This window comes from Streptomyces sp. NPDC127038, assembly GCF_042725875.1.
In the GTDB taxonomy this organism is placed as follows: Bacteria; Actinomycetota; Actinomycetes; order Streptomycetales; family Streptomycetaceae; genus Streptomyces.
Window position 1 is genome coordinate 1 of record NZ_JBHXDQ010000062.1, and the last position, 57,577, is coordinate 57,577.

The following is a 57,577-nucleotide window of genomic DNA, read 5'->3' on the forward strand; positions in this document are numbered from 1 at the left end:
GGGCGGGCCTTCGCCGTGTACGGGACCGGTCGGCTGTCCGCCGACCGGTCCCCCTGTCTCAGCGGAGCGCCGGGGCGGCGACGTACGGTGCGAGGTCCGCCGCCAGTTCCTCGTGGACCCGCGCCTTGAGCAGGGTGCCCTCCTCGGTGTGCTCCTCGGAGATCACCTCGCCCTCGGTGTGGGCGCGGGCGACCAGCTTGCCGTGCGTGTACGGGACGAGCGCCTCGATCTCGACCGAGGGACGCGGCAGCTCGTTGTCGATCAGGGCGAGGAGTTCGTCCATGCCCTGGCCCGTGCGCGCCGAGACCGCGATGGAGCGCTTCTCGATCCGCAGCAGACGCTGGAGCACCAGCGGGTCGGCCGCGTCCGCCTTGTTGATCACCACGATCTCGGGGACCTTGGTCGCGCCGACGTCGGTGATGACCTCGCGCACGGCGGCGAGCTGCTCCTCCGGTGCCGGGTGCGAACCGTCCACGACGTGCAGGATCAGGTCGGAGTCGCCGACCTCCTCCATGGTGGAGCGGAACGCCTCGACCAGGTGGTGCGGCAGATGCCGTACGAAGCCGACCGTGTCGGCCAGCGTGTACAGCCGGCCGCTCGGGGTCTCGGCCCGGCGCACGGTCGGGTCGAGGGTCGCGAACAGCGCGTTCTCGACGAGGACGCCCGCGCCCGTGAGGCGGTTGAGCAGGGACGACTTTCCGGCGTTGGTGTAGCCGGCGATGGCGACCGAGGGCACCTTGTTGCGGCGGCGCTCCTGGCGCTTGATCTCGCGGCCGGTCTTCATCTCCGCGATCTCCCGGCGCATCTTCGCCATCTTCTCGCGGATGCGGCGCCGGTCCGTCTCGATCTTGGTCTCACCGGGACCACGGGTGGCGAGGCCGCCGCCCTTGCCGCCGCCCATCTGACGTGACAGCGACTGACCCCAGCCCCGCAGCCTCGGCAGCATGTACTGCATCTGCGCGAGGGCCACCTGCGCCTTGCCCTCTCGGGACTTGGCGTGCTGGGCGAAGATGTCGAGGATCAGGGCCGTACGGTCGATGACCTTGACCTTGACGACGTCCTCGAGGTGGATCAGCTGGCCGGGGCTCAGCTCACCGTCGCAGATGACGGTGTCGGCGCCGGTCTCCAGGACGATGTCCCGGAGTTCGTTGGCCTTGCCGGAACCGATGTACGTGGCCGCGTCGGGCTTGTCACGGCGCTGGACGACACCGTCGAGCACGAGCGCTCCCGCGGTCTCCGCGAGGGCGGCCAGCTCGGCCAGCGAGTTGTCGGCGTCCTGGATGGTTCCCGAGGTCCAGACACCGACGAGGACGACGCGCTCCAGACGGAGCTGTCGGTACTCGACCTCGGTGACGTCCTCGAGCTCGGTGGAGAGGCCCGCCACGCGGCGCAGGGCCGCGCGCTCGGAGCGTTCGAACTGCTCGCCGTCCCGGTCTCCGTCGATCTCGTGGCTCCAGGCGACGTCCTCTTCCATCAGGGCATCGGCCCGAAGACCTTCGGGGTAGTTCTGCGCGGAGGTCTGCGCTTCCTGGGAAGGGGAAGAAGAGGAGGTCATTGGATCCTTACGTAGCTGGGATGAGCTGCGGGCCGACGGATACCGCCCCACGAAGGGAACAACGTCCACGGCCTCCGGGAGATTCCCGGCTCCGGTCCGGCCGGCCCTCCGAAGGGGGCGGCGCCGCCGGTTCGAAGATGGTCCCACGGCGTGGTGGGGCGCGTCACGCGACTTATCGTGACCCGCCGGACACCCGCGGGCACGGCCGCCCGCGGGGCCTCGGCGTCCGCGCGGTCCCGGCGTCCCCGGGGCGTTCGCGTCGCCCCGGGTGCCCGCCCGCGCCGGGTCCTCACCGGCTCTTCTTGAGCGCCTTCGCCGTGGGGGCGTCGCTCTTCCAGTCCGGGTGCCCCGGCATCGGCGGTGTCTTCTCCCCGTAGAGCCATGCCTTGAAGAACCCGCGCAGATCGCGGGCGGCGACGGCGGAGGCGAGGTCCACGAAGTCGGCCGTCGAGGCCACACCGTCACGGTTGACGCTCACCCAGGTGCGCTCCAGGCGTTCGAAGGCCCGGTGCCCGATCTCCTGGCGCAGCGCGTACAGCGCCAGGGCCGCGCCGTCGTAGACGTTCGGCCGGAAGATGCTGATCTTCTGGCCGGGCTTGGGGCCCTTGGGCCGGGCGGGCGGCCCGCCGGCGGCGCGCCAGGAGTCGGACAGCCGGTAGGCGGCCTTCATCCGCTTCTCCATCGGCTTGTGCGCCTTCTCCTCGGCGTACAGGGCCTCGTACCAGGTGGCGTGCCCTTCGTTGAGCCACACGTCCGACCAGGTGCGGGGGGTGACGCTGTCGCCGAACCACTGGTGCGACAGCTCGTGCACCATGATCGAGTCGACGTACCACTTCGGGTAGGCGGGCTGGGTGAACAGCTCCTTCTCGAACAGCGACAGCGTCTGCGTCTCCAGTTCGAAGCCGGTCTGCGCCTGGGCCATCAGCAGCCCGTAGGTCTCGAAGGGGTACGGTCCGACCTTGCTCTCCATCCAGGCGATCTGGCCCGGGGTCTTGCGCAGCCAGGGTTCGAGCGCGGCCTTGTCTGCGCTGGGGATCACGTCCCGTACGGGCAGTCCGTGCGGCCCCTGGCGGTGCAGCACGGCGGAGCGGCCGATGGACACCTGGGTCAGCTCGGTGGCCATGGGGTGCTCGGTCCGGTACGTCCAGGTGGTGCTGCCGTGGGCCCTGCGGGTGCCCTCGGGGAGACCGTTGGCCACGACCGTGTACCGGTCGGGCGCCGTGACCCGGATGGTGAACAGGGCCTTGTCCGAGGGGTGGTCGTTGCACGGGTAGACCAGGTGCGCGGCGTCGGCCTGGCCGGCCATCGCGAGCCCGTCCTTGGTCTGTACCCAGCCTCCGTCCTGGCCCTTCGCGCTCACCGGGTCACTGGTGTGACGCACGGTGATCCGCAGCGGGAACCCGGCGGGCAGCCGTTCGGCCGGGGTCACCACCAGGTCCTCGCCGGCCTTCGTGAAGCGGGCGGGGGATCCGTTGACGTCGACGGACCGGACGCTCCCGTGCGCGAAGTCGAGGTTGACGCGGTCGAGCGGCTCGGTGGTCAGGGCGTCGATCGTGGTGACGGCCGTGAGCGGCTTGTCGTTGCTGCCGGGGTAGGTGAAGTCGAGGTCGTACGACTCCACGTCGTACCCGGGGTTGCCGAGGGTGGGGAAGAGCCGGTCGCCGACTCCCAGGGGCACGGCCGGGTCCGGGGCGCTCGCGGCGATCAGACAGACGGAGACGGCCGAGGCGAGCAGGGCCGCCGTGACGCGGCGGCTCCTCGGGCGTGCGGGCGTGGGGGTGGCGTTGAGCGGCATGGACCACGGCTACCAGCGCGCACCGGTCCGGCGCCGCCGACTCGCACCCGGCCCACCCGAACGGGTAGGTGCCGGGGTTCATTGGGGCCAGCGCGCGGGGCCCGCTCGGGCCGGTCGTCGCCGCCCGGTCACCGGTCCGCGGTCGCCGGATGCTGGGGGCGGCTCACGTCGTACACGCCGGGCACGTTGCGCATCGCGCGCATCAGGCCCGGGAGGCGGGCCGCGTCCGGGAGTTGGAGCGTGTACGTGTGGCGCACGCGCTGCTGGCTCGGGGGTTCGACGGTCGCGGAGACGATGGCGACCCCCTCCGCCGCGATGGCCTCGGTGAGGTCGGCGAGCAGGTGCGGGCGGCCGAACGACTCGGCGAGCAGGGTGACCCGGCATTCGGCGGTGTCCCCCCATCTCACGCCCACCTCCGGGCGCCCCGCGCTCTTCATGCGCGCCGCTCCGGCGCACTCGACCCGGTGCACGGTGACCACTCCCCCGCGGACGGCGAAGCCGGTCACCTCGTCGGGCGGTACGGGCGTACAGCAGCCCGCCATGCGTACGGACGCGCCGGGCAGGTCGGCGACGGCGCTGGCGGGGCGGGTGTTCTGGGTGCCGGCGGGGCGGGCGGGCGGCGTCTCGGCGGGGCGTGCCGGGGCCGCGGCGGGCCGGCGGGGGCCGGTGGCGGGGGCCTTGGCCGTCTCCTCGTCGCCGGGTGCGGGGTGGGTGGCCATCCAGCGCTGGATGGCGATCCTGGCGGCGGGCGTGTGCGCGTGCTCCAGCCACTCCCTGGACGGCTCGGAGGCGGGGTCCTGGCCCATGAGCAGCTGAACGGTGTCCCCGTCCCGCAGGACCGTGCTCAGCGTCGCCAGGCGGCCGTTGACGCGGGCGCCGATGCAGGCGTGGGCGTCCTCGCCGTACTGCGCGTAGGCCGCGTCGACGCAACTGGCGCCCTCCGGAAGGCCGAGCGAGCCTCCGTCGGCGCGGAAGACGGTGATCTCGCGGTCCTGGGCGAGGTCTTCGCGCAGTGTCGACCAGAAGGTGTCCGGGTCCGGGGCGCCCTGCTGCCAGTCGAGCAGCCGGGAGAGCCAGCCGGGGCGGGTGGGGTCGGCGCGCTCGCCGTCGAAGGGGCGGTCGCCACCGCCGTCCGGCTGTTCCTCCGACGGGGCCGCGTAGGGATTGCCGAGCGCGATGACTCCGGCCTCGGCGACCTTGTGCATCTGGTGGGTGCGGATGAGGACTTCGGCGACCTGGCCGTCGCCGCGGGTGACGGCCGTGTGCAGCGACTGGTACAGGTTGAACTTGGGGACGGCGATGAAGTCCTTGAACTCCGAGACCACCGGGGTGAGGCAGGTGTGCAGTTCGCCGAGGACCCCGTAGCAGTCGGCGTCCTCGTTCACGAGCACCAGCAGGCGTCCGAAGTCGGCGCCGCGCATCGGGCCGCGTTTGCGTGACACCCGGTGCACGGAGACGAAGTGCCGCGGCCTTATGAGGACTTCGGCCTGGATCCCGGCGTCGCGCAGGACGGTGCGGACCTCTTCGGCGATGTCCGCGAGGGGGTCGTCGTCGCGGCCCGCGTTCTCGGAGATGAGTTCGCGGGTGTGCTCGTACTCCTCGGGGTGCAGGATCGCGAAGACGAGGTCTTCCAGTTCGGTCTTGAGCGCCTGGACGCCGAGGCGTTCGGCGAGGGGGATGAGCACGTCCCGGGTCACCTTGGCGATGCGTGCCTGTTTCTCGGGGCGCATGACACCGAGGGTGCGCATGTTGTGCAGCCGGTCGGCGAGTTTGATCGACATGACCCGGACGTCGTTGCCCGTCGCGACGAGCATCTTGCGGAAGGTCTCGGGTTCGGCCGCGGCGCCGTAGTCGACCTTCTCCAGTTTGGTGACGCCGTCGACGAGGTAGCAGACCTCGTCGCCGAACTCCTCACGGACCTGATCGAGCGTCACTTCCGTGTCCTCGACGGTGTCGTGGAGGAGCGAGGCGGTCAAGGTCGTCGTCTCGGCGCCCAGTTCGGCGAGGATCAGGGTCACGGCGAGCGGATGGGTGATGTACGGCTCGCCGCTCTTGCGCATCTGGCCCCGGTGCGAGGACTCCGCGAGCACCCAGGCCCGGCGCAGCGGTTCCAGCTTGGCGTCGGGGTGGTGGGCGCGGTGGGCCTCGGCCACGTGCCCGATGGCGTCCGGCATCCGGTCGCGGGCCGCGGACCCGAGGAACGCGGCCCGTCCCAGGCGGCGCAGGTCGATCCGGGGCCGCGCCTTCTTGCGGTGCGCCGGGGGCACTCCGGGCTCCAGCTCCGCCGCGTGCTGCACGGCGGGCGTGACGGGGCCTGGCGTCGCGGGGTTCGTCGCCTCCGCACTCATGGGCACCTCCGGCTGCGTCAGACCGGCGGACGGGTGCCCCAGGGCGAACTCGGCTCAGGGGATGGTGTCGGTCCCCCGTCCGGGCCGGTGCTTGATGCTACCGACCCCACCACGCCTGGCAGACCGCCTCTCGCCGAGCGTGAAACGGATCACCCATTCGAGCGAAGGTTTTGGGGTTTACGGTTTCGATTTCCTGGAAGGGACGGCAAGGACGTACGACGTCCGTCCTTCGGCGGGAGCGGCGTCGGACCCGGAGGGGGCACCCGGCGCCGCAGCGGGGCTCAACGCGCCGCGGCGGCCAGCCACTCCGCGTCGATCTCGCCCTCGGCGACGATCACCGCCGGGCCCGTCATCTCGATCTCGCCGTCCGGGCGCTCGGTGATGACGAGGCGTCCGCCGGGCACGTCGACCGTGTACGTCACCGGGGTTCCGGTCACGGCGGGGTCGGCGCCGTCGCGGCGGGCGGCGGCGACGGCCACGGCGCAGGCGCCCGTGCCGCAGGAGCGGGTCTCGCCGGAGCCGCGCTCGTGGACCCGCAGGGCGACATGACCCGGCCCCCGGTCGACGACGAACTCGACGTTGACCCCGTCCGGGTAGGCCGACGCCGGGGCGAACGGCGGCGGTGCGTACAGATCGCCGGCGTGCGCGAGGTCGTCGACGAACGCGACCGCGTGCGGGTTGCCCATGTTCACGTTGCGCGCGGGCCAGCTGCGTTCGCCGACGCTCACCGTGACCTCGCCCTCGGGGAGGAGGGCCTTGCCCATGCCGACGGTGACGTCGCCGTCCTTGGCGATGTGCACGGGCTTCACGCCACCGCGCGTGGCGACCGCGGTGTCCCCTTCGGCCACATGCCCGGCGCGGTGGAGGTAGTGGGCGAACACACGCACTCCGTTGCCGCACATCTCGGCGACCGAACCGTCGCCGTTGCGGTAGTCCATGAACCACTCCGCCTCGGCCGCCATCTCCTTGGCCTCGGGGTGCTCGGCGGACCGCACGACGTGCAGCAGACCGTCGCCGCCGATGCCCGCGCGGCGGTCGCACAGGGCGGCGACGGCGGCGGGAGGGAGGTCGATGACGTTCTCCGGGTCGGGGACGATCACGAAGTCGTTCTCGGTCCCGTGACCCTTGAGGAAGGCGATCCGCGTGCTCATTCCTCGATCGTACGGGGTCGCCGAGGGCGTCCGCCGGGCACGGGGGGGCGGAGGAGCGGGCCCGCCCGGGGGTCAGCGCAGCCGGGCCACGCGTCCGACGGCGAGCACGGCCACCGCGGCGACGACCACGACGTAGGCGAGGACCACCCGCCAGTCGGCGCGCCGGCCGGAGCCGCGCGGCGGGAGGCCGGGCAGCGCGTAGCCGACGCGGCGGGCGGCCATCATGCCCCAGCCGGCCGCGCACAGGCAGATCAGCAGTCCGAGCATGGCGACCACGGCGCCGCCGTCGCCGAACTCGAAGGCGAGCGGGAAGGCGAACATCAGGGAGCCCGTCGCGGCCAGCGCCACGATGGGCGCGAGCTGCCAGATGCGCAGCAGGCGCTGCGGCCGGAGCTCGACCTCGACCTCCGGTTCCGGGGACATCTCGCCGGGGCCGGGGCCGTCGGCGATCACCCCGCCGGGGGTGTCCTCGGGGCCGTCGGAGCTCAGTCGCTCTCCGCCCAGCTCCGGCTCGACGCCGGGGTCGGCGTCCGGATCGATGCTCAGACGAACTCCGTCCCCGTCGGCGCCGTACTCGGCGCCGCGTGCAGTGTCGCGAGGGCCGGCCTCCATCGCCACGCGCCCTCCCAACTCGGACTTCACTGGTCGATCGAAGCTTGATGATGGCACGGCGCCGGAGGCCCGGATGACGGCCGGAGCGTCCCGATGCCATGACGTGATCAGGCTGTGACCGGTCGTTCGACCAACGCCAGTGCGAGTTCCGGAAGTTCCGTGAGATCCGTCGCAGCCCCACTCAGCCAATGCACCCGGGGATCGCGCCGGAACCATGAATCCTGGCGGCGCGCGAAGCGCTTGGTGGCGCGAACGGTCTCGGCGCGGGCTTCGTCCTCGGTGCACTCCCCGGCGAGCGCCGCGAGCACCTGCTGGTATCCGAGCGCGCGGGACGCCGTGCGCCCGGCGCGCAGTCCCTGCGCCTCCAGAGCGCGCACTTCGTCCACGAGCCCGGCCTCCCACATCCGGTCCACCCGGCGGGCGATGCGCTCGTCCAGTTCGGGGCGGGCCACGTCGACGCCGATCTGAAGGGTGTCGTACACGGAGTCGTGGCCGGGCAGGTTGGCGGTGAAGGGCTTGCCGGTGATCTCGATGACCTCCAGGGCACGGACGATGCGGCGGCCGTTGCTGGGCAGGATGGCCCGGGCGGCGCCGGGGTCGGACACGGCGAGCCGCGCGTGCAGGGCCCCGGGGCCGCGCAGGGCGAGCTCCTCCTCCAGACGGGCGCGTACGGCGGGGTCGGTGCCGGGGAACTCCATCTTGTCGACGGCTCCGCGGACGTACAGCCCGGAGCCGCCCACCAGGACGGGCCAGCGGCCCTCGGCGAGCAGCGCGTCGATCCGGGCGCGGGCAAGCCGCTGGTACTCGGCGACGCTGGCGGTGACCGTCACGTCCCAGATGTCCAGGAGGTGGTGCGGGACGCCGCCGCGCTCGGCGGGCGTCAGTTTGGCGGTGCCGATGTCCATCCCGCGGTACAGCTGCATCGAATCGGCGTTGACGACCTCGCCGCCGAGACGCCTGGCGAGGAAGACGCCCAGATCGGACTTTCCTGCCGCGGTCGGTCCGACGACGGCGATGACCCGGGGTGCGGGGGGTGCGCTGCTCACCGCCCCAGTCTCGCAAACCCGGGGGCCTCTCCTCCAACGAGCCGCCGGACGCCTCCGTTCCGGGCCCCGCCGGGCGACGCGGAACGCCGCCCCCACGAGTAACGTATTGATCCGGTACGGGCGTTTTCGAGCAGCTTCGCCGGAGGTGGGCGGCGGCCTCTCCGGAGGGGCGAGGTCCCCACCCGACCGCCGCGCCAGGGAAGGCGAACCATGGGTCTGATGGACAATCTGAAAGCGAAACTGGAGCCCGCGAAGGGCAAGGTCTCCGGGCTCGCGCAGCAGCACGGGCACAAGGTCGCCGACGGCCTCGACAAGGCCGCGAAGGTGGTCGACGAGAAGACCAAGCACAAGTACAGCGACAAGATCCAGACGGGGACGGGCAAGGCGAAGGACGCCGTGGACCGCCTCGCACACAAGGACGACGGCCCGGACACGAGCCCGCCGGACCCGCCCCGGGCGTCCTGAACCCGGCTCGTACCGGCCTCGGAGCGGCCGCCGCCGTCGGAGCGCCGGCGTCCCGTCGGGGGCGGCCGACATCCTCGCAGCGCCGTCGTCCCGTCGCGTGCGGCCGCCGTCGGAGCGCGCCGCCCCCGCGCCTAGGACCAGGCGGCCACGAGGTATCCCACCCCGTAGGGGGCGTCTTCGTGGAGCAGGGCGCCGCCGAGTCCCGCGCCCTCGGCCGCGCCCGCGAGGATCTGCCAGGGGGCACGCCCGGCGGCCTTCAGTTCGTACGCCAGAGAGGCGTCCAGCGCCTTGAGGGCCGCGAGGTCGGCCGTGGCGAGCGCGCGGGCGACCTCCGCGTCGAAGCCCTCCGCGCGCTCGTCGAGATAGCCGGGGGCCTTGAGGGTCCTGCACGCGCTGGCGTCGCCCATCACCAGGAGGGCCACCCGCCCGGCCCGCGCGCCGATCTCCTCCCCCGCCCGGAGGCACCGCTCGGTCTCCAGCGGTTCCCCGACCCCGAGCCCCTCCACCGGGGCGTCGGACCAGCCGGCGCGTTCCAGCAGCCAGGCGGCGACGGCGAGGGAGGACGGAAGCGCACGCCCGGCGGACGCCGGGCTCCGACCCGCCGCGTCCGCGCGGCCGAGGCGTACGGCGAGGTCGACCCCGAAGCCGGCGAAGGAGCCGGTGGCGCCCTCCGGATGGGGTCCGCGCCCGCTCTCCTCCGCCGGTCCGACCACGACCAGCAGGTCCGGGCGGGACGCGGCGAGCACGCCGAGCGCGTCCGTGCAGGCGGTGCGGGCGGCGTCCAGCTCGGGCGCCGCGCCGGCGGCGACCTCGGGGACGAGCAGCGGAGGGCAGGGGCAGACTGCGGCGGCTACAAGCATGATCCGCAGCGTAACGCCGTACCCCGCCGATGGGCCCCGGCCCCGGCCCGGTTGCGTACACCGCCCGCGCCGGGCCGTGGCCGGTCCTAGCCCGGCAACACCCCGCAGCCCGCAGCCGTGGTCCTCGGCGGCCCCCGATGAGCCACGGCCGTGACGGGCCACGGCGAGGTCGAGCACGGCTGAAGTCAGGCGCAGCCGAAGGTCAGGCACGGCCGAGGTCGAGCGCGGCCGATGTCAGACACGGCCAAGGTCAGGCCGGCCACGGTCGGACGCGGCCGAGGTCGAGCGGAGCCGTGATCAGCCGCGCCTGTGATCAGCCGCGCCCGCGGTCAGCCACCCCCGTGGTCAGTCGCAGCCGCAGCCGCTGCCCGTGGCGACCGGCAGGGGCTCGGGGGCGCCGATCTTCGGCAGGCCGAGCATGACGCCGGCGGGCTTGGCGGCCTCGGCGGCGTTGCGCTTCTCCCAGGCGTCCCCGGCGCGCGTGCGGCACACCTCCAGGACGGCGCCCTCGGCGAGGAGGTGGTGCGGGGCCGCGTACGTGATCTCGACGGTGACCACGTCACCGGGGCGGACCTCTTCGTCGGGCTTGGTGAAGTGGACCAGCCGGTTGTCGGGGGCGCGGCCCGACAGACGGTGGGTGGCGCCGTCCTTGCGGCCCTCGCCCTCGGCGACCATCAGCTCCAGGACGCGGCCGACCTGCTTCTTGTTCTCGTCCCAGGAGATCTCCTCCTGGAGGGCGACGAGACGCTCGTAGCGCGCCTGGACGACCTCCTTGGGGATCTGCCCCTCCATGGTGGCCGCCGGGGTGCCGGGGCGCTTGGAGTACTGGAAGGTGAAGGCGGCCGAGAAGCGGGCCTCGCGGACCGCGTGGAGGGTCTGCTCGAAGTCCTCCTCGGTCTCGCCGGGGAAGCCCACGATGATGTCGGTGGTGATCGCCGCGTGCGGGATCGCGGCCCGGACCTTCTCGATGATGCCGAGGAAGCGATCCTGGCGGTACGAGCGGCGCATGGCCTTCAGGACGGTGTCCGAGCCGGACTGCATCGGCATGTGCAGCTGCGGCATCACGTTCGGCGTCTCGGCCATGGCGGCGATCACGTCGTCGGTGAAGTCGCGCGGGTGCGGCGAGGTGAAGCGGACGCGCTCCAGCCCCTCGATCTTCCCGCAGGCGCGCAGCAGCTTGCTGAAGGCCTCGCGGTCGCCGATGTCGCTGCCGTACGCGTTGACGTTCTGGCCGAGGAGGGTGATCTCGGAGACGCCCTCGCCGACCAGTGCCTCGATCTCGGCCAGGATGTCGCCGGTCCTGCGGTCCTTCTCCTTGCCGCGTAGCGCGGGGACGATGCAGAAGGTGCAGGTGTTGTTGCAGCCGACGGAGATCGACACCCAGGCCGCGTACGCGCTCTCGCGGCGGGTCGGCAGCGTGGAGGGGAAGGCCTCCAGGGACTCGGCGATCTCGATCTGCGCCTCTTCCTGGACGCGGGCGCGCTCCAGGAGGACCGGCAGCTTGCCGATGTTGTGCGTGCCGAAGACGACGTCCACCCAGGGCGCCCGCTTCACGATGGTGTCGCGGTCCTTCTGGGCGAGGCAGCCGCCGACGGCGATCTGCATGCCGGGGCGCTTCGTCTTCATCGGGGCGAGGCGGCCGAGGTTGCCGTAGAGCTTGTTGTCGGCGTTCTCGCGGACGGCGCAGGTGTTGAAGACGACGACGTCGGCGTCCCCGTCCGCACCCTCGGGCGCCCGCACGTAACCGGCGTCCTCCAGGAGCCCGGAGAGCCGTTCGGAGTCGTGGACGTTCATCTGACACCCGTAGGTGCGCACTTCGTACGTCTTGGATTCCTGAACGTCCACTGCCTGACTCCGGTCGCCGCTGCTCATGGGACAAGGGTAGGCGGTGCCGGGAGTGCGTCCGGACGCCGGAGTCCGCGCTCTCCGCCGGGCGTCACTGGACGTACGGATTCCGGTACCCGGCGTGCGGTCCGTCCCCTCGGCGCCGGGTCGGCGCGGGGTCATCCGCCGAGCGTGACGAACCGTTCCGCGAGGGTCTCCGCGGCGGTCCCGAGCAGGATCGTGTAGTGGTTGGAGCCCTCGATCAGCTCGGCGGGGAGGCCGTCCGGCCCGCCGGTCAGGCGTTCGACGACGGACGGCGGGAGCATCGGCGGCTCCTGGCCGAGCAGCCCGAGCGGCGCGTGCAGCAGCAGGGCCGGGACGCTCAGTTCCGTGAGGCGGGCGGCGAACAGGGCGTCGGACGTCAGCAGATCACGTCCGTCGTGGCGCACGGCGTCCTCCCGCACCTTCGAACGCCGGGCACCGCGGGGTCCGGCGACGTCGTAGCGCACGTACGCCTCGATGTCGGCGTTCCAGTGGGGTCCCAGCGCCGGATGCGCGCGGAAGAAGTCGACGTAGTCCGTGTCGGTGGCGTACGTCCGGCCGAGGCGGGCCAGTGCCGGTCCGAGGGTGGCGTCGAGGACGGCGTCGGGGTCCGCGCCGGGCGGGACGGGCAGCGGCAGGCCGCCGTCGACGAGCAGCAGCCGGTCGAACAGCCCTGGCCGGCGCACGGCCGCGAGCAGCGCGACGTAGGCGCCCATCGAATGGCCGGTCAGGGCGACCGGCCGGCCGCCGCCCAGGTCGCGGGCCAGGCGGCACAGGTCCCGGGCGTGCCGGTCGAGTCCGTACGGCCCGGGGGTGGTCGCGCTTCCGCCGCGGCCGCGCAGGTCGGGCGCGAACAGGCTCCACTCGTCGGGGAGCCGACGGGCCATGGCACGGAAGGACATCCCGGATCCGGTGATGCCGTGGGCCGCGAGCGCGGTCCGCGGTCCCCGGCCGAACCTCAGGACACGCAGGGTTCCGCCCTCGACCGGGAGATCGAGTGCGGCCGGTTCGTGCGGATCGCTCGGCTCGTTCATGCGCTCTCCTGGTCGTCGCTGGTGCCCATGGGCGTCGGCGGACGGTCGGCCTCCCACCTCCCCCCGTGGTCCGTACGGGCGGGTGCGGCCTCCCCCGTACGGTCCGTACGGGCGACTGCGGCTCCCCGAGGGGGCATACCCGGGTTCTACGCGTCCGGCGCGCTCCAGCCCTGCCTTCGCAGCACCTCCGACACGTCCGGTGCCCGGTAGTGCTCGCCCTTGAGGACCTTGCCGTCTGCCCTGCGGGTCACGTGCCCGTCGGGGCCGAGCTTCGTCATGTTGGCCCGGTGGATCTCCGCGATGACCTCGTCGAGGTCGATGCCGTGGACGAGGGCCGTGCCGTACGCCACGTACACGACGTCGGCGAGTTCGTGGGCGAGCCGGTCGAGCGGGCCGCCGACCGCGACCTCGGCGACCTCGGCCGCCTCCTCCGCCAGCAGCTCGCCACGGTGTGCGGCGAGCCGCGGGGAGACCTCGGCCGGGGTGCCGCGCACGTCGAGGCCGAAGGCGAGGTGGAACTCACGGACCAGCGAGGCGGGGGAGGACACCGCGGAGCCGGACGGCGGGACAGGGGCCTGCGACGGCGAGGACGGCTGCATTCGGCGAGCCTACCCATCCCCGGGAAGCACAGGCCCGGCCCGGCTCCCGATCCCCGACGGACCCGCCGGCGGGTCCGGGCCTGGCCAGGAACGGGCCCGGGCTGGCAGGATCGCGCGCATGTTCCAGGCATTCCACCGCATCGGCAGGCGACGCGCGCTGTTCGGCTCCACGGCCGTGCTCGCGGTCGCGGGGCTGCTGCTGTGGTGGCTGCTGCCCCTGAACGAGCAGTCCCCGAGCGGGACGATCACCTTCAGCACCGGCACCCCGACCGGGGTCTACCAGATGTACGGCAAGCTCCTCCAGGGCGCCATCGCCAAGGACATGCCCCATCTGAACGTGCGGCTGGTGAACAGCGACGGCTCGCAGCAGAACGTCAGCCGGGTGGCCACCGGCGGGGCCGACTTCACCATCGCGGCGGCCGACGCCGTGGAGACGTACATTCTCCAGGGCAAGCCGGGAGCGAAGCGGCTGCGCGGCTGCTCACGGCTCTACGACGACTACGTGCACCTGGTGGTCCCGCGCTCCTCGCCCATCCGGTCCGTGGCGGACCTGAAGGGCAGGAAGGTCGCCGTCGGACCGAGCGGTTCCGGGGTGCGGCTGATCGCGAACCATGTGCTGGAGGCTGCGGGGCTGGATCCCGCCAAGGACATCAAGCCGTTCAAGGACGGCATCGCGACCATGCCCAGCCTGCTCGAACAGCACAGGATCGACGCCTTCTTCTGGTCGGGCGGACTGCCGACGAACGCCGTCCAGCAGCTCTCCAGGTCCTACGACATCCGACTGGTGCCGATCGGCAGCGACCTCGTCGAGAAGCTGCACGAGCAGGGCGGGGCCTCCCGCTACTACCGGTCCGCCGTGATGCCCGCCGACGCCTATCCCGAGGCGCAGCGCGGCTCCGCCGTACCGACGCTGGCGGTGGCCAACTTCCTGATCACCCGGGAGGACGCCGACGCGAACCTCACCGAGGAGCTCACCCGCACGGTGATCGCGAGCCGCGACCGCATCGGCGCGGTGGTGCACGCGGCCCAGCTGGTGGACCTGCGCACGGCGATCTACACGGACCCGCTGCCCCTGCACGAGGGCGCCCGCCGCTACTACCGGTCGATCAAGCCGTAGCGCCGGGCCCGTGGCGGACGATCACGCCGTGACGCCGCCGGGTACCGGGCGATCGAGCCGTGGTGCCGCCCCGGCCGTTACGGGACCGCGCGGACCGCGTGGACCGCGTGGGCGCTCTCAGGGCGCCGGTTCCGACCTGGGCACCGTCACCGTCACCCGCAGTCCGTGCGGTTCGTGGTGGTCGTACGCGATGGAGCCGCCGCCCGCGGCGAGCAGGGCCCGGGAGATGGAGAGGCCGAGGCCCGAGCCCTTGACGTTCTGGTGGGCGGTGCTGCGCCAGAAGCGGTCGCCGATCCGGGCCAGGTCCTCGTCACCGAGACCGGGGCCTCCGTCGGTGACCACGACGGTCGAGGACGCGCCGTTCGAGGCGACCGTCACCTCGACGCCCTCCCCCTCGGGCGTGAACTTGACCGCGTTGTCGATCACCGCGTCCAGGGCGCTGGACAGGGTGATGGGATCGGCCCACGCGGTCGTGGGAGGACAGTTCCCGGTCAGCCGTACGCCCCTGCTGTCGGCGACCGGCTGCCAGGACGCGACGCGCTCGGCGGCCAGCGCCCCGATGTCGGTCAGGCGGACATCGGCCTCGGCGTGCTCGGCGAGCGCCAGGTCGAGCAGGTCGTCGAGCACCTGGGTGAGGCGCTTGCCCTCGGTGCGGACGGACGCGATCTCCTCGTTGCCCTCGGGGAGTTCGAGGGCCAGCAGCTCGATGCGCAGCAGCAACGCCGAGAGGGGGTTGCGCAGTTGGTGCGAGGCGTCGGCGACGAACGCCCGCTGCTGCTCCAGCACGCTCTCGACGTTGTCCGCCATCTCGTTGAACGACCGTGCCAGACGCTGGAGTTCGGGCGGTCCTCCGGCGGGCGCGACCCGGGACTTGAGGCGGCCGGTCGCGATGTCGTGGGTGGTGGCGTCGAGAACGCGTACGGGCCTGAGCACCCAGCCGGTCAGCCGCAGCGCGGCACCGAGCGCGAGCAGCATCGCGGCGATCTCGCCCGCGCCGATGATCAGCCAGCCGTGCAGGGTCTTGGAGCGCATCTGCCCGGTGGGCGAGTCGGTGACGACGACGCCGATGACGTCGCCGTCCCTGACGACCGGCGAGGCCACGACGAGCCGGCGCTGCTGCCAGGGCCAGACCTGTTCGGGGTCGTGGCTGCGGCGGCTGACGAGCGCCTCGTTGAACGCGTCGCGGGCCGCCCCGGACTTGGGCAGGATCCAGTTGTCCGGGGCGTTGGCCATCGGCTCGTCGTCGCGGTAGAACACGCCGGCCCGGATGCCGTACACCTCGTAGTAGCGGCCGAGTTCGGCGCGCAGGGTCTCGCCGCGCTCGTCCGGGAAGCCCGCCCGGGAGCGGCTCGGGGAGTCCGTGACGTACTGGGCGAGGGCCGCGAAGCGCGCGGTGTCGTCGATGCGGTCGACGACCACGCGCTGCTGCTGCGCCGCCGCCACGCTCGCCGCGAGCGGGACGCCGAGCGCGAGCAGCACGGCCGCCATCAGGACGATGAGCAGCGGGAGAAGGCGGGTACGCACCCGTGCCCGCTAGGCGGCCGGGGCGACGAGCCGGTACCCGACGCCACGCACGGTCTCGATCAGCGCCGGCATGCGCAGCTTGGAGCGCAGCGACGCCACGTGCACCTCCAGCGTCCGGCCGGTCCCTTCCCAACTGGTGCGCCACACTTCGCTGATGATCTGCTCCCGGCGGAACACCACTCCGGGTCGCTGGGCCAGCAGCGCGAGCAGGTCGAACTCCTTGCGGGTCAGCTGGACCGCCGAACCGGCCACGGTGACCTGGCGGTTGGGGAGTTCGATGCGTACGGAGCCCAGCAGCACCAGGTCCTCGCCCGGCGTGGAGACGTCGTCGTGGGCGGTGCGCCTGCTGACGGCGTGGATCCGGGCGAGCAGTTCGCCGGTGTCGTACGGCTTCACGACGTAGTCGTCGGCCCCGAGGTTGAGGCCGTGGATGCGGGAGCGGACGTCCGCGCGCGCGGTGACCATGATCACCGGTGTGGCGGTGCGCTTGCGGATCTTGCCGCAGACCTCGTAGCCGTCCTGGTCGGGCAGGCCGAGGTCGAGCAGGACGACACCGAAGCCGTCGCTCTCCGGGACGAGGGCCCTGAGGGCCTCCTCGCCGCTGCGGGCGTGCGTGACCTCGAAGCCGTGCCGCGCCAGGACGGCGGACAGGGCGGCGGCGACATGGTTGTCGTCCTCGACGAGGAGCAGTCTCATTCCGGCCCCCTCCGGTTCATCGGCCGTGCCGTTTCGTCGGCCGCACGGTCGCGGGTCTCAGCAGTGGAACGGTCTCGGGTCCCGTCGGTCGAACGGTCTCGGTTTTCATCGGTGGAACGGTCCCCGTTTCAACAAAGTGGTGCACGCGCGCGTGCACCAAGGAAGTCACGCCGATGGACAAGGACGGCGTCAAGGGAGTTCGGGTCGCCCGGGGCTTCCGTTACCCAGCCGGTACGCGCTCGGGCACGGTCCGCTACGACACGTGTCCGATTGCTACCGGATCGTGATGCTCAAGTTCCCCTCAGATGTAATGACGCTGGTCGCGCGCGGTTACTACTGTCCACCGAAACCGAGGAGGACGGAGCCCCCGAGCGATGACCGAAACATCGGTGGCCAAGGACGCCATGGCCGGGACCGACGAACTGGTCGTCCTGAAGAGCGTCAACAAGCACTTCGGAGCGCTGCACGTGCTCCAGGACATCGACCTGACGATCACCCGTGGCGAGGTCGTCGTGGTCATCGGGCCCTCCGGGTCCGGGAAGTCGACCCTGTGCCGCACCGTCAACCGTCTGGAGACGGTCGATTCGGGTGACATCTCGATCGACGGCCGGCCGCTGCCCCAGGAGGGCAAGGCGCTCGCCCGGCTGCGTGCGGACGTGGGCATGGTCTTCCAGTCCTTCAACCTCTTCGCGCACAAGACCGTGCTCGAGAACGTGATGCTGGGTCAGATCAAGGTCCGCAAGGCCGGCAAGCAGGCCGCGGAGGAGAAGGCCCGCGCGCTGCTCGACCGCGTCGGCGTGGGCACGCAGGCCGACAAGTACCCGGCCCAGCTGTCGGGCGGCCAGCAGCAACGCGTCGCCATCGCACGGGCGTTGGCGATGGACCCCAAGGTCATGCTCTTCGACGAGCCGACCTCGGCGCTGGACCCCGAGATGATCAACGAGGTCCTGGAGGTCATGCAGCAGCTCGCCCGGGACGGCATGACGATGATCGTCGTCACCCACGAGATGGGCTTCGCCCGCTCGGCCGCCAACCGGGTGGTCTTCATGGCCGACGGCCGCATCGTCGAAGAGGCCACTCCGGACCAGTTCTTCAGCAATCCGCGCAGCGACCGCGCCAAGGACTTCCTCTCGAAGATCCTGCACCACTGATGTCTCCGCGCGCGGGGATCCCTGACGTCCCCGCGCGCGGAGCCGCTCACGTCACCCGGCCGCCGACGGCCCGCAACTCACCCTTACCCGAAGGATGTTCACCATGAAGCTCCGCAAGGCCGCCGCAGCCTCGGCCGCCGTACTCGCGCTCGCCGTGACCGCCACCGCGTGCGGTTCGGGCGACAAGAACGACAGCGGGTCCTCGGGCGGCAGCGGCAAGATCAAGATCGGCATCAAGTACGACCAGCCCGGTCTCGGCCTCCAGCAGCCGGACGGCTCCTTCGCCGGTTTCGACGTCGACGTCGCGACCTATGTCGCGGGCCAGCTCGGCTACAAGCCCGGTCAGATCGAGTTCGTCCAGACCAAGAGCGCGGACCGCGAGAACGCGCTGGCCCGTGGCGACGTGAAGTTCATCGCCGCCACCTACTCGATCACCGACGAGCGCAAGCAGAAGGTCGACTTCGCCGGCCCCTACCTGCTGGCCCACCAGGACCTGCTGCTCAAGAACGACTCGAAGATCGCCAAGGGCACCGACCTCAACGGCAAGAAGCTCTGCTCGGTGACGGGTTCGACCTCGGCGCAGAACATCCACGACACCATCGCCCCGAAGGCCAGCCTGAAGGAGTACAGCGGCTACTCGGAGTGCATCGCCGCCCTCCAGAGCGGCGCCGTGGACGCGGTGACCACCGACGACTCGATCCTCGCGGGCTTCGCCTCGCAGGACCGGTACAAGGGCCAGTTCAAGCTCGCCGGTCTCAAGCTGAGCAACGAGAACTACGGCATCGGCATCAAGAAGGGCGACGCCGCGCTGGAGAAGAAGATCAACACGGCGCTGGAGAAGATGGTCTCCGACGGCTCCTGGCAGAAGGCGGTCGAGAAGAACTTCGGCCCCGCGCACTACAAGTACGAGCAGGCCCCGAAGATCGGCGTGATCGTCAAGTAGCCCCGGACCACCAGGCACCGCAGGGTCCCGGGGCAGCGCGGGGGCCCCGGAGCGCCGCACGGGCCCGGGGCGGCGCGGGAACCCGCCGTTCACGCGGGACCCCGCAGGTGTGCCGCCGCCCGCCGCGATCACGGCGGCGGCCCACCGCGCCCACCCCTCGGGCCCCTTGCGCCACCGTCCGCCACGTACGCCACCACCCGGAAGCGCGGGAGATCGTGTTCGACTTTCTTCAAGGTTATGACGTCCTGGGGGCCTTCTGGATGACGGTGAAACTCACCGTCCTCTCCGCCCTGGGCTCCCTGGTCCTGGGCACCCTGCTGGCCGCGATGCGGGTCAGCCCGGTCCCCCTCATGCGCGGATTCGGCACCGCCTACGTGAACATCGTCAGGAACATCCCGCTGACGATCATCATCCTGTTCAGCTCGCTCGGCCTCGCGGACATCTTCGGCGTGACGATGGGCACCGACGACTTCAAGGTGCAGGGCTTCCGGCTCGCGGTGCTCAGCCTCGTCGGCTACCACGCGGCCTTCGTCTGCGAAGCGCTGCGCTCCGGCATCAACACCGTGCCGGTCGGACAGGCCGAGGCGGCCCGCGCGATCGGGCTCGGCTTCGGCCAGACGCTGCGGCTGATCGTGCTGCCGCAGGCGTTCCGGGCCGTCGTCGTCCCCCTGGCGAACGTGCTGATCGCGCTGACCAAGAACACGACCGTGGCCGCCGCCATCGGCGTGGCCGAGGCCGCCACCCTGATGAAGACGATGATCGAGAACGAGGCCCGGACGGTCCTGATCGCCTCGGTCTTCGCCTTCGGGTTCGTGGTCCTGACCCTCCCCACCGGCCTCCTCCTCGGCTGGCTGGGCAAGCGACTGGCGGTGAAGCGGTGACCTCCGTCCTCTACGACGCTCCCGGCCCCCGGGCCAGGCGCCGCAACGTCCTGCTCTCGGTGCTCTTCATCGCCCTGCTCGCCGCGCTCCTGTGGTGGGCGTGGCAGGCCATGGACGACAAGGGCCAGCTGAAGTGGGACCTCTGGCAGCCCTTCACCACGGCCGACGCCTGGAACACGTATCTGCTGCCGGGCCTGTGGGGCACCCTGAAGGCCGCCGCGCTCAGCATGGTGATCGCCCTCCCCCTGGGCGCCGCCCTCGGCATCGCGCGCCTGTCCGACCACCGCTGGCTGAGCGTCCCGACGGGCGCCGTGGTCGAGTTCTTCCGGTCCATCCCGGTGCTGCTGCTCATGCTGTTCGCGAACGAGCTCTACGCCCAGTCCGCGAACATCGCCAGCGAGGACCGCCCGTTCTACGCGGTCGTCACCGGCCTGGTGCTCTACAACTCCTCGGTCCTCGCCGAGGTCGTCCGCGCGGGCATCCTCGCGCTGCCCAGGGGACAGACGGAGGCCGCGTACGCGATCGGGCTGCGCAAGGGCCAGACGATGACCAGCATCCTGCTGCCGCAGTCGGTCACCGTGATGCTCCCGGCGATCGTCAGCCAGCTCGTCGTCATCGTGAAGGACACCGCCCTCGGCGGCGCGATGATCACCTACGGGGAGCTCCTCACCGCGCGCAGCACCCTCGCGGCCAACTACGCCAACGTCATCCCGAGCTTCATCGTGGTCGCCGCCATCTTCATCGTCCTGAACTTCACGATCACCAGCTTCGCCTCCTGGCTGGAAGGCCGGCTGCGCCGCGGCAAGAAGACGACCGGCGCGGTCCTCTCACCGAACGACGCGACCATCGCCGGTACCGCGGCGACGGGCGCGGGCGGGGGCACCTTCTGACGAATCGTCCGAACATCGGTCGATCGGTGTGACCGAAGGGGTCAGTGACGTGATCGCCACTGACCCCGTCACTTGACGCAAGCAGCGGCAATGGGTTGCATACGTTCTGTGATCGTGCACCCTGCTCCACCTGCCTGTTCCCGTACGTCCCTCAGGACACAGCTCCGTGCAGGGGGCACCGCGCCGTGGACCCGGTGATCATCGTCGGTGCGGGGCCCGTGGGGCTCACGCTGGCCCTTGCGCTGGCTCGCCAGGAAGTGCCCTCCGTCGTGCTCGACGAGGGGCCGGGCAAGGACGAACTGCGGCTGGCGCGGACCGTGGTGCTGCGCGAGGACACGGCGGCGCTGATCGAGCGGCTGACGGGTCTGCCGCTCGACGACGCCGGTTTCCGTTGGGCCGGATGGCGGTCGATGCGGCGCAAGCAGGTGACGCGCGAGATCAGGTTCGACGGGGAGGCCGCCAGGGGCCCGAAAGGCGCCCCGGATTCTCCCGGCGCCGAGTCCGGGTGGGGCGACGGCCCTCGGGGGGCCGTCGCCCCACGCGGCACCGCCTCATCCCGGGACGGGGAAGGCCCGGCGGACGGCGAGGAGTTCAGCGCCCCGCTGCACATCACCCAGCACGCCCTGACCGGCGCCCTGCGCGAGGCCATCATCCACGAGCGGCTGATCAAGGTCGCCGTGAACAGCCGGCTCGACTCCGTGGAACAGGACGGCTCCGGCGTCACGGCACACACCCGTGGCCCCAACGGCACCTGGTGGCGCGGCAGTTACCTGGTCGGCTGCGACGGTCCTCGCTCGACGGTCCGCAAGCTCCAGGACATCCGCTTCCCCGGACGCACCGCCGTCGAACGGCACGCCGTCGCGGCCCTGCGCACCGAACTCCCCTGGCCCGGAGAAGCGTTGCTGCACCGGATGACGCCCTGGCGCGCCTCCGGCCCCTCCGCGGGCGAGGTCAGCGCCCGCCCCCTCGCCGAGGACGTGTGGCGGCTGGACTGGCTGCTGCCCCCTGGCAAGGACCTCGTCACGCCCGACCTGCTGGTGGCACGCATCCGGGAGACCCTCGGAGGCTGGAGCGGCGGCGCCACACCCGCGTACGAACTGCTCGACACCGGAGTCCACACCGTCCACCACCGGCTGGCCCGCCGCTGGCGCGCCGGCCGGGTCTTCCTCGCCGGGGACGCGGCCCATCTGCTCGGCGCCCTCGGCACCCAGGGCCTGGACGAGGGACTGCGGGACGCCGACAACCTGGCCTGGAAGCTGGCGCTCGGCTGGCACCACGGCCCGCACACCGCACTCCTCGACAGCTACCAGGAGGAGCGGCGCGCGGTGGTCGCCGCCCGGCTGCGCGCCGCCGACCAGGCACTGCCCCTGCTACGGAGCGGCGGCGGTCTGCGCGCCTACGTCCCCGGGTCCGCGCGCGGCCACGACGCGCTGCTCACGGACGGCCACCTGGGCCGCGGCCCGCTGGGCGCGCCGGGGGCGTACACCGGCTCCTCCCTCATGCCGCCGCCCACCGAGTCCCACTCCCCCGTCGACACCGAGCCCGGCGCGCCGGTCGTCGACGTCCGGGTGACCGCGGAGGACGGCTCGTTCGTACCCCTGCGGGAGCGGCTCGGGCGCGGGGTCCTGCTGGTGGTGCTGATCGCCCCCGGCACGGGGGTGTGGGCGCGCAAGCACTGGGTGACGGCGGGGATCATGCCCCGGCTCGCCGCCGCCGTGACCGCGCTCCCCCACCCCGCCGAACTTCTCGTCGCGGAGAGCTACCCGGGTGCGGCGGCGCACACCGTGCTGCTGGTCCGCCCCGACGGGCACCTGGTCACCGCGCTCGGCGGGGTCCGGCCGGCCGATCTGTACGAGGCGGCCGAGGCGGCCATCGGCGGACCGGCGACGGCGAACGCGGAGAGTGCCGCGGAGGCGACCGCGGGCAGGAGCTGAACACCCGGTGACCGTCGGGCCCAGGGTCTCCCGGCCCTGCGGACCCTCATGGTCCACATAGTGACGGTGAGTTGACCGGTCTGTGCCGCCATGGTCTACTCCGGATCGTGACCGACACCTGTGTGCGCCTGTGGCGGAGGGTCCATATGGACCTCGTCCGCTATGCGGGCTGCGTGTGTCGCCCGTCCTTCTGACTTCGCATCCTTTCCCGCGCGTCGCCGCTGTCTCCGCGCGCTCCTTTCGCGAACTCCCAGGACGGTCCGAGTGTCTGTGCCACCCTCTGTCTCCCCCCATGCCCCCGCCGCCGGGCTGCCTTCGGCGGTCTCCGGCGCGCCCCGTACTCCCACCCAGGCCGATCTGCTGGCCTTCGTACGCCGTACGGCCGCCGACGCCGAGCTGATCGCCTCGCTTCCCCTCGACCCCGACGGCCGCACCTGGGTACGGCTCGAAGGTCCCGGCGGCAGCGAGGCGTGGCTGATCGGCTGGCCGCCCGGCACCGGGACCGGCTGGCACGACCACGCCGAGTCCGTGGGCGCCTTCATCACCGCGTCGGGCGAGCTCAAGGAGAACTCCCTCGCCGCCCGGCTGCCCTCCGGCGGCTGGAAGACGCTGGAACTCACCGAGGACATCGACCGGCGGCGGACGCTGCCCGCGGGCACGGGCCGCGGTTTCGGCCGCCATCACGTGCACGAGGTGCTCAACGAGTCCACCGAGGAGCACGCGATCTCGGTCCACGCCTACTATCCGCCGCTCCCGCAGATCCGCCGTTACAGCCGTACGGGCCCGATCCTGCGCCTGGAGCACGTCGAGCGTCCGGAGGACTGGCAGTGAGCGACCCCGGGCAGCCCGTCAACATCGACAGCCTGCTGGAGCAGGTCCGCGCGGGCCTCGACCGTGTGGAGGCCGAGCAGGCCTTCGCGGCCGTGGAACGTGGCGAGGCGCTTCTGGTCGACACCCGGTACGCCGCCCTGCGGGAACGGGACGGCCTGATCCCCGGCGCCCTCGTCATCGAGCGCAACGAACTGGAGTGGCGGCTCGACCCCACGGGCAGTCATCGCGTCCCGGAGGCCACGAGTCATGACCTGCGGATCGTGCTGTTCTGCAACGAGGGGTACGCCTCCAGTCTCGCCGCCGAGTCCCTGCGCCGGCTGGGACTGCACAGGGCGACGGATCTGATCGGCGGCTTCCAGGCGTGGAAGAGCGCGGGCCTTCCGGTCACGACTCCGGACCCGGAGAGCTGACGGCCGCGGACGCGGAGAGCTGACAGCCCGCCCGCTCGGCACGCCTGCCTGCTTGGCCGCTCGGCCACTCGGTTGCTTGGCAGCTCGGCCGCGGGGTCAGAATCCCTCGTCCCCGAGTCCTTCCGTGTCCTCGCCCTCTTCCTCCAGTGCCTGGCGGACCACACGCAGGGCGAGGCCCTGGGAGTAGCCCTTGCGGGCGAGCATGCCGGCGAGGCGTCTGAGCCGCTTGTCGCGGTCGAGGCCGCGGGTGGAGCGCAGCTTGCGGGCGACCAGCTCCCGCGCGGTCGCCTCCTCCTGCTCGGAGTCGAGCTGTCCGACGGCTTCGTCGATCAGCGTCGATTCCACGCCCTTGGTCCGCAGTTCCTGGACGAGCGCCCGCCGGGCCAGTCCCCGGCCGTGGTGCCGGGACTCCACCCAGGCGTCCGCGAAGGCGCCGTCGTTGATCAGCCCGACCTCCTCGAACCGTGACAGCACCGCTTCCGCCACGTCGTCCGGGATCTCGCTCTTGCGCAACGCGTCCGCCAGTTGCTTCCGCGTGCGCGGGGTCCCGGTGAGCAGGCGCAGGCAGATCGCTCGCGCCCGCTCAGCCGGGTCCCCGGGGGACTCCCTCTTCTCGGCCCTCGACGAGGAGGGGGCGTCTCCGTCACCCGGGTAGCCGGACGGCTCACCGAAACCGCCGCGCCGTCGACCCCTTCCACCACGCGGTCCGCCCGCGGCACGTCCACCGCGCCGGGAGACCGCGTCCGGCGAACCGTGACCGCGCGGCGGGCCGTCACCGCGCCGTGCGTCACCGCCGCCCGTGTATCCGCCGCCGTCCGGATCACCCTCGTCCGGACCGGCGTCGTGGAAACCGTCGGATCCGTGGAACCCGTCGTCGGATCCGTGGAGCCCGTCGTCGGTGCCGTACGGCTGCCCGCCGTACCCCCCGGCACCGCCGTACGACCCCTCACCGTCTCCGGCCGGGCCGCCGGCACCCCCGCCGTACCCCTGTCCCGGACTCCCGGGGTTGAGGGGATAGGCGTACTCGGCCCAGTCGGTTCGTCGTGTCATGAACTAGCTCTTGGCTGCCGCGGCCCTGGACTTGGTGGTCTTGGCGGCCGGAGCGGGCACCGTCTTCGCGGCGTCGTCCGGGGTGGCCGAGACCACGGCGTCCGCGCCCGGCTCGGCGGCGGGCTGCTCGGGCTTCACACCGACGCCCAGCTTCTCCTTGATCTTCTTCTCGATCTCGTTGGCGAGGTCGGGGTTGTCCTTCAGGAAGTTGCGGGCGTTCTCCTTGCCCTGGCCGAGCTGGTCGCCCTCGTACGTGTACCAGGCGCCGGCCTTGCGGACGAAGCCGTTCTCCACGCCCATGTCGATCAGGCCGCCCTCGCGGCTGATGCCCTGGCCGTAGAGGATGTCGAACTCGGCCTGCTTGAAGGGCGGCGCGACCTTGTTCTTCACGACCTTGACGCGCGTGCGGTTGCCGACCGCGTCGGTGCCGTCCTTCAAGGTTTCGATACGGCGGATGTCGAGGCGCACCGAGGCGTAGAACTTCAGCGCCCGGCCACCGGTCGTGGTCTCCGGCGAGCCGAACATCACGCCGATCTTCTCGCGGAGCTGGTTGATGAAGATCGCCGTCGTCTTCGACTGGTTGAGCGCGCTGGTGATCTTCCGCAGGGCCTGGCTCATCAGACGGGCCTGGAGACCCACGTGCGAGTCGCCCATCTCGCCCTCGATCTCGGCCCGCGGCACCAGGGCGGCGACGGAGTCGATGACGATGAGGTCGAGCGCACCGGAGCGGACGAGCATGTCCACGATCTCCAGGGCCTGCTCGCCGTTGTCCGGCTGCGACAGGATCAGGTTGTCGATGTCGACGCCGAGCTTCTTCGCGTACTCGGGGTCGAGGGCGTGCTCGGCGTCGATGAACGCCACCTGGCCGCCGGCCTTCTGCGCGTTCGCCACCGCGTGCAGGGTGAGGGTCGTCTTGCCGGAGGACTCCGGGCCGTACACCTCCACCACGCGGCCACGCGGCAGGCCGCCGACGCCGAGGGCGACGTCGAGCGCGGTCGACCCGGTGGGGATGACCTCGATGGGCTCATTCGGCCGCTCGCCCAGGCGCATCACTGCACCCTTGCCGAACTGCCGTTCAATCTGCGCGAGCGCGGCGTCGAGCGCCTTCTCGCGGTCGGTTCCTGCCATGGGTTCCACCCGGTTTGCTTGAGTCGATCGCTTCACGTCAAAGACGCTAACGCCTGCCACTGACAATGCGCCCCGACGCCCGTCCGGCCTGTGGATAACTCGGTCACATCTCTGTGGAAAACGTACCGAATCACCCGTCGAAGGCTTCGCCGGAACCCCCATAAGAATGGATGTTCGATTTTCGTGTCAAGCGCACCACGCGGCACGTCCGAGACTACGTTCGCGCACCGACAACGACCCGAGGATCCCGGCGTCCCGCCCGCCCGACAGCACTCCAGCCCTCCAGCCCCGCTTCCCGGGTGCCGGGCCCCGGCACCCGGTACCCGCCCCGGTCCTGGCTACTCCCCGTGGCGTACGGACGGCGCCTCCGGCCGTACGACGACACCGCCGGAGGCACCCGGCAGGCTGTGGCCATGCCCATGACGAGGACCCGCCCCCCGACGACGCCCAAGCCCGAGCTCAGGCCGGCCGAGCGGCTCTGCCACGCGACGGGCGCCCTGCTCGTCGCCTCCGGCCTGCTGCACCTGCTGGTCTTCGCCGTCGACGGCGGCCCCTGGGACGGCCCCGTCTCCTGGCGCAAGCCCGTCACCTTCGGGCTCTCCTTCGGGCTGACCCTGATCGCGGTCACCTGGGTCACGTCGTACGTGCGGATGGAGGCACGGCCGCGCGCCGCGCTGCTCCTCGTGTTCGCCGCGGACTGTGTGGTGGAGGTCGGCGGGATCACCCTTCAGGCGTGGCGCCGGGTTCCGTCGCACCTCAACATGTCGACCGGCTTCGACACGGCGGTGTCCATGATGCTCGCCGTGGGCGGAGGCGTGCTGGTCGTGGTGCTGACCGCCTTCGCGCTCGCCTCGTTCCGGAACCCGCCCACCGGGCCCGTCGGCATGCCGCTGGCCGTGCGCTCGGGGTTCGCGATCCTGCTCGTCGCGCTGGCCTCCGGCGCCGTGATGATCGCGCGCGGGGTGGTCCTCACCAGGACCGGTCACCAGGAGGCCGCGTACCACTCGACGGCCCCGCTCAAGCCGCTGCACGGGGTGAGCCTGCACGCCGTACTGGTGCTGCCCGCGCTGGCCTGGCTGCTCTCCCGCACCGACTGGAGCGAGTGGACCAGGGAACGGGTCGTCCTGGGCGCGGTCTGCTGCTACGCCGCCGCCGTCCTCGTGACCGGCCTCCACGCGGCCCTCGCCTGGTGAACCCCTCTGGGCGCCCCCGGTGGCCTCACCGGCCGAGCTGTCGCCGTACGCGCGCGACGAGGCCCTCCGAGCTGCGGGTGCGGTGGCCGTGCACCCGTGGGTCGTCCGTGACGTCGTAGCGCTTCACGTACGCCCCCAGGAACGCCTGGAGGGTCGCGACGGCGGGGATGGCGATCAGCGCGCCGACGGCCCCGAGCAGAGCGGTGCCGGCGATCACCGACCCGAAGGCGACCGCGGGGTGGATGTCCACCGTCCTGGAGGTCAGCTTCGGCTGGAGCATATAGTTCTCGAACTGCTGGTACACCACGACGAAGACGAGCACCCAGAGCGCGTACCAGGGACCGATCGTGAACGCGATCAGCATGGGCAGGGCGCCCGCGAGATAGGTGCCGATGGTCGGGATGAACTGCGAGACCAGGCCGACCCACACGCCGAGCACGGGCGCGTACGGCACGCCCAGGGCCTCCAGCAGGATGTAGTGGGCCACTCCCGAGATCAGCGCCATCAGTCCGCGTGAGTAGAGATAGCCGCCGGTCTTGTCGACGGCTATCTCCCAGGCGCGCAGCACTTCGGCCTGGCGGGCCGGCGGCAGCACCGAGCACAGCGCGCGCCGCAGCCGGGGTCCGTCGGCGGCGAAGTAGAACGAGAACAGCGCGACCGTCAGCAGCTGGAAGAGACCGCCGAGCACCTGCCCGGACACGTCCAGGACGCCGGTGGCGCTGTTCTGCACGTACTTCCGCAGCCAGTCGGAGTGGAGCAGGCCCTCCTGGATGTCGACCCGTCTGAGGTCGGTGTGGAAGTGCGTGTTGGTCCAGTTGATGAGCGAGTCGAGGTAGTCGGGGAAGCCCTCGATCATCTTGATGATCTGGCCCGCGAGCATCGAGCCGAGCAGGGTGACGAACCCGGCGATCATGATCAGCGATCCCAGGAAGACGAGGAAGGTCGCCAGGCCCCTGCGCATGCCCCGTGACGCCATCCAGCTGACCGCGGGTTCTATCGCGAGCGCGAGGAAGAACGAGATCAGGATGTTGATGAGCAGACCGGTGAGCTGGTGGAAAGCCCAGCTGCCCAGCTGGAACACGGCGACGAGCGCGAGGGCGAGCACCATGGCACGGGGCAGCCAGCGCGGCATGCGCGTGCCCGGTGCGACGACGGCGACGTCGGGCGGACCGGGCGGCGTCGTGCCGAGCGGTGATGACTGCTGATCGACCTGCGTGTTCTCGTCTGTCGGGGCCACGCGCCAAGTCTGGCCCACGCCACCGACACCAAACCCGGGTGCCCCCGGTCTTTCGCGGTCCCCTGTCCCGTTCAGTGGTTTTCGTACGGAACGTTCATGGTCGCGCACACCACGCGCCACACGTCCTTGGCCTCCCAGCCGGCGTCCAGCGCCTCGTGGACGGTACGCCCGCCGAGTTCCGTCATCACATGATCGCGCGCGAAAGTCTCGGCGTACCCCGCGCCGAAGTGATCGCCCATTCGCTGCCAGAAGACCGTCAACCGCATGAACCCAGTATCCCGCCCCTGAGAGTGGGCCCCGGCCGGGACCGCGTGCCGAGACCGCTTTCCGCCCTACGGTCTGACGCATGGCCGAATCCGGAGCATCTCCACTCCCCCAGACGCCCCCCGCGCGCTCCCCCCTCGCACGTGCAGAGCACTTCGTCTGGCTCACCGCGCGCGTGCTGGAACAGCGCCGCTTCGCCCACCACTTCCTCGGCGCCGGTGCCGACGCGGTCGAGACGGCGCTGGCCGCCTACCGCAACGACGACGAAGGGTACGGTCACGCGCTCGAACCCGACCTGCGCGGCCCGGTCAGCCAGCCGCTGCACACGGGGCACGCCCTGCGCGTCCTCGACTCGATCGGACGCTGCGGCGGACAGCGCGTGGAACGGGTGTGCCGGTATCTGACCTCCGTGTCGACCGCGGACGGCGCGCTGCCCGCCGTCACGCCGAGCCAGCGCGGGTATCCGGTGGCCCCTTTCGTGCCGGTCGTCGACGATCCGCCGAGCGAGCTCCTCGCCACCGGCCCGGTCGTGGCTCTGCTGCACCGCAACGAGGTCTGGAACGCCTGGCTGTTCCGGGCCACCGACTTCTGCTGGCAGGCGGTGGAGTCCCTGGAGAAGTCCCATCCCTACGAGGTGGAGGCGGCCGTCGCCTTCCTGGACTCGGCGGCCGACCGCTCGCGCGCGCAGGCCTGCGCCGACCGGCTGGGCCGGCTCGTCCGTGAGCAGCGGCTGGCCGCGCTGGATCCCGGCCGCCTCGACGCCTACCCCGTCGCGCCCGGTTACGCGCCCGGTGAGCACCACTTCCCGCACGACTTCGCGCGGACGCCGGACTCGCTCGCGCGCGCGTGGTTCACCGACGAGGAGATGGCCCGTTCGCTCGACCACCTCGCGGACGAGCAGCAGGAGGACGGCGGGTGGCCGGTCCGCTGGCGCCAGTGGGCACCGGGTACGGCCCTGGAGAGCCGTCCCATCGTGACCATCGAGGCACTGCGCACGCTCCGGGTGTACGGGCGGGCGATCGGCTGAGCTCTACGGGGCCCGGGCGTCCGGCGTGTCCGAGCTGCTCTGGAGGACCGGACCGCCCGGGAGTGCGGCTCCGTGGGTCCGGCGTCAGCCCGTCAGCGCGCGGACCCCGGCCGTCACCACCACCGCCGCGGCGACCACCACCAGGAACGGGGCGCGCAGGATCAGCGCCACGGCCGCCGCGGCGAGTCCGGCGGCCTTCGCGTCGAGGACGAGGACCCGCCCGTCGGCGAAGGTCTGCTGGGCCGTGAGGGCGGCCAGGAGCGCGACGGGCAGCAGCGCGGCGAGGCGCTGCACGAGCGGCCGCTCCAGCACGCCCGCGGGGATCAGCAGTCCGACGAGCTTGACGGCGTAGCAGCCGACGGCGGTCACACCGATGGCGATCCAGATGTTCAACGTCCTTCTCCTGACACGTCCGGGCCGTCGTTCCGCGCGCCTGCCGGTGGACCGGCGGGCGTATCGGGAGCCGTCCCGTCCGGCGCTCCCGCGGAGGTGTCGTGGGCGGCGTCCGCGCGGCGGCGCCCCGTCAGGTAGAGCACGGCGGGGGCGGACAGGGCGGCCACCAGCACCGGGACTCCGGCGGGCAGCACGGGCAGCAGACCGAGCCCCAGCAGGACGGCGAGTCCCGCGACGGCACGCTCCGTGGTGGTCTTCAGCATCGGCGCGAGCAGGGCCAGGAACACCGCGGGCCCTGCCGCGTCCAAACCCCACGCGTCGGTGTCGCCGATGGCCTGGGCCCCGGCCGCGCCGAGCAGGGTGGTGAGGTTCCACAGCACGTACAGGGAGAGCCCGGTGACCGTGAAGCCGAGCCGGACGCTCCGGCGGGTGGGCTGGGCGAGCGCCACGGCCGTGGTCTCGTCGATCACCCACTGCGCGGCGAACGGACGTACCGCGCGCGGGAGGGCCAGGAGCTGGGACAGACGCAGCCCGTAGAAGGCGTTCCGGACGCCGAGGAAGAACGCGCCCGCGGCCGCGGTGAGCGGGTTGCCGCCGGCCGCGAGCGCGCCCACGAGGGCGAACTGCGACGCCCCGGTGAACACCAGGAGGCTGAGGGCGCAGGTCTGGAGCAGGGTGAGCCCGCTGCCGGCCGAGGTCACCCCGAAGGCGAAACCGGACAGTCCGACGGCGACCCCGACTCCGAGGGCGTCGCGGACGACGGCCCTGTCGGGTTTTCCGTGTTCTTCACCGCGTATGTCTGGGAGAGCTGTCTGTTGTGCCACGTCCCGGACGGTACGAGAAGCCGGCCGCCGGCGTCTTGTACGTTCTTGCGCTCCCGCTGGTAGGCGCCCGGTGGTACGCCCACGATCCGGCTGAAGTGGCGGTTGAGGTGGGGCTGGTCGGTGAAGCCGACGGTGACGGCGGCCTCGGCGGGTGTGGATCCGGCGTCCAGGAGCCTGCGGGCCCGGCGTACCCGGGCGTCGGTCAGCCAGGTGTGGGGCGGCATGCCGTACGTGTCCCGGAAGGCGCGCAGCAACGCGAACGGACTGGTGCCGAGGTCGGCCGCGAGCCGTTCCAGGGTCGGCGGCTCGGCCATCCGCTCGTCCAGCACGCCCCGCGCGCGTGCCGCGAGCCGGCCGCCGGCGGTGCGCACGGCCCGCTGCGGCAGCGGTCCTCCGTTCAGGCGCAGCAGCCGCGTGACGGCGACCCTCAGCAGGGTGTCGGCGGCCAGCGCGTTGCCCTCCTCCGCGGCTCTGAGCACCTGGTGGACCAGGCCCGCCGCGTAGGGGTCGTCGAGTACCGGGCTGCTGAATCCGGGGGTGCCGCGGAGGGTGGTGGTCTCGGCGGCGATCTCGGCCACCGTCTCCGGAGAGGGGTAGACGGCGCCGTACCTCCAGCCCTCGGGGACGCCCGCGCGCCCGGTGTGCGGGGTGTCGGGGTTGACCAGTGCCAGTGAGCCCGGGCCCGCGTACTGGTCGGCGCCGCCGTGGTGGAAGACCTCGACGCCCTCGGTGACGGCGGCGATGACGAAGTTCTCATGGGTGTGCCGTACGAAGATCTTCTCGACGTACCGGGCACGCAGCAGATCGACACCGGGCAGCTCCGGATACTGCCAGTGCCGCGCCCGCTCCTGCCCCGAACCTGCCACGTCCTCATTGTCCGCCACCGTGCCGAAGCCGCCCGCCACCGCACCGAAGCCACCCGACCACCGCACCGAAGCCGTCCGACCACCGCGCCAAAGCCAGCCGGCCACCGCACCGAAGCCACCCGGCCATCGCTCGGCCGTGGCGTTCTCGCAGGTCAGCGCGGTTGTCAGTGGGCGGGTGCAGGATGGACGCATGGTCAGCTCCGCACACCGAGCGCTCGACGGCTTCTCCCCCGCGACCCGCGGCTGGTTCACGGGGGCCTTCTCCGCGCCCACCGCGGCCCAGGCAGGGGCCTGGGAGGCCATCGGCGCGGGCTCGGACGTGCTGGTCGTGGCCCCCACCGGTTCCGGCAAGACGCTGGCCGCGTTCCTCGCCGCGCTCGACCAGCTGGCCTCGACCCCACCGCCGGCGGACCCGCGCAAGCGCTGCCGGGTGCTGTACGTGTCGCCGCTCAAGGCGCTGGCGGTCGACGTGGAGCGCAATCTGCGCAGTCCGCTGACCGGCATCCGGCAGGAGTCGGTGCGGCTCGGGCTGCCGGAGCCGGAGGTGAAGGTCGGGATCCGTTCCGGAGACACCCCGCCCGCCGAGCGCCGCGCGCTGGCCACGCGCCCGCCGGACATCCTCATCACCACCCCCGAGTCGCTGTTCCTGATGCTGACCTCGGCCACCCGTGACGCGCTGACCGGCGTCGAGACGGTGATCCTGGACGAGGTGCACGCGGTCGCGGGCACCAAGCGCGGCGCGCATCTCGCGCTCACCCTGGAGCGGCTCGACGAACTGCTCCCGAAGCCCGCCCGGCGCATCGGCCTCTCCGCGACGGTGCGTCCCGTGGACGAGGTGGCGCGCTATCTCTCGCCGCGCCGCAAGGTGGAGATCGTCCAGCCGCCGTCCGGCAAGGAGTTCGACCTCTCCGTGGTCGTCCCGGTGGAGGACCTGGGCGAACTGGGCGGGTCACCGGCCGCCGACGGCAAGGAGGGCGCGGAGAAGCCCTCCATCTGGCCTCACGTGGAGGAGCGGATCGCCGACCTCGTCCAGTCCCACCGCTCGACGATCGTGTTCGCCAACTCGCGCCGCCTGGCCGAGCGGCTGTGCAACCGGCTCAACGAGATCGCGTACGAGAGGGCGACCGGCGCACCCCTGGAGGAGGCGCACGCGCCGGCCGAGCTGATGGGCGGTTCGGGCGCGGCCCAGGGGGCGCCCGCGGTGATCGCCCGCGCCCACCACGGTTCGGTCTCCAAGGAGCAGCGGGCCCAGGTCGAGGAGGACCTGAAGGCCGGCCGGCTTCCTGCCGTGGTCGCCACCTCCAGCCTCGAACTCGGCATCGACATGGGCGCGGTCGACCTCGTGGTCCAGGTGGAGTCGCCGCCGTCCGTGGCCTCGGGGCTCCAGCGCGTGGGCCGCGCGGGCCACCAGGTGGGCGCGGTCTCCACCGGTGTCGTCTTCCCGAAGTACCGGGGTGACCTGGTGCAGGCCGCCGTGGTCACCGAACGGATGCGGACCGGCTCCATCGAGTCCCTGCGGGTCCCCGCCAATCCGCTGGACGTGCTGGCGCAGCAGCTCGTCGCCATGACGGCGCTCGACACGTGGCAGGTCGACGACCTGCTCACCACGGTCCGCCGGGCGGCCCCCTTCGCCTCGCTCCCGGAGTCGGCGTTCACCGCCGTGCTCGACATGCTCGCGGGACGCTATCCCTCCGACGCGTTCGCCGAGCTGAGGCCCCGCGTGGTGTGGGACCGGGTGGCGGGCACGGTGACCGGCCGCCCCGGCGCGCAGCGGCTCGCCGTCACCTCCGGGGGCACCATCCCCGACCGCGGACTCTTCGGGGTGTTCCTCGCGGGAGCCGACCCCAAGAAGGGCGGCGGCCGGGTCGGCGAGCTCGACGAGGAGATGGTGTACGAGTCCCGGGTGGGCGATGTCTTCACCCTCGGCACCAGCTCCTGGCGCATCGAGGACATCACCAGGGACCGGGTGCTGGTCTCCCCGGCGCCCGGCGTCCCTGGCCGGCTGCCCTTCTGGAAGGGCGACCAGCTCGGGCGGCCGCTGGAACTGGGGCGCGCGGTGGGCGCGTTCCTCCGCGAGGTCGGATCGCTCCCCGAGGGCGACGCCCGGCTGCGGCTGCTGGCGGCGGGCCTGGACGCCTGGGCCGCCGACAACGTCATCGCCTACCTCACCGAACAGCGCGAGGCGTGCGGGCACATCCCGGACGACCGCACGATCGTCGTCGAACGCTTCCGTGACGAGCTGGGCGACTGGCGCGTGGTCGTGCACTCCCCCTTCGGTGCCCAGGTCCACGCTCCCTGGGCCCTCGCGCTGAGTGCCAAGCTCTCCGAGCGCTACGGCATGGACGCGCAGGTCATGCACGCGGACGACGGCATCGTGCTGCGGTTGCCCGACGCCGATCTGATGAGCCTGGACCTGCTCGACCAGGCGCCCTCGAAGGCCGGCGCGGAGTGGGACGCGGAGCGGGCCCCGGTCGGAGCGGCGGACGTCGCCTTCGACAAGGGCGAGGTGAACCAGATCGTCACGGACCAGGTCGGCAGTTCGGCCCTGTTCGCCGCCCGCTTCCGCGAATGCGCCGCCCGCGCCCTGCTCCTGCCGCGCCGCAGCCCCGGCAAGCGCACCCCGCTGTGGCAGCAGCGGCAGCGTGCGGCGCAGCTGCTCCAGGTGGCCAGTGAGTTCGGTTCGTTCCCGATCGTCCTGGAGGCGGTGCGCGAATGCCTCCAGGACGTCTTCGACGTGCCGGGACTCACCGAGCTGATGGGCGACATCGAGTCCCGCAAGGTGCGGCTGGTCGAGGTCACCACCCCCGAGCCCTCCCCCTTCGCCCGCTCCCTGCTCTTCGGCTACGTCGCCCAGTTCCTGTACGAGGGGGACTCGCCGCTCGCCGAGCGGCGGGCCGCCGCGCTGTCGCTGGACTCGCGGCTGCTGGCCGAGCTGCTGGGCCAGGCCGAACTGCGTGAGCTCCTGGACGCCGACGTCCTGGCCGAGCTGGAGCGCGAGCTCCAGTGGCTCACCGAGGACCGGCGCATCAAGGACGTGGAGGGCGTCGCCGACCTGCTGCGTCTGCTGGGGCCGCTCACGGAGGCCGAGCTGGCCGAGCGGGGCGCCGAGCCGGGGTGGGCGACGGAGCTGGCCGCCGCGCGCCGCGCCATCAGGGTCCGGGTCGCCGGAGCGGACCACTGGGCGGCGATCGAGGACGCGGGCCGGCTGCGTGACGCGCTGGGCACGGCGCTGCCCGTCGGCGTCCCGGAGGCCTTCACCGAACCGGTCAAGGATCCGCTCGGCGATCTCCTCGCCCGGTACGCGCGCACCCACGGGCCGTTCACCTCGGCGACCGCCGCCGCCCGCTTCGGACTCGGCACGGCCGTCACCGACGGCGCGCTGCATCGCCTCGCCGCAGGCGGCCGGGTCGTCCAGGGCGAGTTCCATCCGGCGGGCATCGGCCAGGAGTGGTGCGACGCGACGGTGCTGCGGCGCCTCCGCCGTCGTTCGCTCGCGGCGCTGCGCCATGAGCTGGAGCCGGTCCCGCCCGCCGCGCTCGCCCAGTTCCTGCCGCAGTGGCAGCACGTGGGCAGCGGGCACGGTCTGCGCGGCGCCGACGGACTCGTGCGTGCCGTCGAGCAGTTGCAGGGCGCGTCCGTTCCGGCGTCCGCGCTGGAGAAGCTCGTGCTGCCGTCCCGGGTCGCCGGTTACACCCCCGCTCTGCTGGACGAGCTCACGGCGGCGGGCGAGGTCGTGTGGGCCGGGGCGGGTTCCCTGCCGGGCAAGGACGGCTGGGTGTCGTTGTACCTCGCGGACACCGCGCCCCTGCTCCTTCCGGCTGCGCACCCCCTGGAGCCGACGGCGCTGCACCAGTCGGTCCTCGACGCGCTCTCGGGGGGCTACGGCCTGTTCTTCCGCCAGATCGCCGACCAGGTCCGTGCCACCACGCACCCCGAAGCGACCGATCCGCAGCTCGCCGACGCCATCTGGGAACTGGCCTGGTCCGGGCGTCTGACGAACGACACGCTCGCGCCGATGCGCTCCCTCCTGGGCTCGGGCCGCACCGCGGGGTCCACGGCCCACCGCGCCAAGCGTTCGGTGCCCCGCGGGCGCTACGGCTCCCTGACGGGAGGGGCCCGCCCCCAGTCGCGTACGGGTCCGCCCACCGTGGCGGGCCGCTGGTCGCTGCTGCCCGAGCGCGAACCCGACGCGACGGTCCGCGCCCACGCCCTGGCCCGGGCGCTGCTCGACCGGCACGGAGTGGTGACCAGGGGTGCCGTAGCGGCGGAGGGCGTCGAGGGCGGTTTCTCCGCGGTGTACCGCATCCTGTCGGCGTTCGAGGACAGCGGCCAGGCACGGCGGGGCTATGTCGTCGAGGGGCTCGGCGCGGCCCAGTTCGCGATGGACGGCGCGGTGGACCGGCTCCGTGCGGTGGCGAACGCGCGTGACCGGGGCGCGGCCCTCGTCGAGCCGGTCCTTCCCGACAACTCCCCCGCCGCCCACGGCTTCCCGGACAGCGCCGCGTTCCCGCGTTCCGGTTCGGGCCACGGCGGCAAGGGGTACGACGGCGACGCCTTCACGGACAGGACCGACCTCGGCGACGGCGGTCCCGAATCCTGGAACGACCTCACCGCCGGCCTCGACCCCGCCTCCCCCTTCGACGCCGATGCCCCATACGGCCCCGGCTCTCGCTTCGACACCGATTCCCCGCAAGGTCCCGATTCCGCCCACGGCCCCGGCTCCGCCCACGGCCACGGCCCCGGCTCAGCCCTGGACTTCGATCCCGGCGACGACCACACCTTCTCCGCCGACTCCGCCCTCCCGGCCGGGTCCCCCCATCCGGACGGGCGCCACCCCGGCGCGCCTCACGGCGGGAACGCCCCGTCCCACCGCGGCGGCTCGCGGTACCCGGCGAACGGTGCGGGTTTCCCGGGCGCCGGCCCCCGGTCCCGTACGAGCTCCCCGGCTGTCGTGCTGGCCGCCGCCGACCCCGCGAACGCCTATGGCGCGGCCCTTCCCTGGCCCGAGTCCCCGACCGAGGCCGGCCACAAGCCGGGCCGCAAGGCGGGTTCCCTGGTCGTCCTGGTCGACGGTGAACTGGTTCTCTACATGGAGCGCGGCGGCAAGACCCTGCTGGCCTGGCCGGCCGACCCCGACGGCCCGGTCTCGCAGGACACCCGTCTCGGCAGCGCGGCGGAGGCACTGGCCGCGGCGGCGCGCGCGGGCTCGCTCGGCACCGTCACCGTCGAGCGCGTCAACGGCGCCTCCGCCCTCACCTCGCCCCTCGGCACCCTCCTGGAAGGAGCCGGCTTCATCGCCACCCCGCGCGGACTCCGCCTTCGCGCCTGACCGACCGCCCCCACCCGTGCCACCCTGGAGCCATGCCCGAAGGAGACACCGTCAAGCAGACCGCGAAGCGCCTGCACACGGCCCTCGCGGGCAAGGTCCTGACCCGTTCCGACCTGCGGGTGCCGCGGTACGCCACGGCCGACCTCACCGGTCGTTCCGTCCTGGACGTCACCGCGCGCGGCAAGCACCTCCTCACCCGGGTCGAGGGCGGTCTGACCCTGCACTCGCATCTGCGGATGGACGGCGCCTGGAGGGTGTACGAGAGCGGGCGGCGCTGGAGCGGAGGCCCCGCGCACCAGATCCGGGCCGTGCTCGGCACCGAGGACCGGACGGCGGTCGGCTACCGCCTGCCGGTGCTGGAACTGCTCCGCACCGCCGACGAGGCCGGCGCGGTCGGCCATCTCGGCCCCGACCTCCTGGGCCCCGACTGGCATCCGGCCAAGGCCCTGGAGAACCTCCTCCGCGACCCCGGGCGCGCCCTCGGCGAGGCCCTGCTGGACCAGCGCAATCTCGCGGGCATCGGGAACGTGTACAAGAGCGAGCTGTGCTTCCTGCTCGGGGTCACGCCCTGGCTCCCCGTCGGCGCGCTGCCCGCCGACCGGGCCCGGCAACTGCCGTTCCTCGCCAAGAAGCTGCTGGAGTACAACCGGGACCGTCCGGTCCGTGTCACCACCGGGCATCCCCGGCAGAACCTGTTCGTGTACGGGCGCGCCCCACGCCCGTGTCTGCGCTGCGGGACGCCGGTCCGCTCGGGGAACCAGGGCGACGGATCCCGTCAACGGCCCACGTACTGGTGCCCCCGGTGCCAGGCGGGCCCCGCCCCGGGCCAGGACGCCGGCCGGTACCCCGTCGCGGTGCGCCCACGCACCGGACGGGAGCAGTCCCGCCCGAACGATTGACGACCCGTCAGATTTCTTCGTACCGTCGGTTCATGGGCCTCCCCGCGTACGACCTCACCGGACGCACCGCCTTCGTCACCGGCGCGGGCAGCGGCATCGGCCGCGCGACGGCGGCTCTGCTGGCGGAGGCGGGCGCCACCGTGCACTGCGCGGACATCGACGAACAGGGCGCGCACGAGACGGCGACGCTGATCAAGGACCAGGGCGGCACCGCCCTCGGCCATCGCGTCGACGTCACCGACCGGGACGCGCTGCGGCAGGCCGTCGCCTCATGCGGCCCGCTCCACGTGATGGCGGCGATCGCCGGGATCATGCACAGCAGCACCGTCCTGGAGACCCTGGACGAGGACCTGGACCGGGTGCTGAGCGTCAACTTCAAGGGGGTCCTGTACGCCTGCCAGGAGGCCGCCCGCTCCATGATCGCCAACGGGGTCCGGGGCAGCGTCGTCACCATGGCGTCCGGCGCCATCGACTCGGGCGGTCCCGGACTGCTCTGCTACAGCGCGGCCAAGGCGGCCGTCGTCCAGCTGACGAAGACACTGGCGACCGAGGCCGGCCCGCACGGCATCCGCGTCAACGCCGTGGCGCCGGGCTGGATCCGCACTCCCATGACCGACCGCCACGGGGAGCGGCAGGCTCACACCGAGGCGTTCATGGCGCGCCTGTCGCCGCTGGGCCGCGTCGGGGAACCCGAGGACATCGCCCACGCCGTGCTGTACCTGGCCTCGGACGCCTCCGCGTTCACCACCGGCCAGATCCTCCGCCCCAACGGCGGCGTCGCCATGCCCTGGTGACACCCCCGCCACCACCGTTCCCGCGCCCGCGCCCGGCCCAGCCACCGCGCGCGCCACCACGCCCGGCCGAGTCCGCGATTCCGCCACCGCGCCCGAATCCGTCCCCGTCCCCACGCCCCGTCTCGCCCCCGCGCCGCCTCGCTCGTCCGCCGCTCCGCCACCTGCCCGCCCCCACGGCACCGGCCGCCCTGGACTTCGGCACGCAGTGGACCGGCAGCAGGCTGAGCCCCCACCCGCCCGCGGCGACCGTTCCCTCCAGCACCCCGGCGCCGGGCACCAGCACGAGCCGGAGCACGCTGAACCACCACAGCGCACCGAACACCACGCACGCCCCCCGGCGCACTATTCGCCCTGCCATGGCACCCTCCTCCGGCGCGGCACCGGGCCGCCGATCTCACGCGCGAGCGGGCCACCCCTGATGGAGGGGCCTTTCCACCATGGGGGCCGCGCGGGATACCGGCAAACGGGCCCCGAGGGGCCGCGGGGAACGCGAAAGCCCCGGCCCGGTTCCGCCGGGTCTCCCCGGGGAAGCCCTGGCCGGGGCTTCGGTGGTACGTGTACCGGCTCGGTGAACGAGAGCCGGTGAGCGTCAGGCGGCGACGACGTCGACCGCTTCGGCAGGCGCCTTGATCGTGACTCGTTCCGGTGGCACACCGGTCACCGATACGGAATTGAGCATCGGGCGACGCACCGGTGCGGGCACCGGTTCGGTGGCCGCAGCCGACTGTGCCAGCTCGGCGAGGGCGAGCTCGTCGCTCACTTCCCGCATGAGCTCGGACATCCGTACGTCCAGCGCGTCGCAGATCGCGGAGAGCAGTTCGGAGGACGCCTCCTTCTGCCCCCGCTCCACCTCGGAGAGATAGCCGAGTGAGACTCGGGCGGACGAGGAGACTTCGCGCAGAGTACGGCCCTGGCGCTGGCGCTGCCGACGCAGCACGTCACCCAGCAGGCGACGGAGCAGAATCATCGGTGGCTCCCTCCTCGGACCGCGTAGCCGCATCCTTCACGCCCCACCGTACCGCCTTGCGCCGCGGCCGTGCGGGGAGCGATGTCGTGTTCACTCAGGGCTGCAAACATCAAAACCCCCCGTTCTGTTCCGTATCCTGTGCCCGCTCATTCCCGGTCTGTTCGCCCGCGAGCTCCCGAAAGAGCAGTGCGAGCACGCTGCGTACACTCTCCATACGGATTTCCGCCCGGTCGCCGTTCAACCGCAGGGACGCCACTTTCCCGCCAGGGAGGGTGCCGGCAGGGGCTTCGAGGGGCCCGTCGACGGCCACGAAGACCGTACCGACCGGCTGCCCGTCCTGAGGATCGGGACCCGCCACGCCGGTGGTCGCGATCCCCCAGTCGGCGCCGAGCGCCGCACGGACTCCCGCGGCCATCTGCGCCGCGACCTGCGCGTCCACCGCCCCGCGCTGAGCCAGAAGAGTGACGTCGACACCGAGCAGTTCGTGCTTCAGTTCGGTGGCGTACGCGGTCACGGAGCCCCGGAACACCTTCGAGGCGCCCGGAACCGCGGTGATCTCCGCGGCCACCAGGCCACCGGTGAGCGACTCGGCGACGGCGAGCGTCTCGCCCTTCACTGTGAGTAGTCGCACCACTTCGGTGGCCGTGGGAGTCACCGCTCGGCCTCCGCGGCGGCGGCCCGGCGCTCGGCGATTCCGCGCCGGCGCAGCACAATGGCCTGTCTCACATAGTCGATCCCGGTGACCACGGTCAGCACGACCGCGACGGCCATCACCCAGAACCTCAGGGTGGCCAGCGCCCCGGTCAGCGGCAGGATGTACATGCCGACCGCCGTGCCCTGGGCCAGCGTCTTCAGCTTGCCGCCGCGGCTCGCCGGGATGACTCCGTAGCGGATCACGACGAAGCGCAGCAGCGTGACGCCGAGCTCACGCCCGAGGATCACGAAGGTGACCCACCAGGGCAGATCGCCGAGCCCCGACAGACAGACAAGCGCCGCCCCCATGATCGCCTTGTCGGCGATGGGGTCGGCGATCTTCCCGAAGTCCGTGACGAGGTTGTACGTCCGCGCCAGATGACCGTCGAAGATGTCGGTGATCATGGCGACGGCAAAGGCGGCCCAGGCCCACGCACGCATGGCCGGGTCGTATCCGCCGTCGGCCAGCATCAGCGCCACGAAGCCCGGCACGAGGACGAGCCGGATCATGGTCAGGATGTTGGCGATGTTCCACAGGCTCGCCTGGTTGACGGCCGCGGCGCCCAGTTTCCCGCCACGCGGTGTCTTCGGGCTTCCCGGAGCGCCGGACGTGTCGTCCGGGGCATCGGATGCGCCGGGGGCGCCCGTCGCGCCTTTGGCGCCGGGGGAGCCGCCCGCCGCGGATGCCGGGGCTCCGGTCATCTGGCCGCCTCCTCAGCGCTCGGGAGCGAGCCCGGAAGCGGCTCGGCCACCAGGTCGACACCTTCCGTGCCGACCACCTTGGCCTCGACGATACGGCCCACGGTCAGACCCTCGCCGCTCGTGAAGAGCACCTGGCCGTCCGTCTCCGGCGCCTGGTGCTCGGCGCGGCCGTACGCGCCGTCCTCGTCGTCGATGCCCTCGACCAGCACCCGGACGGTCTCGCCGACGCGCTCCTCGGCGCGCTGGGCGACCAGTTCCTCGGCGAGTCGCGAGACGCGCGCGAGGCGCTCGGCGACGACGTCCTCGTCCAGCTTGTTCTCGTAGGTCGCGGCTTCGGTGCCTTCCTCGTCCGAGTAGCCGAAGACGCCGATCGCGTCGAGGCGGGCGCCGGTGAGGAAGCGCTCCAGCTCCGCGAGGTCGGCCTCGGTCTCGCCGGGGAAGCCCACGATGAAGTTGGAGCGGACGCCGGCCTGCGGGGCCTTGGCCCGGATGGTGTCGAGCAGTTCCAGGAACCGGTCGGTGTCCCCGAAGCGGCGCATCGAGCGCAGCACGTCGGGCGCGGAGTGCTGGAAGGACAGGTCGAAGTACGGGGCGACGTTCGGCGTCGAGGTCAGGACGTCGATGAGTCCGGGGCGCATCTCGGCGGGCTGGAGGTAGCTGACCCGCACGCGCTCGATGCCGTCGATCTCGGCGAGCTCGGGGAGCATCGTCTCCAGGAGACGGATGTCACCCAGGTCCTTGCCGTACGAGGTGTTGTTCTCGGAGACGAGCATCACCTCCTTGACGCCCTGCTCGGCGAGCCAGCGGGTCTCGTTCAGGACGTCGCTGGGGCGGCGCGAGATGAACGAGCCGCGGAAGGAGGGGATGGCGCAGAAGGTGCAGCGGCGGTCGCAGCCGGAGGCGAGCTTCACCGAGGCGACCGGGGAGCCGTCCAGGCGGCGGCGCAGGGGCGCGCGGGGGCCGGAGACCGGGGCGACGCCCTCGGGGAGGTCGGTGGGGGCGCCGTGGCCGGGCAGGGCCACTTCCTCGCCGGCGCTCTGCCGCTCGGCCGGGCTGATCGGCAGCAGCTTGCGCCGGTCGCGCGGGGTGTGGGAGGCGTGGATGCCGCCGTTCAGGATGGTCTGGAGGCGGTCGGAGATGTCGGCGTAGTCGTCGAAGCCGAGGACTCCGTCGGCCTCGGGAAGGGCCTCGGCGAGTTCCTTGCCGTACCGCTCGGCCATGCAGCCCACGGCCACCACGGCCTGTGTTCTGCCGTGCCCCTTGAGGTCATTGGCTTCGAGGAGGGCGTCGACGGAGTCCTTCTTGGCGGCTTCGACGAAGCCGCAGGTGTTGACGACGGCGACGTCCGCTTGCTCGGCGTCCTCCACGAGTTGCCAGCCGTCCGCCTCCAAGCGGCCTGCGAGCTCCTCCGAGTCCACCTCGTTACGGGCGCAGCCAAGGGTGACGAGTGCGACGGTACGGCGTTCAGGCATGGGCTCAAGACTACTTTGTCTGGCCGACAGCCCACGTCGACGGGGTTGGCCGATCTTGGCCGACCCCGTCGACGGTGTGCTACAGGGACCCCTAGCCGACCTGCGGGTCGCCCTTGGTGTACGTCAGACGCTCCACCGCGCCCGGCTTGAACTGATCCTCGATCTTCTTGCCGTTGACGAACAGCTGGATGGCTCCGGCGTCGCCGAGGATGAGGTTGATCTTGGAGCTGTCCTGGAAGGTCTTGGACTCGCCCTGCTTCAGCAGCCCGTCGAAGAGCATCCGCCCGTTGTGGTCCTTGGCGGAGATCCAGCTGCGTCCGTCCGCGGCGCTGACCTGGACGGTCACCTTGTCCTGCGGGGCGGCCGCGATGGCGCTGTCGGACGGCTCGGGCTTGGGGTCGGCGGGCTTGGTGGCGGACGCGGACGGCCCGGGGGCCTTCTTGGTGATCGGCGTGGACCCCTCGGCGACCTGGGTCTTCGAGTCGTCGCCGTTCCCGTTGCCCTTGACCATGGTGAACCCGACGAAGCCGATCACCGCGACGATCGCGGCGACCATGGCGGCCGTCCAGTTCGGTCCGCGGCGCTCGGGGCGGATGCGTTCCGCCTCGAAGAGCGGGGCGGCGGGCGTCGGCGCGGGACGTCCGCCGTGCTCGGCGTCGTACTGCGTGAGCAGCGGGGCCGGATCGAGACGGACGGCGCGGGCCAGGGTCCGGATGTGCCCGCGCGCGTAGACGTCGCCACCACAGGGGGCGAAGTCGTTCTGTTCGATGGCGTGGATGATCGTGATACGGACGCGGGTGGCGTTGCTGACGTCGTCGACGGTCAGACGGGCCTCGATGCGTGCCTTCTGAAGGGCACGGCCGATCGAGGGCCGGTCGGCCGCAAGGTCGTCTTCGAACGGACGCTCGTCTTCGGGGGAGTTGCCGTCAGGTGAGTTGACGATGGACACGGGGGCGCCTTTCGAGCGTGTAGCCACCTGTGCTGGAAGTACAGTTTAGGGGGGGTACGAAAGGGTGGGGCAACCGGGCGGTGGGACTTTGTACGCCATCAGAATGGCCGGTCATCCTGATATAGGGACATGGTGGCGTCCCTTCGCTCAACTTGACGTGCGACAAGGCGAAACGGTTGCTCACCGACTCCTTACGGGTGAGTCACGTTCATGCATCAGCCGGGTTCGGAATATGACGTTCCGCCATCCGCCCGACAGCGCGGCCGCTCCCCGAGCGACCGCCGCGCACCCACCCTGCCGTCACCGGCCGTACCGTCCCCCCTCGCCGAGGGGCTCTAAGCCTCTGCTTCCCCGCGCATCACGGCCAACACCCCGTCCAGCTCGTCGGCCTTCACCAGGACGTCACGCGCCTTGGAACCCTCGCTCGGCCCCACGATCCCGCGCGACTCCATGAGGTCCATGAGCCGGCCGGCCTTGGCGAAGCCGACGCGCAGCTTGCGCTGGAGCATCGAGGTGGACCCGAACTGCGTGGAGACGACGAGTTCGGCGGCCGCGCACAGCAGGTCGAGGTCGTCACCGATGTCCTCGTCGATCTCCTTCTTCTGCTTGGTCTCCACGGTGACGTCGTCCCTGAAGACGGGCGCCATCTGATCCTTGCAGTGCCGGACGATCGCCGCGACTTCGTCCTCGGTGACGAAGGCTCCCTGCATGCGCGTGGGCTTGTTGGCCCCCATCGGCAGGAAGAGCCCGTCGCCCTTGCCGATGAGCTTCTCGGCACCGGGCTGGTCGAGGATGACCCGCGAGTCCGCGAGGGAGGAGGTGGCGAACGCTAGCCGGGAGGGCACGTTCGCCTTGATCAGACCCGTGACGACGTCCACGGAGGGCCGCTGCGTGGCGAGCACCAGATGGATGCCGGCCGCGCGCGCGAGCTGGGTGATGCGCACGATGGAGTCCTCGACGTCGCGCGGCGCGACCATCATCAGGTCGGCGAGCTCGTCGACGATCACCAGGAGGTACGGGTACGGGCTGAGCTCGCGCTCGCTGCCCTCGGGCAGCTTGACCTTGCCGTTCCTGATGGCCTCGTTGAAGTCGTCGATGTGCCGGAACCCGAACGCCGCGAGGTCGTCGTAGCGCAGGTCCATCTCCCGTACGACCCACTGGAGCGCCTCGGCGGCCCGCTTCGGGTTGGTGATGATCGGTGTGATCAGGTGCGGGATGCCCTCGTACGCGGTCAGCTCGACGCGCTTGGGGTCCACGAGGACCATCCGCACGTCCTCGGGGGTCGCCCGGACCATGACCGAGGTGATCAGGCAGTTGATGCAGGACGACTTGCCGGAACCGGTGGCTCCGGCGACCAGGACGTGCGGCATCTTCGCCAGGTTGGCCATCACGTAGCCGCCCTCGACGTCCTTGCCGAGCGCGACCAGCATCGGATGGTCGTCCTCCGCCGCGTCCGCGAGCCGCAGCACGTCACCGAGGTTGACCATCTCGCGGTCGGTGTTGGGGATCTCGATGCCGACCGCGGACTTGCCGGGGATCGGGCTGATGATCCGCACGTCGGGGCTGGCGACCGCGTACGCGATGTTCTTGGTCAGCGCGGTGATCCGCTCGACCTTCACGGCGGGCCCGAGCGTGACCTCGTAGCGCGTGACCGTCGGTCCGCGGGTGAAGCCCGTGACGTCGGCGTCCACCTTGAACTCGGCGAAGACCTGGCGCAGCGAGTCGACGACCGCGTCGTTGGCGGCGCTGCGCGTCTTGCCGGGTCCGCCGCGCTCCAGGAGGTCCAGTGAGGGCAGCGAGTAGGTGATGTCCCCGGAGAGCTGCAGCTGCTCCGCGCGCGGGGGCAGTTCGCGCGGGGCGTCGGGGGCCGCCTTCGTCAGGTCGGGCACGACGGACTCGACCGGCAGGCTCTCCTGCTTGGGCCGCTTGGCGCCGGGGACCACCTTGGCGCGGGCGGCCGGCACCGGCGTGGTCTCCTCGTACCCGTCGCGCTCCACGCTGACGCCGTGCGTCAGATCGGCGACCAGCGGCGACGGCGGCATCCCGTGCAGCACGGCGCCGTCCAGGGCCGCCGCGGCGGCCGCGGCGACGTCCACGGCGTCCATCGGCCGGTTCATGTCGGGCTGCTGCGCGCCGGGCCGCCTGGGGCGGCCCCTGCGCCGGGTGAGCGCCTCCTGCTCGGCGTCCTCGGGGTCGTAGGCCCCGGGGGCGCGCGAGCGTCCGCCGGGGCGCGGGGCCATGCCCTCGCGCCACTGGTCGTCGTAGCGCTCGTCGTCCTCGCCGAGCGCGTCCTCGTCGAAGTCGTCCTGGACGATGCCGAGTTTCCGGCCGAGCAGCCGCAGCCGCTGCGGGATCGCGTTGACCGGGGTCGCCGTGACCACCAGCAGTCCGAAGATCGTGAGCAGCACGAGGAGCGGTACGGCCAGGACGTCACCCATGGTGTACGTCAGCGGGGTGGAGGCCCCCCAGCCGATGAGTCCGCCGGCGTCCCTTATCGCCTGCATGCCGTCGCTGCGCGCGGGCGATCCGCAGGCGATGTGCACCTGCCCGAGCACCCCGATCACGAGCGCCGACAGACCGATCACGATCCGGCCGTTGGCCTCGGGCTGCTCGGGGTGCCGGATGAGGCGCGCCGCGATCACGGCGAGGAGTATCGGGACGAGGAGGTCGAGGCGGCCGAAGGCGCCGGTGACCAGCATCTCGACGAGGTCGCCGACGGGACCGCGCAGATTGGACCAGGTGCCCGCCGCGACGATCAGGCCGAGACCGATCAGCAGGAGCGCGAGCCCGTCCTTGCGGTGCGCCGGGTCGAGCCCCTTGGCGCCGCGCCCTATCCCGCGGAAGGTGGCTCCGACGGCATGCGCGATGCCCAGCCACAGGGCGCGTACGAGTCGGTACACGCCCGCGGTCGGGTTGGGCGCCGGCGCGGGGACGGGCTTCTTCGCGGGGGCCCTCTTGGCGGGCGCCTTGGCGGCGGCTGCCTTCTTGACGGGGGCCTTTTTCGCGGGGGCCTTCTTCGCCGGAGCCTTCGTCGGAGCGGCCGCCTTCTTCGCGGGCGGCTTCTTGGCTGCGGACTGACGTGAGGCCATGTGTGTGAGGTTACCGGTGGAGACGACAGCGACACGTGTGCCTCCCCCAAGTTCTCGACATCGCTCGAACAGGGGGAATCCCGGCTTCATCCGATCGTGTCAGCCTTGCCGGGAACGGAACTGACGCTTCCTCAAGACCGCGCGGGGTCCTCGGAACGCTTCCTCGCGGGCTTCAGCCCTGGGACGGCACCGAGGGCGCGCCGCTCCCCGTGCCCGGCTCCAGGGCGTCCAGCGCCCTGCGAAGTCCGGTGAGTTTGCGCTCCAGATGGGCTGCGGTCGCCACGGCCGCCGCGTCCGCGGAGTCGTCGTCGAGCTGCTTGGACAGCGCCTCGGCCTGCTCCTCGACGGCGGCGAGCCGCGCGGAGAGTTCGGCGAGGAGTCCGGCGGGCTCCTTGGCCTCGCCGAGCGCCGCCTTGCCGCCGCCCTCCAGCTGGAGCCGCAACAGGGCCGCCTGCTCCCGGAGCTGGCAGTTCTTCATGTAGAGCTCGACGAAGACCGAGACCTTCGCGCGCAGCACCCACGGGTCGAAGGGCTTGGAGATGTAGTCCACCGCGCCGGCCGCGTACCCCCGGAAGGTGTGGTGCGGGCCGTGGTTGATGGCGGTCAGGAAGATGATCGGGATGTCCCGGGTCCGCTCCCGCCGCTTGATGTGCGCGGCGGTCTCGAATCCGTCCATGCCCGGCATCTGGACGTCCAGCAGAATGACCGCGAAGTCGTCCGTGAGCAGCGCTTTGAGCGCTTCCTCCCCGGACGATGCCCGTACCAGTGTCTGATCGAGCGCGGAGAGGATCGCCTCCAGCGCCAACAGATTCTCCGGCCGGTCATCGACCAGGAGGATCTTGGCCTTCTGTACCATGGCCCGCCCTCCTCGCCCCGGCATGGGGCCTCCCCTGTCCGCAGGACTTGGGGAAGCGCCGGGCGCCGCCCCAGGGGACGACTCCCTTGCGCCGTCCGTCCTTGTGCCGGTCATGCTAGCCGCACCCCGCCCGTCGCCACACCCTGTCACCGTGATGTCACTGTGCACGTAGCAGAAACGCGGCAGGGGACCAGAAGGTTCCCCGTATCCCGGGCTTCTACACGGCTTCGGGCACAGTCAGTCATCCGCACCGGGGCCGCCCGGAGCGGCCGTGCCGCACGGTGCACCGCCGCGCGGCACACCGTGACGGCCCGCGTCACTCCCCCGAGTGTGTCACCCCTGACGCATCCACTGCGCCATCACCGACAGCAGGTGATCGGGATCGACCGGCTTGGTCACGTAGTCGGAGGCACCCGACTCGATCGCCTTCTCCCGGTCGCCCTTCATCGCCTTCGCCGTGAGCGCGATGATCGGCAGCCCCGCGAACTGCGGCATCCGCCGGATCGCCGTGGTCGTGGCGTAGCCGTCCATCTCGGGCATCATGATGTCCATCAGAACGACCGTCACATCGTCGTGCTGCTCCAGGACCTCGATGCCCTCGCGGCCGTTCTCCGCGTACAGCACCGACAGCCCGTGCTGCTCCAGGACGCTGGTCAGCGCGAAGACGTTGCGGATGTCGTCGTCGACGATCAGGACCTTCTCGCCCTCGAAGCGGATGCCCCGGCCGTTCTGCGCCCCGTCCTGCTGTCCTGCGGCCGCCCACGGCTCCTGGGCAGCGCCCGCGCCTCCGTCCTGCTGCCCGGCCGCGTCCGCGCGCTGCTCGGCCGTGGGCAGGGCCCTGCGGCGCCTCCTGAACAGCGCGGCGGGCCCGTTCTGGGCGTCCTGGTACGACTTCACCTCGGCCGGCATCCCGGTGCTGCGCAGTTCGGCCTCGGAGGCCAGCAGCTCCCCGGCCTCCATCGCCGGCGCCAACTGCCCGTACCCCTGCGGCGGCAGTTCGCTCGGGTGCAGCGGCAGGTACAGGGTGAAGGTGGAGCCGCGTCCCGGCTCGCTCTGGGCGTAGATCTCGCCGCCCAGCAGCCGAGCGATCTCCCGCGAGATGGACAGGCCCAGACCCGTACCGCCGTACTTGCGGCTCGTCGTGCCGTCCGCCTGCTTGAACGCCTCGAAGATCACCCGCATCTTGCTCGCGGCGATCCCGATCCCGGTGTCGGTCACGGAGAACGCGATCAGATCACCGTCCGCGTCCCGCAGCGACCCCGACTCCAGCAGCTGTTCCCTGATAGCCACCGGCACATCCGCCCCGGCCGGCCTGATCACCAGCTCGACCGCGCCCGAGTCGGTGAACTTCACCGCGTTGGAGAGCAGGTTGCGCAGCACCTGGAGCAGCCGCTGCTCGTCGGTGTGCAGCGTGGCGGGCAGTTCGGGCGAGACCCGTACGGAGAAGTCGAGCCCCTTCTCCGCGGTCAGCGGACGGAAGGTCGCCTCCACGTAGTCGACGAGCTGGACGAGCGCGATGCGGGTCGGCGACACGTCCATCTTGCCCGCCTCGACCTTCGACAGGTCGAGGATGTCGTTGATCAGCTGGAGCAGGTCGGAGCCCGCGCCGTGGATCGTCTCGGCGAACTCGACCTGCTTCGGCGTGAGGTTGGTGTCCGCGTTGTCGGCGAGCAGCTTGGCCAGGATCAGCAGCGAGTTGAGCGGGGTGCGCAGCTCGTGCGACATGTTCGCCAGGAACTCGCTCTTGTAGCGCATGGAGACCGCGAGCTGCTCGGCGCGCTCCTCCAGGACCTGCCGCGCCTCCTCGATCTCGGTGTTCTTGACCTCGATGTCGCGGTTCTGCTGGGCCAGCAGCTCGGCCTTGTCCTCCAGCTCCGCGTTGGAGTCCTGGAGCGCCTTCTGCCGGTTCTCCAACTCCGCGGAACGTTCCCTCAGTTGCTCGGTGAGCTCCTGCGACTGCCGCAGCAGCACCTCCGTCTTGGTGTTGACCGAGATGGTGTTGACGCTCGTCGCGATCATCTCCGCGATCTGGTTCAGGAAGTCCTTCTGGATCTGCGTGAACGGCGTGAACGACGCCAGCTCGATGACCCCGAGGACGGTCCCCTCGAAGAGCACCGGGAGCACGATGACCTGCGCCGGAGGCGCCTCGCCGAGCCCGGAGGAGATCTTCAGGTAGCCGCTCGGCGCGTTCTCCACCAGGATCGTGCGCTTCTCCTGCGCGGCCGTCCCGATCAGCGCCTCACCGGGCCGGAACGACGTCGGCATGGAGCCCATCGAGTAGCCGTACGACCCGAGCATGCGCAGCTCGTACGCCTCGGCGTCCTCGGTGCCCGCGTCCTTGCCGTCGACCAGCGGCATCGAGAGGAAGAACGCGCCGTGCTGCGCCGAGACGACCGGCGTCAGCTCGCTCATGATCAGCGAGGCCACGTCGTCCAGATCGCGCCGGCCCTGCATCAGGGCGGAGATCCGGGCGAGGTTGCCCTTCAGCCAGTCCTGCTCCTTGTTCGCGATCGTGGTGTCGCGCAGGTTGGCGATCATCTTGTTGATGTAGTCCTGGAGTTCCTGGATCTCGCCGGACGCGTCCACGTCGATCTTCAGGTTCAGGTCGCCGCGGGTCACCGCGGTCGCCACGCGCGCGATGGCACGCACCTGACGGGTCAGGTTCCCTGCCATCTCGTTCACCGACTCGGTCAGGTCGCGCCAGGTCCCGTCGACGTCCCGGACCCGCGCCTGACCGCCCAACTGCCCTTCCGTGCCCACCTCGCGGGCCACCCGGGTGACCTCCTCGGCGAAGGACGACAGCTGGTCGACCATCGTGTTGATGGTGGTCTTGAGCTCCAGGATCTCGCCGCGCGCGTCGATGTCGATCTTCTTGGTGAGATCGCCCTTGGCGATGGCCGTGGTGACCATCGCGATGTTGCGCACCTGGCCGGTCAGGTTGGAGGCCATCCCGTTCACCGACTCGGTGAGGTCCTTCCACGTGCCCGCGACTCCCGGGACGTGCGCCTGACCGCCGAGGATGCCGTCCGTACCCACCTCGCGGGCCACCTTGGTGACCTGCTCGGCGAACGAACTCAGCGTCTTCACCATGGTGTTGAAGGTGTCGGCGAGCTGCGCGACCTCGCCGCTCGCCTTGATCGTCACCGTCCGGGTCAGGTCGCCGTTGGCGACGGCCGCCGCCACCTGCGAGATGTTCCGCACCTGCATGGTCAGGTTGTAGGCCATCAGGTTGACGTTGTCGCTCAGGTCCTTCCAGATGCCCGTGACCCCGGGCACCCGCGCCTGACCGCCCAACTGGCCCTCGGTTCCCACCTCGCGGGCCACCCGGGTCACCTGCTCGGCGAACGACGACAGCTGGTCCACCATCGTGTTGACAGTGGTGACCAGTTCGAGGATCTCGCCCTTGGCGTCGACGGTGATCTTCTTCGACAGGTCACCCATGGCCACCGCGGTCGTGACCTCGGCGATGTTGCGCACCTGGATGGTCAGGTTGTTGGCCATGAAGTTCACCGACTGGGTGAGGTCCTTCCAGGTGCCGGAGACACCCTGCACCTCGGCCTGCCCGCCGAGGATGCCCTCCGTACCCACCTCGCGGGCCACCCGCGTCACCTGCTCGGCGAACGACGACAGCTGGTCCACCATCGTGTTGAGGGTGTTCTTCAGCTCCAGGATCTCGCCGCGCGCGTCCACGTCGATCTTCTGCGACAGGTCACCGCGGGCCACCGCGGTCGCGACCTGGGCGATGTTGCGCACCTGGGCGGTGAGGTTGCCGGCCATGCCGTTCACCGAGTCGGTCAGGTCGCGCCACACACCGGCGACGCCGGGCACCTGCGCCTGCCCGCCGAGGCGGCCCTCCGTACCCACGTCACGGGCCACGCGGGTCACCTGGTCGGCGAACGCGGAGAGCTGGTCGACCATCGTGTTGATGGTGTTCTTCAGCTCCAGGATCTCGCCGCGCGCGTCCACGTCGATCTTCTGCGACAGGTCGCCCCGGGCCACCGCGGTGGTCACCTGCGCGATCTGCCGCACCTGCGACGTCAGGTTCCCCGCCATGAAGTTGACGGAGTCCGTGAGTTCCTTCCAGGTGCCGGACACCCCGTCCACCCGGGCCTGTCCGCCGAGGCGGCCCTCCGTACCCACGTCACGGGCCATCCGCGTCACCTGGTCGGCGAAGCTCGACAGCTGGTCCACCATGGTGTTCACGGTGACCTTCAGTTCCAGCATCTCGCCGGCGACCTCGACGGTGACCTTCTGCGACAGATCACCGTTGGCGACCGCCGTCGTCACCTGGGCGATGTTGCGCACCTGGCCGGTCAGGTTCTGGAACGCCGTGTTGACGGAGTCGGTGAGGTCCTTCCACGTTCCGGCCACACCCGGAACCTGGGCCTGGCCGCCCAGTTCACCCTCGACACCGACCTCGCGCGCCACCCGCGTGACCTCGACACCGAACGACGACAGCTGGTCGACCATCGTGTTGACGGTGTTCTTCAGCTCCAGCATCTCGCCGGCGACCTGGACACTGACCTTCTGCGACAGATCGCCGTTGGCCACGGCGGTCGTCACGGCCGCGATGTCACGCACCTGCGTGGTGAGGTTCCGGAAGACCGTGTTGACGGAGTCCGTGAGGTCCTTCCACGTACCCGCCGCCCCCGGCACGTTCGCCTGACCGCCGAGCCTGCCCTCGCCGCCGACCTCGTTGGCGACCCGGGTGACCTCGTCGGCGAACGTCCGCAGCGTCTCGGTCATCTGGTTGATCGTCTCGGCGAGCTGCGCGACCTCGCCGCGCGCCGAGACGGTCACCTTCTGCGAGAGGTCACCGCTCGCGACCGCCGTCGTCACCTGCGCGATCCCGCGCACCTGGGCCGTCAGGTTGCCGGCCATGAGGTTCACCGAATCGGTGAGGTCCTTCCACACCCCCGCCACACCGGGCACCTGGGCCTGCCCGCCCAGCTCACCCTCCGTACCCACCTCGCGCGCGACGCGTGTCACCTCGGAGGAGAACGAGGACAGCTGGTCCACCATCGTGTTGACGGTGTTCTTCAGCTCCAGCATCTCGCCCGCCACATGGACGGTCACCTTGCGCGACAGGTCGCCCTTGGCGACCGCCGTCGTCACGAGAGCGATGTCACGCACCTGAGCGGTGAGCCGGTACGCCATCGTGTTGACCGAGTCCGTGAGGTCCTTCCACGAACCGGACATCCCGCGGACCCGGGCCTGCCCGCCCAGCTTGCCCTCGGTCCCCACCTCGCTGGCGACCCGGCTCACCTCGTCGGTGAACGTCGACAGCTGGTCCACCAGGTTGTTGACCGTCCGGCCCACCCGCAGGAACTCACCGCGCAGCGGATGCCCGTTCCCGTCCGCCGCCTGCGCCCGCAGGTCCATCCGCGGCGACAGATCGCCCTCCGCGACGGCGGACAGCACCCGGCCGACCTCGGACACGGGCCGTACGAGATCGTCCACCAGCGCGTTCGACGCGTCGATCGCGGCCGCCCAGGCCCCCTCGCCGGCGCCCGCCTCCAGCCGCTCCGTGAGTTTGCCCTCACGCCCCACCACACGCCGCACCCGCGACAGCTCACCCGTCAGGTGCATGTTGCGGTCCGCGACCTCGTTGAAGACGGCGGAGATCTCGGACATCACGCCGTCACCGGAAACAGTGAGCCGCTTGCGGAAGTTGCCGTCCCTCATCGACACCAGGGCCGCCAGCAGCCGGTTCAGGGCCGCCGTGTCCACCTCGGTGGTACCGGTGCGCGGTGTGCGCCCGCTCTTCAGGGACTGTCCGCCTTTCGCGCGCGTCCTACCGCCCCGCGTCGCTGCGCCAGACTCCACTGTGTCCCTCCCGCAAGGGTCGACCGATACTGCTCGGCGTACTCGGGTACTTCTTCTCGTGGTGCACGGGAGGCATCCGACCTGCCCGGACCTACTACCTGGAGCCTGCCCAGTGTTTCACCCCGGCCGAACCAGGCCATAACAGTTCGGCAGCTTCGCACATCGTCCGCACACACACGGGACAGTCCTCCAGCCCTGGCCGGAGGCAATCACACGCACCTGTCCGAACGGAAACACCGCACTCTTCAAGACGGAAACACCCGTGACCGGCATCCGCGGGCGCCGCGAAGGTAAGTAACCTTGCAAGCGGCTGTCCAGCCGTGCCGGTCCCGTCCGGCCTGGGCGGTGGCACGAGCACGAGCGGGCAGGCATCGGAGGGGCACCGCACCATGACCACCGGACTGCATCCTGGAGGGACACCCCAGGATCCCCGGCCGACAGGGCACCACGCTCTGCCCGCACAGGAGCGCGTGGGCCAGGGAGCCCCGCACGCCGACGACCGGACAAGGAGTTCTGTGATCACCGCGCGCGCGGCCGCCAGTTTCGAACCCGTGGGACGCTCCGTCGCGACCGCCCGCTCGTTCGTCCGGGACACGCTCCAGGGCTGGGGCTTCGCCGACATCGTCGACGACGCCGTCGTCCTGACCAGCGAGCTGGTCACCAATGCCGTCGTGCACGCGGGCACCTCCGCCGACGTTCTGTGTCTGCGCAGCGACGACGGCGTACGCATCGAGGTGGCGGACCACTACCCCGAACGCGAGATCCCACTCCAGGCGACGGCCGTCAACATGGGCAGCCCCGACCGCGAGGGCGGCCGCGGCCTCCAGCTCTGCGCGGCCCTCGCCCGCCGCTGGGGCGTCGAGTACACCCCCACCAAGAAGCAGGTCTGGTTCCAGCTCGACCTCCCCGAGCGCGCGGTCGGCACCCGTGCCGCCGGCCCCTCGCTGCCCGCCGACCTCCTCCCCCTGGCCGACGGCCGCGTCCGCGTCGCGGTCATCCAGATCGACCGCACCGGCGCCATCAACGCCTGGAACGAGGACGCCGAGGAACTCTTCGGCTACGCGGCCGAGCAGGTCACCGGCAAACCGCTCACCGACCTGGCGGCCTGGCCGCACACCCCCGGCACCGGCACCGGCATCGTCGAGGCCCTCCAGCTCTCGCGCTGGGAGGGCAGTTACGGCGTCCGCTGCGCCGACGGCCGCGTCACCCCGGTCTACGCCTCGCACCTGCGCGTCCGCGACACCGGCGGCGAGCCCTCCACCGTCTGCCTCCTGGTCCGCGACCACGAACGCGCCGTCCTCCAGACCCCGTTGCGCGGACCCGCCTCCGACTCCGGCTCCCACGCGGAGGGCCAGACCACCGACCCGTTCGAGGTCTTCATCGGATCGCCGGCCCCCGACGACCTCGACGGCCTCCTCCAGCGCACGGTGGAACGGGCCCGCGACATGCTCGACGGCGACTCCGCGTTCCTGCTCCTCGCGACCGACGACGAGACCGAGTTGGAGGTACGCGCCTCCACGGGCCTGCCCTCCGCCCGCCAGCGCTTCGCCCGCGTCCCCGTCGAGGCGGGCCCCGGCCGCTACGGCTCGGCCCGCATGCCCGCCGTCCACGAGGACCTGACGGTCGTCCCCGGCGCCGTACCGCTCCTCGGCGGCACCGGCATGCGCTCGGTCGTCACCGTCCCCCTGAAGGTCGAGGGCCGCCTCACCGGCTCCCTCGGCGTCGCGGCCGAAGCCCCGGGACGCTACTCCAACGAGGAGGCCCTGCGCCTCCAGTTCGCCGCCGACCGCATCGCGCTCGCGGTGGAGTCGGCCCGCCTCGGCGAGCTGGAACGCCTGCGCCGCGGCTCCCTCTCCTTCCTCGTCGAGGCCTCCGACCTGCTCGCCGGCACCCTGGACCGGGACCAGACCCTCGCCCTCATGGCGCAGATGACGGTCCCGACCCTGGCCACCTGGTGCGCCGTGTACACGATCGCCGACCAGGCCTCCGATCCGTACCTCTCTTACGTCCTGCACGAGGACGAGGAACTCATCGACGGTCTCAAGGCGTTGCTCTCGAAGATCGCCCCACCGGACCCCGTGCCCACCCCGGGCGCCCGCGTCTGGGCGGCCCCGGCCGCCGCCGCCCACGACGCCGCGCTGCGCACGTCCATGCGCAGCCTGGGCCTCGGCGGACAGACGTCGGTGAGCTCCGGCATCGGCACGACACTCGCGACGGCCGCGGCGGTCGGCGGAGAGACCGTGGTCCTGCCACTGGTCGCCCGCAACCGCGTCATCGGCATGCTGACCCTCGGCAAGCCGTCGGACGAGCATTTCCGCCAGGAGATCCTGGAGTTGGCCGAGGACCTCTCCCGCAGGGCGGCCCTCGCGCTGGACAACGCCCGCCTGTACTCGGAGCGCACGGCCATCAGCCAGTCACTCCAGCGCAGCCTCCTGCCCCCGGAACTCCCCCAGATCGAGGGCGTCGAGGTCGAGGTCATCTATCGCGCGGCCGGCGAGGGCAACGAGGTCGGCGGTGACTTCTACGACCTCTTCCCGATCCGCGACGGCGCGTACGGCTTCGCCATCGGCGACGTCTGCGGTACGGGCCCGGAGGCGGCGGCGGTCACCGGCCTGGCCCGGCACGCGCTGCGCCTGCTGGCCCGCGAGGGCTACGGCGGTCCCGCCGTCCTGGAGCGGCTGAACTCCGCGATCCTCGACGAGGGCGCCCGCAGCCGCTTCCTGACGCTCCTGTACGGGGAGTTGTGGCCCCAGGAGGACGGCAGCGCCGTCCTGAAGGTCGTCTGCGCCGGCCATCCGCTGCCGCTGCGCCTGCGCCAGGACGGCACGGTCGAGCCGGCCGCCGAACCGCAGCCGCTCCTCGGTGTCATGGAGGACCTGGAGCTGTACGAGCAGAGGGTCACGCTCGATCCGGGCGATGTCCTGCTGTGTGTCACGGACGGCGTCACGGAGCGCCGGGAGGGCACCCGCATGCTCGGCGACGACGGTCTCGCCGATGTCCTCACCACGTGCACGGGGCTGACGGCCGGCGCGGTCGCCGCACGGATCATGCGGGCGGTGGAACGCTTCGCCTCCGACGCCCCGTCGGACGACATGGCGATTCTGGCGATGCGCGTCCCCGGACTCCAGACGGACTGAGGTCCGGCGGTCCGACGCCCCTGGGACGGATGTCCCGGGGGCTCAGGTCTCCTCGACCCGGAATTGCGTGTCAACGCCCCGGGATACGCGAGAAGACTCCCGACATGCGAAAGGCCCCCGCCCACAAGGGCGGAGGCCTTTTCTGTCTGAGCCCCCCAACGGAATCGAACCGTTGACCTTCTCCTTACCATGGAGACGCTCTGCCGACTGAGCTAGGGGGGCCTGTCGCTTTCGAGGTTTCCCTCGCGCCAACAAGAGAGATCATACCCTGAATTGGGCCGTGTTCCCAACCAGTCCGGTGCTGATCAGAAGGCGGGTTGCAGCAGTCCGCCGAGCGCGTTGCACGCGGAGACGATCCGCTGCATCTCGCGCTTCGTCAGCGTCCCGTCCACCGGCAGCGAGAGGGTCTCGTCGGCGGCGCGCTCCGTCTCGGGAAGGTGTACGTCCCTGCGGAACCCGGGGAGGCGGTGCATGGGCGTCTTCACCGGAACCCGGCACTCGACTCCCCTGGCCCGTACGGCCCTTGCGAACGCGTCCCGGTCCGGCCGTCCGTTGCCGGGCACCCGCACGACGTACTGCTGATAGGTGTGTCCGTCGCCGCCGGCCGGTGTGCGTACGCCGCTGAGCCGGCTGTCGAGGTAGGCGGCCCGCTCCCTGCGCTGCGCGATCTCGTCGTACGGGGCCTCGGACTCGCCCTGTTCGAGGACCAGCAGTTCATTCCGCTGTCCCAGCTCGCGCAGCCCCGCCATGTCGGCGGTCCGGCCGAACCGGTGCACGACAACGAGCGCCGCGGTCCGGGGAGTTATGACGGACTCCACGGCCATGGGGGCGAGGCAGTACGTGGCCGGGTCTATGTCGGCGAAGACGACGGTGGCGCCGGCCTCGGTGACGGCGTCGGCGACCTCCACGTTCCCGAAGGCCGGCACGACGACCTCGTCACCGGCTCCGACGCCCGCGGCTCTGAGCATTGCAGCAGTACCCATGGTGCGGATCCTGGTCGCGCAACGTGAACTTGAAGTAAAGCAAAACAAAAAAGAGCTGGTCCCCGAACCGAAGTTCGGGGACCAGCTCTCTAAAATTTGTTCGGCGGCGTCCTACTCTCCCACAGGGTCCCCCCTGCAGTACCATCGGCGCTGTGAGGCTTAGCTTCCGGGTTCGGAATGTAACCGGGCGT

At 71.6% G+C, this 57,577-nt stretch carries 44 protein-coding genes, 1 tRNA gene, 1 rRNA gene and 1 pseudogene; 16 read left to right on the plus strand and 31 right to left on the minus strand.

Annotation, left to right across the window (positions count from 1 at the left end; all coding sequences use genetic code 11):
* Positions 1-58: 58 nt before the first annotated feature.
* The 6 genes from hflX to miaA form a co-directional block, all read right to left on the minus strand.
* Complete coding sequence (gene hflX / locus ACFWI4_RS32095) at positions 59-1,555, minus strand: GTPase HflX (RefSeq protein WP_385401606.1); 1,497 nt, start codon at positions 1,553-1,555, stop codon at positions 59-61.
* 289 nt (positions 1,556-1,844) lie between these two features.
* Positions 1,845-3,350, minus strand: a complete 1,506-nt coding sequence (locus ACFWI4_RS32100; protein ID WP_387203468.1) for a M1 family metallopeptidase — start codon at positions 3,348-3,350, stop codon at positions 1,845-1,847.
* A 128-nt stretch (positions 3,351-3,478) separates the two neighbouring features.
* The gene (locus ACFWI4_RS32105) at positions 3,479-5,698 is read right to left on the minus strand and encodes a RelA/SpoT family protein (RefSeq protein WP_387203471.1); all 2,220 of its coding nucleotides are present in this window, start codon (positions 5,696-5,698) and stop codon (positions 3,479-3,481) included.
* Between the two features lie 281 nt (positions 5,699-5,979).
* A complete protein-coding gene (gene dapF / locus ACFWI4_RS32110; protein ID WP_387203474.1) occupies positions 5,980-6,849 on the minus strand; it encodes a diaminopimelate epimerase in 870 nt (289 codons plus the stop codon).
* Between the two features lie 72 nt (positions 6,850-6,921).
* Entirely contained in the window at positions 6,922-7,461 is a 540-nt protein-coding gene (locus ACFWI4_RS32115) for a hypothetical protein (RefSeq protein ID WP_385401745.1), read from the minus strand.
* Between the two features lie 107 nt (positions 7,462-7,568).
* Positions 7,569-8,507 (minus strand): tRNA (adenosine(37)-N6)-dimethylallyltransferase MiaA, encoded by a 939-nt coding sequence (gene miaA, locus ACFWI4_RS32120; protein WP_387203477.1) that lies wholly within the window; start codon positions 8,505-8,507, stop codon positions 7,569-7,571.
* A 210-nt stretch (positions 8,508-8,717) separates the two neighbouring features.
* On the opposite strand from miaA, the gene ACFWI4_RS32125 reads away from it, so the two are divergent.
* Entirely contained in the window at positions 8,718-8,972 is a 255-nt protein-coding gene (locus tag ACFWI4_RS32125) for an antitoxin (protein WP_387203480.1), read from the plus strand.
* 131 nt (positions 8,973-9,103) lie between these two features.
* On the opposite strand, the gene ACFWI4_RS32130 is transcribed toward ACFWI4_RS32125, so the two are convergent.
* From ACFWI4_RS32130 to ACFWI4_RS32145, 4 genes are all read right to left on the minus strand, one after another.
* Positions 9,104-9,832, minus strand: a complete 729-nt coding sequence (locus tag ACFWI4_RS32130) for a class III extradiol dioxygenase subunit B-like domain-containing protein (RefSeq protein ID WP_387203483.1) — start codon at positions 9,830-9,832, stop codon at positions 9,104-9,106.
* 345 nt (positions 9,833-10,177) lie between these two features.
* Positions 10,178-11,704 carry a tRNA (N6-isopentenyl adenosine(37)-C2)-methylthiotransferase MiaB gene (gene miaB, locus ACFWI4_RS32135; protein ID WP_387203486.1) on the minus strand — a complete coding sequence of 509 codons (1,527 nt, stop codon included), beginning with the start codon at positions 11,702-11,704 and terminating at the stop codon, positions 10,178-10,180.
* A gap of 131 nt (positions 11,705-11,835) precedes the next feature.
* A complete protein-coding gene (locus tag ACFWI4_RS32140) occupies positions 11,836-12,732 on the minus strand; it encodes an alpha/beta hydrolase (protein WP_387203489.1) in 897 nt (298 codons plus the stop codon).
* Positions 12,733-12,878: 146 nt separating this feature from the next.
* The gene (locus ACFWI4_RS32145) at positions 12,879-13,331 is read right to left on the minus strand and encodes a MazG nucleotide pyrophosphohydrolase domain-containing protein (protein ID WP_387203491.1); all 453 of its coding nucleotides are present in this window, start codon (positions 13,329-13,331) and stop codon (positions 12,879-12,881) included.
* Between the two features lie 118 nt (positions 13,332-13,449).
* On the opposite strand from ACFWI4_RS32145, the gene ACFWI4_RS32150 reads away from it, so the two are divergent.
* Positions 13,450-14,448, plus strand: a complete 999-nt coding sequence (locus ACFWI4_RS32150) for a TAXI family TRAP transporter solute-binding subunit (RefSeq protein ID WP_387203495.1) — start codon at positions 13,450-13,452, stop codon at positions 14,446-14,448.
* A 117-nt stretch (positions 14,449-14,565) separates the two neighbouring features.
* On the opposite strand, the gene ACFWI4_RS32155 is transcribed toward ACFWI4_RS32150, so the two are convergent.
* Together ACFWI4_RS32155 and ACFWI4_RS32160 are read right to left on the minus strand one after the other, a co-directional pair.
* Complete coding sequence (locus ACFWI4_RS32155) at positions 14,566-15,972, minus strand: sensor histidine kinase (RefSeq protein ID WP_385401584.1); 1,407 nt, start codon at positions 15,970-15,972, stop codon at positions 14,566-14,568.
* A gap of 9 nt (positions 15,973-15,981) precedes the next feature.
* Positions 15,982-16,668 carry a response regulator transcription factor gene (locus ACFWI4_RS32160; protein ID WP_387203500.1) on the minus strand — a complete coding sequence of 229 codons (687 nt, stop codon included), beginning with the start codon at positions 16,666-16,668 and terminating at the stop codon, positions 15,982-15,984.
* 374 nt (positions 16,669-17,042) lie between these two features.
* Between ACFWI4_RS32160 and ACFWI4_RS32165 the strand changes: the two genes are divergently transcribed.
* From ACFWI4_RS32165 to ACFWI4_RS32200, 8 genes are all read left to right on the plus strand, one after another.
* Entirely contained in the window at positions 17,043-17,819 is a 777-nt protein-coding gene (locus ACFWI4_RS32165; protein WP_385401577.1) for an amino acid ABC transporter ATP-binding protein, read from the plus strand.
* Between the two features lie 103 nt (positions 17,820-17,922).
* Complete coding sequence (locus ACFWI4_RS32170) at positions 17,923-18,762, plus strand: glutamate ABC transporter substrate-binding protein (RefSeq protein ID WP_387203504.1); 840 nt, start codon at positions 17,923-17,925, stop codon at positions 18,760-18,762.
* Positions 18,763-18,977: 215 nt separating this feature from the next.
* Positions 18,978-19,643, plus strand: a complete 666-nt coding sequence (locus tag ACFWI4_RS32175) for an amino acid ABC transporter permease (protein WP_387203507.1) — start codon at positions 18,978-18,980, stop codon at positions 19,641-19,643.
* On the plus strand, positions 19,640-20,533 hold the full coding sequence (locus tag ACFWI4_RS32180) for an amino acid ABC transporter permease (protein ID WP_387203510.1): 894 nt from the start codon (positions 19,640-19,642) through the stop codon (positions 20,531-20,533). The genes ACFWI4_RS32175 and ACFWI4_RS32180 overlap by 4 nt, the downstream gene beginning before the upstream one ends.
* Positions 20,534-20,718: 185 nt before the next feature.
* On the plus strand, positions 20,719-22,467 hold the full coding sequence (locus ACFWI4_RS32185; protein ID WP_387203513.1) for an FAD-dependent monooxygenase: 1,749 nt from the start codon (positions 20,719-20,721) through the stop codon (positions 22,465-22,467).
* A 122-nt stretch (positions 22,468-22,589) separates the two neighbouring features.
* Positions 22,590-22,661 (plus strand): putative leader peptide, encoded by a 72-nt coding sequence (locus ACFWI4_RS32190; protein WP_318658241.1) that lies wholly within the window; start codon positions 22,590-22,592, stop codon positions 22,659-22,661.
* 70 nt (positions 22,662-22,731) lie between these two features.
* Positions 22,732-23,298, plus strand: coding sequence for a cysteine dioxygenase (locus tag ACFWI4_RS32195; protein WP_387203516.1), 567 nt, complete (start codon positions 22,732-22,734; stop codon positions 23,296-23,298).
* Positions 23,295-23,708: a rhodanese-like domain-containing protein gene (locus tag ACFWI4_RS32200; protein ID WP_387203519.1), complete on the plus strand. Its 414-nt coding sequence runs from the start codon at positions 23,295-23,297 to the stop codon at positions 23,706-23,708. Before ACFWI4_RS32195 ends, ACFWI4_RS32200 begins: the two co-directional genes overlap by 4 nt.
* A 96-nt stretch (positions 23,709-23,804) precedes the next feature.
* Here ACFWI4_RS32200 and recX read toward each other — a convergent pair whose 3' ends face one another.
* Together recX and recA are read right to left on the minus strand one after the other, a co-directional pair.
* Entirely contained in the window at positions 23,805-24,758 is a 954-nt protein-coding gene (gene recX, locus ACFWI4_RS32205) for a recombination regulator RecX (protein ID WP_387203522.1), read from the minus strand.
* Positions 24,759-24,761: 3 nt separating this feature from the next.
* Positions 24,762-25,886 (minus strand): recombinase RecA, encoded by a 1,125-nt coding sequence (recA, locus tag ACFWI4_RS32210; RefSeq protein WP_385401556.1) that lies wholly within the window; start codon positions 25,884-25,886, stop codon positions 24,762-24,764.
* A 419-nt stretch (positions 25,887-26,305) separates the two neighbouring features.
* On the opposite strand from recA, the gene ACFWI4_RS32215 reads away from it, so the two are divergent.
* Positions 26,306-27,079, plus strand: a complete 774-nt coding sequence (locus tag ACFWI4_RS32215; protein ID WP_387203564.1) for a hypothetical protein — start codon at positions 26,306-26,308, stop codon at positions 27,077-27,079.
* A 25-nt stretch (positions 27,080-27,104) separates the two neighbouring features.
* Here ACFWI4_RS32215 and ACFWI4_RS32220 read toward each other — a convergent pair whose 3' ends face one another.
* Positions 27,105-28,316 (minus strand): AI-2E family transporter, encoded by a 1,212-nt coding sequence (locus tag ACFWI4_RS32220; RefSeq protein WP_387203526.1) that lies wholly within the window; start codon positions 28,314-28,316, stop codon positions 27,105-27,107.
* Positions 28,317-28,387: 71 nt separating this feature from the next.
* Positions 28,388-28,582, minus strand: coding sequence for a DUF3046 domain-containing protein (locus ACFWI4_RS32225; protein ID WP_387203529.1), 195 nt, complete (start codon positions 28,580-28,582; stop codon positions 28,388-28,390).
* Positions 28,583-28,662: 80 nt separating this feature from the next.
* Between ACFWI4_RS32225 and ACFWI4_RS32230 the strand changes: the two genes are divergently transcribed.
* A complete protein-coding gene (locus ACFWI4_RS32230) occupies positions 28,663-29,607 on the plus strand; it encodes a hypothetical protein (protein WP_387203532.1) in 945 nt (314 codons plus the stop codon).
* Positions 29,608-29,691: 84 nt separating this feature from the next.
* On the opposite strand, the gene ACFWI4_RS32235 is transcribed toward ACFWI4_RS32230, so the two are convergent.
* The 3 genes from ACFWI4_RS32235 to ACFWI4_RS32245 are packed head-to-tail and all read right to left on the minus strand — an operon-like array spanning position 29,692 to position 31,690.
* Complete coding sequence (locus tag ACFWI4_RS32235; RefSeq protein ID WP_385401547.1) at positions 29,692-30,000, minus strand: AzlD domain-containing protein; 309 nt, start codon at positions 29,998-30,000, stop codon at positions 29,692-29,694.
* A complete protein-coding gene (locus ACFWI4_RS32240; RefSeq protein ID WP_387203567.1) occupies positions 29,997-30,797 on the minus strand; it encodes an AzlC family ABC transporter permease in 801 nt (266 codons plus the stop codon). Before ACFWI4_RS32240 ends, ACFWI4_RS32235 begins: the two co-directional genes overlap by 4 nt.
* Entirely contained in the window at positions 30,698-31,690 is a 993-nt protein-coding gene (locus tag ACFWI4_RS32245; protein ID WP_385401544.1) for an AraC family transcriptional regulator, read from the minus strand. The genes ACFWI4_RS32240 and ACFWI4_RS32245 overlap by 100 nt, the downstream gene beginning before the upstream one ends.
* Positions 31,691-31,880: 190 nt before the next feature.
* On the opposite strand from ACFWI4_RS32245, the gene ACFWI4_RS32250 reads away from it, so the two are divergent.
* Genes ACFWI4_RS32250 through ACFWI4_RS32260 form a run of 3 tightly spaced genes read left to right on the plus strand, consistent with a single transcriptional unit; the run spans position 31,881 to position 38,712 of the window.
* A complete protein-coding gene (locus tag ACFWI4_RS32250) occupies positions 31,881-37,019 on the plus strand; it encodes an ATP-dependent helicase (protein WP_387203536.1) in 5,139 nt (1,712 codons plus the stop codon).
* A 32-nt stretch (positions 37,020-37,051) separates the two neighbouring features.
* Complete coding sequence (locus ACFWI4_RS32255; RefSeq protein WP_387203538.1) at positions 37,052-37,918, plus strand: Fpg/Nei family DNA glycosylase; 867 nt, start codon at positions 37,052-37,054, stop codon at positions 37,916-37,918.
* Positions 37,919-37,950: 32 nt separating this feature from the next.
* Positions 37,951-38,712 (plus strand): SDR family NAD(P)-dependent oxidoreductase, encoded by a 762-nt coding sequence (locus ACFWI4_RS32260; RefSeq protein ID WP_387203541.1) that lies wholly within the window; start codon positions 37,951-37,953, stop codon positions 38,710-38,712.
* Between the two features lie 109 nt (positions 38,713-38,821).
* Here the strand turns inward: ACFWI4_RS32260 and ACFWI4_RS32265 are convergent.
* From ACFWI4_RS32265 to ACFWI4_RS32305, 9 genes and pseudogenes are all read right to left on the minus strand, one after another.
* Positions 38,822-39,070, minus strand: a pseudogene (locus ACFWI4_RS32265) (hypothetical protein); the annotation flags it as partial.
* Between the two features lie 231 nt (positions 39,071-39,301).
* A complete protein-coding gene (locus ACFWI4_RS32270; protein ID WP_037620346.1) occupies positions 39,302-39,679 on the minus strand; it encodes a helix-turn-helix domain-containing protein in 378 nt (125 codons plus the stop codon).
* A gap of 109 nt (positions 39,680-39,788) precedes the next feature.
* A complete protein-coding gene (locus ACFWI4_RS32275) occupies positions 39,789-40,334 on the minus strand; it encodes a CinA family protein (RefSeq protein ID WP_387203544.1) in 546 nt (181 codons plus the stop codon).
* The gene (gene pgsA, locus ACFWI4_RS32280) at positions 40,331-41,074 is read right to left on the minus strand and encodes a CDP-diacylglycerol--glycerol-3-phosphate 3-phosphatidyltransferase (RefSeq protein WP_387203547.1); all 744 of its coding nucleotides are present in this window, start codon (positions 41,072-41,074) and stop codon (positions 40,331-40,333) included. The genes ACFWI4_RS32275 and pgsA overlap by 4 nt, the downstream gene beginning before the upstream one ends.
* Entirely contained in the window at positions 41,071-42,546 is a 1,476-nt protein-coding gene (gene rimO / locus ACFWI4_RS32285) for a 30S ribosomal protein S12 methylthiotransferase RimO (RefSeq protein WP_387203550.1), read from the minus strand. Before rimO ends, pgsA begins: the two co-directional genes overlap by 4 nt.
* 91 nt (positions 42,547-42,637) lie before the next feature.
* A complete protein-coding gene (locus ACFWI4_RS32290) occupies positions 42,638-43,495 on the minus strand; it encodes a helix-turn-helix domain-containing protein (protein WP_387203553.1) in 858 nt (285 codons plus the stop codon).
* 335 nt (positions 43,496-43,830) lie between these two features.
* Entirely contained in the window at positions 43,831-46,584 is a 2,754-nt protein-coding gene (locus ACFWI4_RS32295; RefSeq protein ID WP_387203556.1) for a DNA translocase FtsK, read from the minus strand.
* A gap of 172 nt (positions 46,585-46,756) precedes the next feature.
* Complete coding sequence (locus tag ACFWI4_RS32300; RefSeq protein ID WP_151468805.1) at positions 46,757-47,440, minus strand: two-component system response regulator; 684 nt, start codon at positions 47,438-47,440, stop codon at positions 46,757-46,759.
* A 333-nt stretch (positions 47,441-47,773) separates the two neighbouring features.
* On the minus strand, positions 47,774-53,266 hold the full coding sequence (locus tag ACFWI4_RS32305; protein WP_387203559.1) for a HAMP domain-containing protein: 5,493 nt from the start codon (positions 53,264-53,266) through the stop codon (positions 47,774-47,776).
* Between the two features lie 389 nt (positions 53,267-53,655).
* On the opposite strand from ACFWI4_RS32305, the gene ACFWI4_RS32310 reads away from it, so the two are divergent.
* Complete coding sequence (locus ACFWI4_RS32310; RefSeq protein WP_385401518.1) at positions 53,656-56,403, plus strand: SpoIIE family protein phosphatase; 2,748 nt, start codon at positions 53,656-53,658, stop codon at positions 56,401-56,403.
* A gap of 149 nt (positions 56,404-56,552) precedes the next feature.
* Here the strand turns inward: ACFWI4_RS32310 and ACFWI4_RS32315 are convergent.
* The 3 genes from ACFWI4_RS32315 to rrf all read right to left on the minus strand — a co-directional run.
* Positions 56,553-56,625, minus strand: a tRNA-Thr gene (locus tag ACFWI4_RS32315).
* A gap of 83 nt (positions 56,626-56,708) precedes the next feature.
* A complete protein-coding gene (locus tag ACFWI4_RS32320; protein ID WP_387203570.1) occupies positions 56,709-57,371 on the minus strand; it encodes a DegT/DnrJ/EryC1/StrS family aminotransferase in 663 nt (220 codons plus the stop codon).
* Positions 57,372-57,484: 113 nt separating this feature from the next.
* Positions 57,485-57,577, minus strand: a 5S ribosomal RNA gene (gene rrf, locus ACFWI4_RS32325); the annotation flags it as partial.

Bases quoted from the DNA above. Each gene is read 5' to 3' on its own strand.
- hflX (WP_385401606.1), bottom strand. From the start codon at position 1,555: ATGACCTCCTCTTCTTCCCCTTCCCAGGAAGCGCAGACCTCCGCGCAG.
- ACFWI4_RS32100 (WP_387203468.1), bottom strand. From the start codon at position 3,350: ATGCCGCTCAACGCCACCCCCACGCCCGCACGCCCGAGGAGCCGCCGC.
- ACFWI4_RS32105 (WP_387203471.1), bottom strand. From the start codon at position 5,698: ATGAGTGCGGAGGCGACGAACCCCGCGACGCCAGGCCCCGTCACGCCC.
- dapF (WP_387203474.1), bottom strand. From the start codon at position 6,849: ATGAGCACGCGGATCGCCTTCCTCAAGGGTCACGGGACCGAGAACGAC.
- ACFWI4_RS32115 (WP_385401745.1), bottom strand. From the start codon at position 7,461: ATGGAGGCCGGCCCTCGCGACACTGCACGCGGCGCCGAGTACGGCGCC.
- ACFWI4_RS32125 (WP_387203480.1), top strand. From the start codon at position 8,718: ATGGGTCTGATGGACAATCTGAAAGCGAAACTGGAGCCCGCGAAGGGC.
- ACFWI4_RS32130 (WP_387203483.1), bottom strand. From the start codon at position 9,832: ATGCTTGTAGCCGCCGCAGTCTGCCCCTGCCCTCCGCTGCTCGTCCCC.
- miaB (WP_387203486.1), bottom strand. From the start codon at position 11,704: ATGAGCAGCGGCGACCGGAGTCAGGCAGTGGACGTTCAGGAATCCAAG.
- ACFWI4_RS32140 (WP_387203489.1), bottom strand. From the start codon at position 12,732: ATGAACGAGCCGAGCGATCCGCACGAACCGGCCGCACTCGATCTCCCG.
- ACFWI4_RS32145 (WP_387203491.1), bottom strand. From the start codon at position 13,331: ATGCAGCCGTCCTCGCCGTCGCAGGCCCCTGTCCCGCCGTCCGGCTCC.
- ACFWI4_RS32150 (WP_387203495.1), top strand. From the start codon at position 13,450: ATGTTCCAGGCATTCCACCGCATCGGCAGGCGACGCGCGCTGTTCGGC.
- ACFWI4_RS32160 (WP_387203500.1), bottom strand. From the start codon at position 16,668: ATGAGACTGCTCCTCGTCGAGGACGACAACCATGTCGCCGCCGCCCTG.
- ACFWI4_RS32165 (WP_385401577.1), top strand. From the start codon at position 17,043: ATGACCGAAACATCGGTGGCCAAGGACGCCATGGCCGGGACCGACGAA.
- ACFWI4_RS32170 (WP_387203504.1), top strand. From the start codon at position 17,923: ATGAAGCTCCGCAAGGCCGCCGCAGCCTCGGCCGCCGTACTCGCGCTC.
- recX (WP_387203522.1), bottom strand. From the start codon at position 24,758: ATGACACGACGAACCGACTGGGCCGAGTACGCCTATCCCCTCAACCCC.
- recA (WP_385401556.1), bottom strand. From the start codon at position 25,886: ATGGCAGGAACCGACCGCGAGAAGGCGCTCGACGCCGCGCTCGCGCAG.
- ACFWI4_RS32215 (WP_387203564.1), top strand. From the start codon at position 26,306: ATGACGAGGACCCGCCCCCCGACGACGCCCAAGCCCGAGCTCAGGCCG.
- ACFWI4_RS32225 (WP_387203529.1), bottom strand. From the start codon at position 28,582: ATGCGGTTGACGGTCTTCTGGCAGCGAATGGGCGATCACTTCGGCGCG.
- ACFWI4_RS32230 (WP_387203532.1), top strand. From the start codon at position 28,663: ATGGCCGAATCCGGAGCATCTCCACTCCCCCAGACGCCCCCCGCGCGC.
- ACFWI4_RS32250 (WP_387203536.1), top strand. From the start codon at position 31,881: ATGGTCAGCTCCGCACACCGAGCGCTCGACGGCTTCTCCCCCGCGACC.
- ACFWI4_RS32255 (WP_387203538.1), top strand. From the start codon at position 37,052: ATGCCCGAAGGAGACACCGTCAAGCAGACCGCGAAGCGCCTGCACACG.
- ACFWI4_RS32260 (WP_387203541.1), top strand. From the start codon at position 37,951: ATGGGCCTCCCCGCGTACGACCTCACCGGACGCACCGCCTTCGTCACC.
- ACFWI4_RS32270 (WP_037620346.1), bottom strand. From the start codon at position 39,679: ATGATTCTGCTCCGTCGCCTGCTGGGTGACGTGCTGCGTCGGCAGCGC.
- pgsA (WP_387203547.1), bottom strand. From the start codon at position 41,074: ATGACCGGAGCCCCGGCATCCGCGGCGGGCGGCTCCCCCGGCGCCAAA.
- rimO (WP_387203550.1), bottom strand. From the start codon at position 42,546: ATGCCTGAACGCCGTACCGTCGCACTCGTCACCCTTGGCTGCGCCCGT.
- ACFWI4_RS32295 (WP_387203556.1), bottom strand. From the start codon at position 46,584: ATGGCCTCACGTCAGTCCGCAGCCAAGAAGCCGCCCGCGAAGAAGGCG.
- ACFWI4_RS32300 (WP_151468805.1), bottom strand. From the start codon at position 47,440: ATGGTACAGAAGGCCAAGATCCTCCTGGTCGATGACCGGCCGGAGAAT.
- ACFWI4_RS32310 (WP_385401518.1), top strand. From the start codon at position 53,656: ATGACCACCGGACTGCATCCTGGAGGGACACCCCAGGATCCCCGGCCG.
- ACFWI4_RS32320 (WP_387203570.1), bottom strand. From the start codon at position 57,371: ATGCTCAGAGCCGCGGGCGTCGGAGCCGGTGACGAGGTCGTCGTGCCG.